Source organism: Paraburkholderia sp. (assembly GCF_049581445.1).
GTDB lineage: Bacteria > Pseudomonadota > Gammaproteobacteria > Burkholderiales > Burkholderiaceae > Paraburkholderia.
Map to the genome: position 1 here is coordinate 1 of NZ_JBAURZ010000036.1, position 44,583 is coordinate 44,583.

A 44,583-nucleotide genomic window follows, 5' to 3' on the forward strand; every position below is an offset into this window, starting at 1 on the left:
GCTCGCGGGCATCGGCGGCTGTCCGCATGCACCGGGCGCGAGCGGCAACGCGTCGAGCGAAGACCTTGCGTTCATGCTCGCCGACATGGGCATCGAAACCGGTATCGACATTCCCGCGTTGCTGACGTTGCGCGCGAAAGTCGCGGCCTGGCTCGAAGGCGAATCGCTGCACGGCGCGCTGTGGCTCGCGGGTCTCCCCAAAACATTCGCTGCACCGGCCGCGCTCGACGCCTGAGGTCCAACATCATGAATACCCCCGCAAAACTTCCCCTCGACGGCGTGCGCGTCATCGAATTTACGCACATGGTCATGGGCCCGACGTGCGGCATGATCCTCGCCGACCTCGGCGCCGAAGTGATCAAGATCGAGCCGCCCGGCGGCGACAAGACACGCAAGCTGCCGGGCCTCGGAATCGGCTTTTTCCGCTCATTCAACCGCAACAAGAAGAGCGTCGTGCTCGACATCAATACGCCCGAGGGCAAGCAAGCCGCAATCGAGCTGATCGGCACCTGCGATGCGATGCTCGAAAACTTCCGCCCGGGCCTGATGACGAAGCTCGGCCTCGATTACGACACGCTCTCGAAGCGCTATCCCGGGTTGATCTACGTGTCACACAAGGGCTTCCTGCCCGGGCCGTACGAAAAGCGCCTCGCGCTGGATGAAGTCGTGCAGATGATGGGTGGTCTTTCGTACATGACTGGTCCGGTCGGCCGGCCGCTGCGCGCTGGAACGTCGGTCAACGACATCATGGGTGGCATGTTCGGCGCGATCGGCGTGCTTGCCGCGCTGCGAGAACGCGAACACACCGGACGCGGCCAGGAAGTGCAGAGCGCCCTCTTCGAAAACTGCGTGTTCCTCTCGGGGCAGCACATGCAGCAATACGCGATGACGCGCGAAGCGCCGCCGCCGATGCCCTCGCGCGTGTCGGCATGGAGCGTCTACGACGTCTTCACGCTCGATGATGGCGAACAGCTATTCATCGGCGCCGTCAGCGACAAGCAGTTCATCACCCTGTGCGACGTGCTGGAACGCCCGGACCTGCCGGCCGAGCCGCGCTTCGAGACGAACGCGCTGCGCGTCGCGATCCGCCCCGAACTGCTCGAAGTGCTGGGTGCGATCCTGAAGGAGCATCGCATCGAAGAGCTATCGCCGAAACTCGAAGCGGCGGGGATTCCCTACGCGCCGATCGTGCGGCCCGAACAACTGCTCGACGATCCGCATCTGAAGGCGAGCGGCGGCCTCGTGCCGATGGAAACCGACGACGGCAGCATGACCGAAGTCGTGCTCCTGCCGCTAACGATGGGCGGCCGGCGCCCTGGCGTGCGCCAGGCGCTGGCGCGAGTCGGCGAGCATACGCAGGAAGTGCTGGCGCGCCTGAAGAGTCGGGCGGTCGCATGAGTCTTTCCGCCGACAGCGCATCGAATCACGGAGCAAATCAGATGGCAGATCTCTTCGACAACCCGATGGGCCTGATGGGATTCGAATTCGTCGAATTCGCCTCGCCCACGCCCGATACGCTTGAGCCGGTATTCGAGAAACTCGGCTTCACGCCCGTCGCGCATCATCGATCGAAGGACGTCGTGCTATATCGGCAGGGCGGCATAAACTTCATCGTGAATCGCGAGCCGAAAAGCCCGGCCGCTTACTTCGCGGCGGAGCACGGACCGTCTGCGTGCGGCCTCGCGTTTCGCGTGAAGGATGCACACGCTGCCTACGCACGCGCCCTCGAACTCGGCGCGCAGCCGCTCGACATGCCCACCGGCCCGATGGAGTTGCGCCTGCCCGCGATCAAGGGCATCGGCGGCGCACCGCTTTATCTGATCGACCGCTTCGAAGACGGTGAGGCGATCTACGACATCGACTTCAGGTTTGTCGAAGGCGTGGACCGGCGACCGGAGGGCTACGGACTGAAGCTCGTCGATCACCTGACGCACAACGTCTATCGCGGACGCATGGCGTTCTGGGCCGGCTATTACGAGAAGCTTTTCAACTTCCGCGAGATTCGCTACTTCGACATCTCGGGCGAGTACACGGGCCTCACCTCGAAAGCGATGACCGCGCCAGACGGCAAGATCCGCATTCCGCTTAATGAGGAATCGTCAAAGGGCGCGGGGCAGATCGAGCAGTTCCTGATGAAATTCAATGGAGAGGGCATCCAGCACGTGGCCTTGCTCTCCGACGATCTGCTCGCGACCATCGACAAGCTCGCGATGGCTGGCGTCCCGCTAATGACCGCGCCGAGCGAGACGTACTACGAGATGCTCGAAGAGCGTTTGCCGGGTCATGGACAGCCGGTCTCCGAGTTGCGCACGCGTGGCATCCTGCTCGACGGCAATACAAGCGGCGGCAACCCCCGGCTCTTGTTGCAGATTTTCTCCGATACGTTGCTCGGCCCCGTGTTCTTTGAATTCATTCAGCGAAAGGGCGATGACGGCTTCGGCGAAGGCAACTTCAAGGCGCTCTTCCAGTCGATCGAACGCGATCAGATTCGACGGGGTGTCGTCGGGCAGGAATAGGTTTCGATACGCGGATCATCACTTTCATGCCGGCAGGCGTTCAATCATAAGAAGCGCCGCCGATGTAAAGAACAGGAGACAAAGACATGCAGCAAACCGTCACCGCGGGCAGCCCCCCGCTCGCCGCGCCGAACGTCCACGTCGGCATCAATCCGGGCGCGGAAGTCTCCGCGCGCATGGACCGCTTGCCGATCACGCGGCATCTTTGGATGCTAGTGTTCCTCATCTCGCTCGGCGGGTTCTTCGAAGTCTACGACCTGATCTTCACCGGCTACATCGCGCCGGGTATGGCGAAGACCGGTCTCCTGCAGACCACCACGCATTCGTTCTTCGGCTTCAACGGAATAGCGGCCTTCATCGCAGCGACGTTCGCCGGCCTCTTCGTCGGCACCTTCGGTTTCGGCTGGATGCCGGACCGCTACGGGCGCCGCACGGTCTTCACGTTTTCGCCGCTGTGGTACTCGGTCTGCTCGGCGATCATGGCTTTCCAGACGACGCCGGAAGGCGTGATGCTGTGGCGCTTCATCACGGGCATCGGCGTGGGCATCGAGATCATCACAATCGACAGCTACGTTACCGAACTCGTGCCGCAGCACATGCGCGGCCGTGCGATGGCGTTCAACCAGATGGTGATGTTTGCCGCTGCCCCGGTCGCCGCTATCCTCTCGTACTGGCTCGTGCCGACAACGCTGTTGGGCATCGACGGATGGCGAATCGTGGTGCTCGCGGGATCGCTGGGCGCGGTGCTCGTGTGGTTCGTCCGCCGCAAGGTGCCGGAAAGCCCGCGCTGGCTCGCGACGCACGGCCACGTCGAGAAGGGCGAGCGGATCGTGGCGAAGATGGAGAAGATCGTCGCGCGTCAAAGCGGCAAGCCTCTGCCGCCGCCGCTCGCGGTGATTGAGCAGCGGGCGCATCGCCGCGCGCCGTTCTCGGAACTGCTGCAGCCGCCGTACCGCTCGCGCCTCATCATGCTGATCGTCTTCAACTTCTGTCAGGCAATCGGCTATTACGGGTTCGTGAACTGGGTTCCGACGCTGCTGATCGGGCAGGGCATCACCGTGACGAAGAGTCTGCTGTATTCGTTCATTATCGCCTTTGCGATGCCAGCGGGCCCGATGCATCGCGATGCTGTACGCCGACAAGATCCAGCGCAAATGGCTGATTGTCGGCGGTGCGCTCGCAGTGGCCGCTTGCGGGTTGGCCTTTGGACAAATGAAGGAAGTCGCGCCGCTGATCGTGATGGGCGTCCTGATCAGCCTGGCCGGGCAGACGATTTCCGTCGCCTTCCACGCATACCAGGCGGAACTCTTCCCAACAGCGGTGCGTTGCCGTGCAAGCGGCCTCGTTTTTTCGATCAGCCGCATCGGTGCGATGTTTTCGGGGTTCTTCATTGCATTCCTGCTACGGGACTTCGGCGTCGCGGGCGTCTTTGCCGGCATCACCGGTTGCATGCTGGTGGTTGCTATAGCGATTGGCGTTTTTGGACCCAGGACCAATGGTGTTCGACTTGAGGAACTGAATCAATAAGTTCCGCGACCGTTCCAGTTCCAATCTTCTGCCGCGCGTTAGCCGCAGTTTCAAATATCGGAGACAGACATGTTCCAATCACCTTCCCGGCGGGCCGATCCGTCGAAGACCGTGCGCTTTGATGGTCGCGTGTTGTTTCTGTCGCGAAGCGCGCGCGTGATCGAGCGCCAGTTACTCGGCGAAGACGTCACACTCGAAGATGCGGGGTCCTTGCGCACGGACATCTCCACCGATGAAATCACCCCCGCCTACATCTGCTACTACTACGATGAGAAACTGGGCGAGTATCTTTACCTTGGCCTCGACTGCATGGGCACGCGTCCAGTCAAACAAGGTAGCGTGAAGGCGGGCGGCTTCGCGGTCACCGTGGCGGGCCGCCGCTACGGAAAGGGATCGTCGCGCGAAGCCAGTCCCTTTGCGGAGTGGTGTGCAGGTATTCGGTTAGTGATCGCCCAGAGCTTCGAGCGAATCTACCGGCAGAATTGCCATAACCTGGGCATCTTCACTTCGACGGACTTTGGCCTGATTGCGCGGATCCGTCGAGGCGAGGACATTCCGGTGGAGGAATTCACCCGTGGAGAAGATGCGCTTACGGTCGAGTTGATTCGCAGGGGCGGACTTTTCCGGCTGACGGAGGCGAGACGGGCTGGATGGCGGCCTTCAGCACAACCACTCGGGTCACGGCCCATGACCTACGCCGAAAAAATCATCAGTCGAGCGGCCGGCTGCGTGGGCGTCATGCCTGGTCAGAGTGTGTTCGCGAAAACCGACTGGCGCTACGCGCACGAGTACGTATCTCCGATGTCTATCAGCTTCCTGCGCCGGGAGTGCGGCGACAAAATTGGACTGCATGACCCTGACAGCATAGTGTGCTTTTCCGACCATTTGACATTCATTCACCGCAGCATGCCAGCCGAGCGTCGTGCGCTTGGGCTGCTCGACGTGGCGCAAGCAATGGGGCAGGTCCAGCAGCGGTTCTGTGAACAATACGGGCTGCGCCATCATGGGCTATTAATCGACCGGGAAGGCTCGGAAGGAATCAGTCATTCAATCATGGCTGAGCGGTACGTAAAACCGGCGCAGCTCGTCGTCGGCACGGATTCTCATACCCCTCATTGCGGCGCACTGGGCGCACTCGCGTTCGGGATCGGCGCCACGGAAATGGCCAACGCGTGGCTCACTGGCGACGTACGCGTGAAAGTACCCGAGACGTGCCGGATAAACCTCAATGGAAGGCTGCCCACTGGAGTGGAAGCAAAAGACGTCATGCTGCACCTGCTCCGTTTGCCCTATGTTCGTGAGGGCAGTGCAATTGGACAGATATTCGAATACCGCGGAGAAGCCCTCGCGTCATTATCGACCGACGAGCGGGCGACGCTGACGAACATGGTCGCGGAAATCGGTGGCTTCAGCGGCATCATCGCTCCGGACGAGGAAACGCAGCGCTTCCTGCGCGAGCGCCGGGGCATAGATTTTGAAATCGAGCCCTGGATGCACAGCGACGACGATGCTGTAGTGGCGCATTCAATCGAAGTCAACTGCTCGCAGCTGGAGCCGATGCTCGCGCGCCCGGGTGATCCCGGTCAAGGTGTTGCCTTGTCCGAACTTCAAGACTCACTACAGGTGGACATCGCTTATGGCGGCTCCTGCACGGGCGGCAAACGCGAGGATCTGCAGCGCTGCTACGAAGTGTTGGAGTGGGCTGTGAGACACGGCCTGAAGGTGGCCGAGTCGACTCGCTTCTTTCTGCAGTTCGGAAGTCAGGACGTGCGCGACTACTGCGTGCGTGTAGGGATGCTGGAGGTCTTCGCGCGTGCAGGAGTCGAACTCATCGAACCGGGGTGCGGTGCATGTGTCAACGCAGGTCCCGGGGTTTCGGAACGTCCTGACCAGGTGACGGTCAGCGCTATCAATCGCAACTTCCCCGGCCGTTCCGGCCCCGGCAGAGTGTGGCTCGCTAGCCCTTCTACCGTCGCCGCAAGCGCTGTTGCGGGCAGAATCGTGAGCTTCGAGCGATTGCGCGCATCAATAAACGGCCATTAACTGGGAGGTCAAGAGATTCAAGGATGCCGTCGGCCGGGCGCAAGGGGACTTTACGGTTTCGCCTGCCACAATGGCCGATGAACGTGGGCGGATTCAACCGGTCGATGCAACACACGAGAATCTGCGTGAGCAGTGGAAGTGTTGCATCGACCGGTTGAATCCGCCCCGATCTTGAGATGCTCGGCTTGGACGAAGTCGGACCTCCGGTTGACGACCGTCTACGACAATGGAAGATTTGTGGTTGAAACTTGTCGATCTCGGAAGCTATCTGGATAACGGACCCGGTGCTCAATCCCGTCGGAGCGGCCTTTTGTCACCACGGCCGAATCGTCAACGATTTTCTTCAGGTGTACCAGATTGCGATTCGTGTCCGCACCAACGTTATGATGGCGATCAGGTCTTGAAGCCATTTTCAACGTTTCGTCTAGTCCGGATTCGAACCCATGTCAAACAGCACGATCGCGTCTGAAGAATCGAAACCGAGTGGACTCCATGACCTTGGTGTCAGAAAGTATGGGTTTCTGCTGCTCGACAATTTCTCCTTGATTGCGCTCGGCGCGGCGGTTGACCCCTTGCGAATCGCTAACATGGTCGTAGGGCGCAGAGTCTACGACTATCGCCTGATCGGCACGGGTGGGCAGTACGCCCAGTCGAGCGATGGCATCAAGGTATTGCCCGATGCGACAATCACCGAACCGGATTCATTCGATGCGGTATTCGTTGTCGGCCCCAACCCGATCCCACGCAAGGGAATCGGTGCAGTGCTCGACTGGCTACGCCTGCATGCACGAAGCGGCACGGCGTTGGGGGGACTCGACACTGGCAGCTACTTCCTCGCCCGCGCTGGTTTGCTGAACGGCTACAGGTGCACGATTCACTGGGAAGATCAGGATGTACTGCTGGGCCAATTCCCGAAGCTCATCGTCTCCAACCGCCTCTATGAAGTGGATCGGGACCGCTATACCTGCAGCGGCGGAGTCGCTCCACTCGACCTGATGGTGCATCTGCTCGGCATGCCGCCCGGCAGCCGGTCACTCGCTGCGCGCGTGCTCGAATTGCTTGTGGCCGAAAGGCGCAGTCACGACCAACGGCAACGTACGTCGCTGCGACAATACATGGGCGCAGAACACGTGAAGCTCGACGAGGCGCTGCAGATCATGGAGAGCAATGTCGAGGAACCGCTCTCGCTTGCGGAAGTCGCCACGTACTTAGGCGTGTCGCAACGGCAACTCGAGCGCTGGTTCAACGAACGTCTCGGCAAGACGCCGGCTCAGGCCTATCTGGAGATTCGCCTGCTACGCGCCCGGCAACTCCTTTACCGCACCGGCAAGCCGCTCGAAGAGGTGTGTTCACGAACAGGCTTCGCCTCGTTGACGCACTTCGCTACCCGTTACAAGGCACAGTTCCAGGTCTCGCCCATCGCGGACCGTCGGCGTTACCAGAACGCACTGTGACAGGCCGCGGCGCCTCGTTTCACACTGATCCCGTGGGCAATCGCTAGCCCCAGGGTGGTTATTCGGCGTGCCAACCGGACAGTAAACCGGTCCCCGTGGTAAACCCGCGATGACGAAATCGCGAAGTCTCGTGTCGCGTTTAGAAACTTTCCAAATTACCAAAACCCTACCATTCGCTCACACCTACTGGCCTTTTTCACCAAGGAGCGAGCGCATGAAACTGGAAAATCTGATTCGGATCGAGAACGGCGAAAAGGTGAAGCACACCTTCTCGGATGCGGAATACGCAGGTCGCCAAAGCAGGCTGCGTGCATTGATGGCGAATGAAAATATCGATGCCGTGCTGTTCACGTCGTATCACAACATCAACTACTACGCGGACTTCCTGTATTGCTCGTTCGGCCGCAAGTACGGGCTTGTCGTAACGACTAAGAAAGTGGTCTCCATTTCGGCCAACATCGACGGCGGGCAACCGTGGCGCCGCACAGTGGGCGACTACAACGTGGTCTATACCGACTGGCAGCGCGACAACTTCTTCCGTGGCGTTCAGCAGGAAATCGAAAACAAGGGACGTGTGGGCATCGAGTTCGATCATGTGCCGGTCGATGTGCTCGCCAAGCTCAAAGCGGCGCTGCCGTCGGTGGAGTTCGTAGATATCGGCGCCCAGACCATGCGTCTGCGCATGGTCAAGTCCGGCGAGGAAATCGAAGTCATCAAGCATGGCGCGAACGTGTGTGACGTGGGCGGCGCGGCCCTTGCGGCCGCCGTGCATGAAGGCGTACCTGAACATGAGGTGGCGCTGGCTTCGACCCAGGCCATGGTGCGCGAAATCGCCAAACGCTTCCCCGATTCCGAACTGATGGACACGTGGACCTGGTTCCAGTCTGGAATTAACACGGACGGCGCCCACAATCCCGTCACCACACGCAAAGTTCAAAAGGGCGACATCCTGAGTCTGAACTGCTTCTCGATGATTGCGGGCTACTACACCGCACTTGAGCGCACCATGTTCTTCGATCACTGTTCCGATGCGCACCTTCGTTTGTGGAAGGTCAACGTCGAAGTGCACGAAGCGGGACTGAAACTGATCAAGCCGGGTGCGCGCTGCAGCGACATCGCCCACGAGCTGAACAAGATTTACGCGGAGTACGACTTGCTGCAGTACCGAACGTTCGGCTATGGCCACTCGTTTGGCGTGCTCTCGCATTACTACGGCCGCGAAGCTGGCCTCGAACTGCGTGAAGACATCGACACGATTCTCGAGCCGAACATGGTCGTTTCGATGGAGCCGATGATCATGCTGCCGCAAGGCTTGCCCGGTGCGGGCGGCTACCGCGAGCACGACATCCTGGTGGTGGGTGAAAAGGATGCCACCAATATCACGGGATTCCCGTACGGTCCGGAGCACAACATCATCAAGGCTTGATACGGCCTGAAGGACTCAATTGTGATCTGATCCTGCGGCCTTGGCCGCAGGCGTAAACATGATGTTGCAGGAGACGTCTCGATGTTTTCAAAAGAACAGACCATCGCGGGGTTCGACCCGGAGTTGTCCGACGCCATGCGTCTTGAACGCCAGCGTCAGGAAGCGCATATCGAACTGATCGCCTCGGAAAATTACACGAGTCCACGCGTACTTGAAGCACAAGGCTCAGTCCTCACGAACAAATACGCAGAAGGGTATCCGGGTAAGCGGTATTACGGCGGCTGCGAGCACGTGGACGTAGTGGAGTCGCTAGCCATTGAGCGGGCGAAACAGCTTTTTGGGGCCGCCTACGCGAACGTACAACCTCACAGCGGTTCACAGGCCAACGCTGCGGTGTATCTTGCGTTGCTCGCACCGGGCGACACGATTCTCGGCATGAGCCTCGCGCATGGCGGCCATCTTACGCACGGCGCGAAGGTGTCCTTCTCGGGCAAGCTCTACAACGCGGTGCAATACGGTGTGAATCCGCAAACCGGCCTGATCGATTACGACGAGATCGAACGTCTGGCTGTCGAACATCAGCCGAAAATGATCGTCGCGGGATTCTCCGCCTATTCACGTGTTCTGGATTTCGAGCGCTTTCGTCAGATCGCGGATCGCGTGGGTGCGTACCTGTTCGTTGATATGGCGCACGTCGCGGGGCTCGTTGCGGCTGGCCTCTATCCGAATCCACTTCCGTTCGCGGACATTGTTACCACGACGACGCACAAAACGCTGCGCGGTCCGCGGGGCGGTCTCATTCTCGCCAGAGCCAACGAAACGATCGAGAAGAAGCTGAGTTCCATGGTGTTTCCCGGCACTCAGGGCGGCCCGCTCATGCACGTGATTGCGGCTAAAGCGGTGGCTTTCAAGGAGGCGTCGGGCCCGGAATTCAGGGCCTACCAGCAGGCGACGCTGGCCAATGCACGCGCGATGGTGGCTGTTTTTGTCGAACGCGGCTACGAGGTGGTATCGGGCGGAACAGACGATCACCTGTTCCTCGTGAGCCTGATTGCGAAAGGGATGACAGGCAAGGATGCGGACGCCGCGCTGGGCCGCGCCCATATCACGGTCAACAAGAACACGGTGCCGAACGATCCTCAGTCGCCCTTCGTGACAAGCGGCATTCGCATCGGCACGCCGGCGATCACGACGCGCGGGTTCAGAGAGGCCGATGCAGCACTGACAGCAACGCTGATCTGCGATTTGCTGGACAACCTCGGCGATGCGCAGACCGAGAGCCGTGTGCGCGAACAAGTGTCGCAGTTGTGCGCGCGCTTTCCCGTGTATATCGGCTTCTGAAGGGCATGCCATGAACGTCAGCACTTTTGATCTCTTCAAAATCGGAATCGGCCCCTCAAGCTCGCATACGGTCGGCCCGATGATCGCGGCCTGCCGCTTCGCTTCTCGCCTGCGCGAAGCCGGCCAACTCGAGCGTGTTCACACGATGCGCGTGGAACTTTTCGGTTCGCTCGGGGCAACGGGAAAAGGGCACGGCACAGACAAGGCGGTGCTGCTCGGCCTGGAGGGGAACCTGCCAGACAGCATCGACCCGGATTACGTGGACAGCCGCCTTGCTCAGATTCGCGCGTCGAAATCGCTGGAGCTTGCAGGCGTGCGCCGGATCGACTTCGATGAACGCGCGCATCTGGCCTTCCTGCGACGCGAAGTGCTGCCATATCACCCAAACGGCATGCGCTTCACTGCACTCGACATTCAAGGGGAAGTGGTCGACGTGCAGGCGTATTACTCGGTGGGCGGCGGATTTGTTGTCGACGATGCGGGTGTGCGGCTAAACGGCACGCAGGGAGCAGGCGAGGTGCCGTATCCGTTCAGATCCGGTGTGGATCTATTGCGTGTGTGTGGAGAGAGCGGTCTCTCGATAGCGCAGATCATGCTCGCCAACGAGTCGACATGGCGCCCGGCGCATATGGTGCGTGAGCAATTGCTGATCATTCGTGACGTGATGGCCGCGGCGATCGCGCGTGGTTGCTCGATTGATGGAACGTTGCCCGGTCCGCTCAAGGTTCGGCGGCGCGCATCGGAACTGTACGGTCAGTTGAAGTCGCAACCGGAGCAAAGCCTGCGCGATCCGCTGTCGATGATCGACTGGATCAATCTGTACGCGATGGCGGTCAACGAAGAAAACGCCGCAGGCGGGCGCATCGTCACTGCGCCGACCAATGGCGCAGCCGGCATCATTCCAGCCGTTCTGCAGTACTACGTGAAGTTCGTGCCGGGCGCGAGCGACGACGGCGTGATGACGTTCCTGCTGACCGCGTCCGCGATTGGTCTGCTCTACAAGGAAAATGCATCAATATCCGGTGCCGAAGTGGGCTGTCAGGGGGAGGTCGGCGTGGCGTGTTCGATGGCTGCTGCCGCGCTCGCAGCCGTATTGGGCGGCTCACCGGAGCAGGTCGAAAACGCGGCTGAGATCGGCATGGAACATAACCTGGGGATGACCTGTGACCCCGTGGGCGGCCTCGTGCAGATTCCGTGCATCGAACGTAACGCCATGGGCGCGGTCAAGGCGGTCAACGCCGCCCGCATGGCGTTGCGCGGCAACGGCAAGCACTACGTGTCGCTCGACAAGGTCATCAAGACGATGCTCGAAACCGGTGCCGATATGAAAACGAAATACAAGGAAACCTCGCGCGGGGGCCTTGCGGTCAACGTGATCGAGTGTTGAGGAGAAGACGCATGAACCGGTACTCGATTTTCAGCCTGCTGCGCAATGGGCTGTCGTATCACGAGAACTGGGAGCGGGCGTGGAAGAGCCCCGAACCCAGGAAAGAATACGACGTGGTGATCGTCGGCGGAGGCGGGCACGGACTGGCGACCGCTTACTACCTCGCGAAGGAGCATGGCGTGCGCAATATCGCCGTGCTGGAAAAAGGCTGGATCGGCGGTGGCAATACAGCGCGCAACACGACGATCGTGCGCTCGAACTATCTGTGGGACGAGTCCGCCGCGTTGTATGAGAAGGCGCTGAAATTGTGGGAAGGGCTTTCGCAGGACCTCAATTACAACGTGATGTTCAGCCAGCGCGGTGTGATGAATCTGGCCCACACGCTGCAGGACGTGCGCGATACGGAACGCCGTGTCAATGCGAACCGGCTTAACGGTGTCGATGCGGAATTCCTGACGCCTGCCCAGGTGCAGGAGATCGTGCCGGTCATCAACCTCGAGAGTCGATATCCGGTGCTTGGGGCCTCGTTTCAGCGGCGCGCGGGCGTTGCACGGCACGATGCGGTGGCATGGGGCTACGCGCGCGGCGCAGACCAGCACGGCGTAGACATTGTTCAGAACTGCCAGGTTACGGGAATTCGCCGCGAGGGTGGGGTGGTCATGGGTGTCGATACGGTAAAGGGGTTCATTCGGGCTAAAAAAGTTGCCGTGGTCGCGGCGGGGAATACCAGCGTGCTGGCCGATATGGCGGGCCTGCGGCTGCCGCTCGAGAGCCATCCGTTGCAGGCGCTCGTATCTGAGCCAATCAAGCCGATTATCAACACGGTGATCATGTCGAACGCAGTGCATGCCTACATCAGCCAGTCCGACAAAGGCGATCTCGTGATCGGCGCAGGTGTCGATCAATACACGGGCTATGGGCAACGGGGCAGCTTTCACACTATCGAAGGCACCTTGCAGGCGATCGTCGAAATGTTCCCGGTGTTCTCGCGCGTACGGATGAATCGCCAATGGGGCGGCATCGTAGACGTCTCACCGGATGCGTGTCCGATCATCAGCAAAACCGACGTGAAGGGTTTGTACTTCAACTGCGGATGGGGCACGGGCGGTTTCAAGGCGACGCCGGGTTCGGGCTGGGTGTTTGCCCACACGATCGCCAACGACTCACCGCATCCGCTGAACGCAGCGTTTTCGCTGGACCGCTTCTACACCGGCCATCTGATCGACGAACACGGCGCGGCGGCCGTGGCGCACTAACCGGAGACCTCCATGTTACTTATCGAATGTCCATGGTGCGGGCCGCGCGCCGAATCTGAATTCTCATATGGTGGCGAGGCGGATATCGTCCGGCCGCTCGACACTGAGAAGCTCACCGATCGCGAGTGGGGCGATTACCTGTTCATGCGCAGTAACACGCGCGGCTTGCACCGCGAGCAGTGGAATCACGCTCAGGGCTGCCGCCGCTGGTTCAACGCAGAGCGCGATACCGTGACCTATGCGTTTCGCCCGGTCAGCAAGCCGCGCCTGGCGAGCGAAGGAGAATCAGCATGACCCAGAAAAACCGTCTGCCAATGGCTGGACGCATCAATCGTGCAATCCCGCTGACGTTCACCTTCAACGGCCGCACGTATCAAGGCTATCAGGGCGACACCCTGGCGTCTGCATTGCTCGCGAACGATGTCCATTTTGTCGCACGCAGTTTCAAGTATCACCGTCCGCGCGGCATCATGACTGCGGGTGTTGAGGAGCCGAACGCTCTGGTGCAACTGGAACGTGGCGCTCACACCATTCCGAACGCGCGCGCGACCGAGGTCGAACTGTATCAGGGGCTGGATGCGACCAGCGTGAACGCGGAACCGAGTCTCGAACACGACCGCATGGCCATCAACCAGAAGTTTGCGCGCTTCATGCCGGCGGGCTTTTACTACAAGACGTTCATGTGGCCACGCAGTTTCTGGCCGAAATACGAGGCCCGCATTCGTGAGGCAGCGGGACTTGGCAAGTCGCCGGAAGTCAAGGACGTCGCCCGCTATGACAAGCGCTTTGCGCATTGCGACGTGTTGATCGTTGGTGCAGGGCCGGCCGGACTCGCGGCCGCACGCGCGGCCGGTGCGAGCGGTGCGCGGGTGATTCTCGTCGACGATCAGCCTGAACTCGGTGGCAGTCTGCTTTCGGGCGCCGAGAAGATCGACGGCAGGCCGGCGGCCGAATGGGTCAGCTCGATCGAAACCGAACTCGCCGCAATGCCAGAGGTAACAGTTCTCACGCGCAGCACGGCCTTTGGTTACCAGGACCACAATCTCGTCACCGTGACCCAGCGGCTTCACGATCATCAACCCGTGTCGGTACGACGCGGCACGCGCGAGCGCTTGTGGAAGATTCGCGCGAAGAAGGTGATTCTCGCAACGGGTGCACACGAACGGCCGCTTGTGTTCGGCAATAACGATCTGCCAGGCATCATGCTCGCATCGGCGATCTCGACTTACGTGCATCGTTATGGCGTGCTGCCGGGACGACGCGCGGTGATTTTCACCAATAACGATGAAGGCTATCGCGCCGCAGTCGATCTAAAGATCCATGGCGCAGACGTGACCGTGGTGGACCCGCGGCCCGCGAGCGCCGGCACCTGGCCGCAACTGGCCGCGCGCCACAATATCGTCGTCGTCAACAACGCGGTCGTGATCGAGGCGAACGGCAAGGAGCGTGTGCGTAGTGTGGCAGTGGCCCGATATGAGAAAGGGCGCGTGGGAAATCGCGTGGCGAGCCTCGGCTGCGACCTGCTCGGTATGTCGGGTGGCTGGAACCCGGTGCTGCATCTCTTTGCGCAGTCAGGAGGTAAGGCGCTCTGGAATGACGCCAAGGCGTGCTTCATTCCGGGCGCGGGCGTTCAGGAGGAGTGCAGCATCGGCGCGGCGCGCGGCGCGTTCCAGTTACCCGAAGCGCTCGACGATGGCATGCTCGCGGGCCGCCGGGTAGCACAGATGGCAGGCTCGGAATCGTCCACTGCGCCGCGAGCGCAGGCGCAGGCGTCGAACGAACAGGCCCTGTTGCCGTTGTGGCTGGTGGCGAATGCTGACGAGGCATCGCGTGGACCGAAGCGTTTTGTTGATTTCCAGAACGACGTGTCGGCTGCGGATATTCTGCTGGCTGCACGTGAGGGCTACCATTCGGTCGAGCACGTCAAGCGCTATACCGCGATGGGTTTCGGTACCGATCAGGGCAAGCTCGGCAATATCAACGGCATGGCGATTCTCGCGGGCGCATTGGGCAAGAGCATTCCGCAAACGGGCACGACGACCTTCCGGCCTAACTACACGCCGGTGACCTTTGGAACCTTGGCGGGCCGCGAGCTCGGCGACTATCTCGATCCGATCCGCAAGACCTGTATACACGCGTGGCACGAAGCGCATGGTGCGGCCTTCGAAGATGTCGGTAACTGGAAACGCCCGTGGTATTACCCCCAAAACGGCGAGGACATGCATGCGGCAGTAGCGCGCGAATGTCTCGCGGTGCGCAACAGCGTCGGCATGCTGGACGCGTCGACGCTTGGCAAGATCGACATTCAGGGGCCGGACGCCGCGACCTTGCTCAATTGGCTGTACACGAACCCATGGAGCAAGCTCGAAGTCCGCAAGTGCCGTTACGGTCTGATGCTCGACGAGAACGGCATGGTCTTCGACGACGGCGTCACCGTCCGCCTCGCCGATCAGCACTACCTGATGACCACGACGACGGGAGGCGCAGCTCGTGTATTGAACTGGATGGAGCGCTGGCTGCAGACCGAGTGGCCTGATCTCGACGTACATCTGACGTCGGTAACGGATCACTGGGCGACCTTTGCCGTTGTCGGTCCAAACAGCCGCAAGGTGCTCCAGAAAGTATGCAAGGACATCGACTTCGCGAACGCGGCTTTCCCATTCATGACGTATCGCAACGGCACGGTGGCAGCGACAGCGGCGCGTGTCATGCGCATCAGCTTTTCCGGCGAGCTTGCCTACGAAGTCAACGTGCCAGCCAACCGCGGCCGCGCGGTTTGGGAAGCGCTAATGAGCGCAGGTCGCGAGTTCGACATTACACCGTATGGCACCGAATCGATGCACGTGCTGCGTGCGGAGAAGGGCTACATCATCGTCGGCCAGGATACAGATGGGTCGGTGACGCCATTCGATCTCGGTATGGGTGGCATGGTTGCCAAAAAGGAATGCCTCGGCAAACGCTCGCTGTCGCGCTCGGACACGCAGCGCGAAGACCGCAAGCAACTGGTCGGCCTGAAGACCATCGATCCACGCATTCATTTGACCGAGGGCGCGCAAATCGTCGCGGCACCTGCGAGCGAAGGCATTACACCGATGCTAGGTCACGTGACATCGAGCTATCAGAGCCCGATTTTGCAGCGTTCGATTGCTCTTGCCGTGCTCAAAGGCGGCCTCGGAAAAATCGGTGAACGCGTGTTCGTGTCGATGTCCGCGACGCATTGCGCCGAAGCGGAAGTCTGCAGTCCAGTTTTCTACGATCCGGAAGGAGTGCGTCAGCATGTTGAATGATCTGGTTCAGGAATCGCCGCTTGCCGATATCGAAGCGGAGATCGCGAAGGCATGCGGCAGCCTTGCGGGATGCTTCCAGTTGACCGAGCGGCCATTCGTCACGCTCGTTACTCTACGCGGTACAGGCGTCGCGTTTGAATCCGCAGTGCAGCGTGCGCTTGGCCTGACATTGCCACAGCGATCTGGGGGACGCAGTGCCGCAGGCGAACGCGTGGCGCTATGGATGGGACCGGACGAGTGGCTGATCCAGTCCACCCAGGACATGGCCGCCGACCTTGAGCGGCACTTGCGTGCGAGCCTCGAGGGTCTGCGCTGCGCCGTAGTTGACGTGAGCAGCGGCTACACCGTGATCGATATTGCCGGCTCCGCGGTGCGCGATGTGCTGGCAAGCGGCTGTCCACTCGATCTGCATCCGAGCGTGTTCGGCGATGGGCAATGCGCACAGTCGCATTTCTTCAAGGCCGGCGTGACGCTGTGCCGTGACGGAGACGAGCGCTTTCAGCTGATCGTGCGGCGCAGCTTCGCAGAATATTGCTGCCTGATGCTGCTCGATGCCGTACAGCCTTACCTTGCTTCGTATATTTGATAACCGCGACATGCGAATCACCGACGAGGTTCAGATGAACATGATGCGGGCTATTCCCGTGCTTGAGTGGGACGTTGTGATCGATTCGCTGCAAGCGCAGACGCGAGTTGGGATTCACGGCCACGAACGTGTGCCGCAGCCAGTTGTGCTCGACGCGGTGCTGCATTGCCGGGCCGAAGCGTTGCCGGATCACATTGATGCTTGCCTCGATTACGATGCGTTCTGTCGGACGCTATGCGCTTACCTCGACAGTCAGGCACACACCGATCTCGTGGAACGGCTCGCGGCAGATCTGCTGAGCCAGGCTTTCGATCGCTTCGCTGTGCTCGACAGCGCCGAGCTGACGCTCTTCAAACCGCACGCCGTTCCGGCCGCAGTACGAGTGGGCGTGCGCTTGCGCTGGACCCGCCTCGACTATCTGCGTTGGTCCAATAGCGTGGACGGCCGCGGCATTTCGCACACGCTGCAAGCCTGATTTCATTTCAAGGCACAACATGACCAGAACTCATCTACTGGACGCTGGACGGGCGCCACAATTCGCCTTGACGGTCAGTTGCCCGAGCGCTCGCGGCCAGGTCGCGGCGCTGGTGCAATTTCTCGACGAGCGTGGTTGCTATATCGACGAATTCGACGTGTTTGACGATGACACCACGGCGCGCTTTTTTGTCCGTTGCGTCTTTCATGGGGAGGCGCCACATCAACTGGACGTCGCGTTGCTGCGCGACGAATTCACCGGTGTCGCCGCGCGGTTCGACATGAACTGGGCGATTCACGACACCCGGGCGAGACCTAAAGTGTTGATCCTGGTATCGAAGCTCGATCATTGTCTGGCCGATCTGCTGTTCCGCTGGCGGATGGATGAACTACAGATGGAGATTGTCGGCGTGGCGTCAAATCATGCAGATCTCGAACCGCTCGCGGTCGCGAACGGTATCGCGTTCCATCATTTGCCGCTCACCGCTGACACCAAACCGCAGCAGGAAGGGCAAATCCTGGCGCTGATCGAGCGCACGGGCGCCGAACTCGTTGTGCTCGCGCGATATATGCAGGTGCTTTCAGCCGGATTGAGCGCACGTCTCGCGGGCCGCGCCATCAATATCCACCACTCGTTCTTGCCGGGCTTCAAGGGAGCGAAGCCGTATCATCAGGCGCATGCACGCGGTGTAAAACTGATCGGCGCCACCGCGCATTTCGTCACCGATGATCTGGACGAAGGCCCGATCATCGAGCAGGTCGTGGAACGCGTCAATCATGCGAGCCATCCGGAGCAATTGCTAGCCACCGGACGCGACGTGGAGTGCCTCGCGCTCGCACGCGCCGTCAAGTTCTATATCGAAAGACGGGTGTTTATCAACGGCAGTCGCACTGTCGTCCTGCAATAGCAGGCACCGCGCTTAATGTCGGAAATAGAAATAGTTTTGTCGCATATAAAAACATTCCCGTAATTTTAGGCCCATACGATGCTCTCAACCTAGCGGGGGCATCAGGTGGATAACCGATGCGGAATTACAACCAGGAGACGTGTCTGATGCAAAAGAGCGTGTTGATAGGCGAGTTGGCGTGGCCCGAGTATGCGCGCCGCGTGCAGCAGCAAAAGCAACCCATTCTGATTCCGATTGGCGCATTGGAGCAGCATGGCCCGCATATGTCGATGAACCCTGACGTGCTGTTGCCGAGTGCGATCGGCGTAGGCGTCGCACAGCGGATTGGCGCGCTGGTTGCGCCGGCCATTGCGTATGGATACAAGTCGCAGCAGAAGAGCGGTGGTGGCAACCACCTATGCGGGACGACGAGCCTTGATGGTCACACGCTGTCGTCGACCGTGAAGGACATCCTCAAGGAATTCGCGCGTCATGGCGCACGCAAGATCTGCCTCATCAATGGGCACTTCGAAAACTCGATGTTCGCGGTAGAAGGGATCGATCTTGCGATTCGGGAATTGCGTTGGGAAGGCATTCACGATTTTCAGGTCGTGATGTTGTCGTACTGGGATTTTGTCACTGAGGCGACCATCGCGCGCATTTATCCGGATGGCTTTCCCGGATGGGCGGTCGAGCACGGCGGGGTACTTGAGACTTCGCTGATGCTGCATCTGCATCCGCATCTCGTGGACATGTCATGCGTGCCGACCCATGCGGCCGCCACGTTCGAGCCGTATGACCTGTTCCCGCCGGTTCCGCAGTGGACGCCGCCATCTGGTTGTCTGTCTTCGGCGGCGGATGCGTCGGCGGAGAAGGGGGCGTTGCTGTTCGACGTTTGCGTTGAGGGGATTTCGCACGCACTCGGCGAAGCCTACGACGCCCGCGAAAAAGCTTCAGGCGTCTGAACCAACCATCGACGAGGGGAATGCAATGGGAAGCTACGATAGCCGTGATTCGCACACTGAGGTGGCTGCGGATAAGGCCTGGAGTATCGAGCAACATGCCATCGATCCGATCCCGCTCAAGGATCGCCATGGCACGCCGGCCGAGTTGTTCAAGATGTGGATCGGCGCCAATACAAACTACGTGGTGGTCGTGACGGGCGCACTCGCGCTTTCGCAAGGATTGTCCCTCTGGCAGGCGCTCGCGGCGATCACGGTGGGGAATCTGCTGGGCTGTTTCGTGCTGGGTCTGACGACCATCATGGGGCCGCGCACGGGTACATCCGGCATCATGACCTCGCGCAGTTCGTTCGGCCAACTCGGTTCGTTTTTGCCGAAGGCCGTAAGTCTGGTGTCCGCGCTTAGCTGGTTTTCGATCAACTCGGTGGTCGCAACCCAGGCGTTGGAAGGTCTGTTGAAGATGGGCGGCTTGCAGAGTCATGCGGTCGTGTGGATCTCGCTGGGGATCATTCTGGCCGCGGAGATTCTCCTCGCGATCTTCGGCCATGCCACCATCATCGCCGCAGAGAAATGGATCGCCGTGGTGCTTGCGGTGCTGTTTGGGGGGCTGGCTGCTTTCGTGTTGCCGCATACTAGTTTCGCCATGGCGTCGGCTATCAACCACGGTGGCGGATCGTTCAATACCTGGCTCATCGCGATGGGCATCATCTTCTCCTACCCCATCGGCTGGGCGAACTTCGCGTCTGATTACAGTCGCTATTTTCCGGCTGAAACCAGCTGGAAAAAGATTGTCCTCGCGGCGGGTGGCGGCCAGTTCGTCGCGCTGATGTTTTGCGAGGTGATCGGCGTGCTGTTTGCAACCGCGTTAGGCGGCTTGCTCGGCGACGATCCGGTGAGCCAACTGGGACGCTTCCTGCCGACGTGGTTCATCGTACCGCTGCTGTTTTCGATCATTCTCGGCGGCATCGCGGCAAATGTGCCAAATGGCTACACGGCGGGTCTGGGGCTGCTTGCGTTGCGCATTCCGATCAACCGCATCACGTCGCTGAGCATCATTGCGCTCTTTACGCTGTGTTTTCGAGTGGTCACCGTGTTCTATGGGCAATTCTTCGACATGTATCAGGTGTTTCTGAACTACATGGTGTTCTGGACCGCGCCCTGGGCCGCGATTGTCGTCGTGGATTACTTCATGCGTCGCGGCCGCTACCAGGCCGATGCGTGGATGAAGTGGGGCAGTGGAGCATACTGGTACGACGCGGGGGTATTCTGGCCGGGCGTGGTTGCACTCATGGCCGGAATCGTGGCATCGCTCGTGTTCTCGAACTCGCCGACGTTTGTCAGTCCCTTGATGCACGATTACCTCGGCTGGGGCGATCTAAGTTTCGAGTTCGGGCTGCTCTCCGCCGGCTTGACCTACTACGTGCTTGCCCGCCGCAGTCCACACTTCCGGACCACGGCTGACACCTCTGCCCAAGTAGCGATCTGAACACCGGCAAAATCGGAACCTTCCAGACTAGCCCGCGTTAAACCTCGACGGCATACGATTGCCGTTGAGAAACGCGGGCTTTTTTTCGCCCGTCTTTCTGGCACTTTGGCGAATGAGTGCACGGATGAAAAGCGAGAACTGGCGTTGCCGGTGTAAACCCGCGATGTCGAAATCAGAAAGTATTCCGTCGCGAGCAAAAATCTTCCGTGCGGTCGACCTTCTACTATCTGCTCAAACGGCGCTGGCACAACTGGAAGCACGAAACCGGTTGAGTTGATCGCAGGAGCCGTCTTGTCAGGTTGAAAATCGCATGATTCACGTTTGGAGATCGTAGATGAATTCCAGAAAGGCTGTTTCAGGCAGTGCAACAGGTGCCGGCGCGATCGCGCCGGGCGGCGTGGCTTCCCTGGGGGCGTCGGGTGCAACACATGAGCGAGTCCGTGCAGACCGGCGCTTGCTCAAACGAGCGGCGACGGCCAGTTTTATCGGCAATTTCGTCGAGTGGTTCGATTACGCTTCGTACGGCTATCTGGCCACGATCATTGCGATCGTCTTCTTTCCAAAGACGAACTCAGCCACCGGGCTGCTAGCCGCGTATGGCGTTTTCGCCATTTCGTTTATCGTCAGACCGATCGGTGGCATCGTCTGGGGGCATTTCGGTGACAGGATCGGACGAAGGACCGCGCTTTCCCTGTCGATTCTCATCATGTCATGTTCGACCTTCGTGATTGCATTTCTGCCCACGTATGCGCAAGTCGGCGTACTGGCGCCGGTGCTGCTGCTGGTGGTGCGCGTTGTCCAGGGCTTCTCCGCGTCAGGAGAATACGCCGGCGCATCTGCGTTCCTCGCCGAATACGCACCGGAGGGCAAGCGGGGCGTTTATACCAGCATCGTCCCAGCCAGTACTGCGGCGGGATTACTGTTCGGGTCGGTTTTCGTCGCGGTGCTCCACGCTGTCCTGACCACAGACCAGCTTCATTCATTCGGCTGGCGGCTGCCATTCCTGCTTGCCGCGCCGTTTGGTTTGATCGGACGTTACATTCGCGTGCGTCTTGAAGATACCCCGAAATTCAAGGCGCTGGAAGCGTCTCACCACGCTCCGCGTGCGCCGGTTAAAGAGCTGCTGGGCAAGCATCGCGGGAGGATGTTGATTGCATTTGGTGTGACATGCCTGAATGCGGTCGCGTTCTATCTGGTGCTGAGCTATATGCCTACCTATCTGTCAACGGAAATGGGCATGGGTGAAACCGAGTCGTTTCTTGCAGCGACGATTTCGCTTGGCGCCTATATCGGGCTTATCTTCCTGATGGGAGCGTTGTCAGACCGCGTCGGCCGTAAAACGATGCTGATTGGCGCATCAATCCTGTTCGCGTTGCTCACCGTGCCGTTTTTCAAGGGGTTGGTCGGCGCGAGCTTCCTCACGATCGTCATGATCCAGATCGCTTTCGGTGCGTTGCTGACGATGAACGATGGAACCCTGCCTTGCTTTTTGTCCGAGATTTTTCCGACGCGTGTGCGCTATACCGGGTTTGCGTTCTGCTTCAATGCAGCGAATGCTTTGTTCGGCGGCACCGCGCCTCTGGTGGCCACGTGGTTGATCGGCGCCACAGGGAACAAGCTGGCACCTGCGTGGTATCTGGTGGGTGCGGCAGGCGTGGCGCTTGTAGCGATGCTCGCAAGCAAGGAGACCTCGCGCAGCCCGCTGACCGACGACTGATGAACTATGTTTCGTTGATCGATGTATAAAAATAAATTAGTTATCCATATCATAAAGAGAATTAAAAAATGAAAAATCGGGCTTTGGCTGCGTTGACGTTCGCGGTCCTTGCGCAGCAAGGACACGCGCAAAGCAGCGTGACACTGTATGGCGTGCTGGACGATGGCTTGAACTTCACATCGAATGCTGACGGCCACCACGCCTTTTCCATGGTAAGTGGCGATACGGCCGAAACCAGCTTCGGTCTGAGGGGAACGGAGGACCTGGGCGATGGGCTCAACGCAATATTCACGCTCGAAAATGGTGTGAATATCAATAGTGGCGCCTTTAATGAAGGCGGGCGTCTGTTCGGGCGACAGTCGTTCGTCGGGCTGGCATCTCAAAGCGCGGGCACGCTGTCGCTCGGACGGCAATACGACGCTACCATTGACATGTGGAGCCCATTCACGGCTGCCGGCAACACGATCGGCGATTTCGCCGCACACCCGTTTGATAACGATAATGCCGACTATGACTATCGCCTGAACAACGCAATCAAATATGTGACGCCGGCGATCCGAGGTTTCCAGGCGGAAGCGGTATACGCATTGAGCAACGCGGCAAACTTCGCGTCGAATCGTGCTTATAGCGCCGCCCTGGCCTATTCGTCAGGTCCGTTCTCGGCCGCGCTTGCTTATATGAGGCAAAACGACGGAGGTACGAATTCGATCGGTGCGGTGGGCACGGATGATGTGTTCGTGGCATCGTCGCAGCAAAATCTCGATGCGGGCGTCAAATGGACGTTTTCAGACGGGGCGAATGTGTCGCTCGCCTATTCGCACACCGATGTATACGATCCGACCTCAAACGCGTATGTCGCGGACATCGGCTCGCAGGACTGGAGGACGTGGAAGTTCGATAACGTGGAAATCAACGGACAATACTTCTTCCGCCCTGATCTTTGGATGGTCGGCGCCTATACGTTGACTCATGGCGAGTTCAAGGACACGACCGGCAGCGATAGTCCCGACTGGCAGCAGATTTCGCTCATGCTCAGCTACAGCCTGAGCAAGCGGACCTCTGTGTATGTACAAGGCGCCTACCAGCATACAAATGGGAAGACGGGGACCGATCTCGATCTGGCGCACATCATCGGTGCTGCGGATCTTTCGTCGACGCGCAATCAGATGGTTTATCGAGTGGCATTAATGCAGCACTTCTAATAACCGCGGGTTGATCTGGGTTTGGTTTTCTCTGTGATCTGCATTGGCCAGGACGCAATGGACGATCTCCGGACTCACGTTATATGAAGGAGATCCGTTCAGACTGGTTGAGCTTTGTCGAAATCACGCTACTGCCGTCGCCAGACCGCGGTGGAACTTGGGGTCATCGAGTTTCGTCGGCAGTATCGTGATGGCCCGCGCAGTGTTACTTCACCCGGAAGATGGGCCGCAAAAACTCGGTCAGCTCGGCATAGGCGTCTAGCGGCAGAACATGAGCGACGAACTGGTCTCGGCGGACCACGATCAGGCGTCTTAAGAGGACGTCAGGGTGGAAGGGCCGCTGACGCGAGTATCCTGTCTTTTGCTTGGTCGCATGCGCATCAGGTTACATCAATCACCGCAACGGAACGCCTCAAAGGGATCGATCATGATGAAATTGATGGAAACGACGACGGACACCATCGAAAGTCTTTTACCCGAACTCGAGGCGATCTATAAAGATCTGCACCAGCATCCCGAACTGTCGATGCAGGAAGTGCGCACCGCAAGCATCGCCGCGGACTATGTGGAAAAGCTCGGATACGACGTGACTCGCAACGTCGGCGGCACGGGAGTCGTGGCCATGTTACGCAACGGCGAGGGCCCAACCGTGATGCTGCGCGCCGACATGGATGCGCTGCCAATGGTGGAAGCGACCGGACTTCCGTATGCAAGCACGGTGAGGTCGAAGGACGAAGAGGGCGTCGACGTGGGCGTCGCGCATTCGTGCGGCCACGACATGCACGTGACCTGGCTCATGGGTGTGACGCACTTGATGGCTGCGCATCGGGACGCATGGCGCGGGACGCTGATGGCCGTTTTTCAACCAGGGGAGGAAGTGGCGCGTGGCGCCCGCAGCATGATTGACGACGGTATGGCTCGCCGGTTCCCCAAGCCTGATGTGATCCTCGGCCAGCACGTCATGGTTGGCGAGGCGGGCACGGTCGGTCATCGAAGCGGCGCGATTCTTTCGGCGGGCGACAGTCTGAAAGTGAAGCTGTTCGGGCGCGGCTCGCACGGTTCGCAGCCGCAGACCTCGATCGATCCCGTCATCATGGCGGCTTCGACAACGCTTCGTCTCCAGACCATCGTATCGCGCGAAATTTCGCCACGCGACAGTGCCGTACTGACGATTGGCGCGCTGCAAGCGGGAACCAAAGAGAACATCATCCCTGACGATGCGACGCTCAAGCTCAATATACGCACATTCGACGAAGACGTACGCGAGTACATGCTAGGCGCGGTCCGTCGCATCTGCTGCGCGGAATGCGTGGCCTCCAACGCACCGCGCGAGCCAGAGTTCACGACGCTTTCAAGCTACCCACTCACGATCAACGACGTCGAGACGAGCGAACGCGTGCGCAAAGCATTCGAATCCCACTTTGATGAGCGCGCCTACGAAGCTGCCCCGGCAGCGGCGAGTGAGGACTTCAGTGTTTTTGGCCGGGAATGGGCCGTACCCTATGCGTTCTGGTTCGTCGGCGGCACCGATCCCGATACGTTCAGAAAGGCGGTGAAGGAGAAAAAGCTCAACGAAATTCCAAGCAACCATTCGCCAAAGTTTGCTCCGGTTCTCGACCCTACGCTGCGTACAGGCCTGGAGGCCATGCTTTGCGCAGCGGGCGAGTGGCTCGATCCGCGAGACGCGTCGGTGTGAATGCAACGCGATGATATTGTTGTCTGAGATCTGTTATTTGTGACACAATAAAATCGTAGGATCGCGCTGGGAAACTGGAGTTCGGTGCAGTTACAGGGGGGGCACGGATGGTCACCAGCTTCGCATCACACAGGGCCAACGGACGATCTCCGCGAGGAGCGCAGGGGACTTGCCACGAAAGATCTTCTACAACCAGACGGCAGCACGGTTGGGCAATCGCCCGTGGATAGCATCGTGGCTGGGAACGTCCTCCGATCATTGCGTCCAAAACTGGTCTCGATTGACGAGATCCTTGCCGCACGACCGCAGCAGCCGATTGCGACGACTCGCGCACGCGGCTGGAATGGGGTGACGGTTGATCTTCATCGTCCCTACTTCGGTTGTGACGAGAGCTACCCGGGTCTCGATCATCATCTGATTTGTTATTGCCCATCAGGAAGCGCCAAACTGGTTCAGCGCCGAGTCGGCGCCGTTCATGCGAGCGTCATTACGGCCGGCGTGTCCTATATCATGCCTGCCGACTGTGAGTCGACGTGGGAGGGTGATTCGGGATTGTCCGCGCGGCTGCGCATTCCGACATCGCTGATCGCCTCAGCGGCGGAGCAACTGGGTCGGCGAAAAGGCCACGTTGAAATCCGCAACGTGTTTCAAGTGCGCGACTCCGTGATCGAGCGCCTCGCGCAGACCCTGCTCGTAGAAATGGAGCGTAAAGCACATCCGGTCCAGGTACTAATCGTCGACGCGATATCGACGGCTTTGACAGCCCATATGCTGCGCAGCTACAACGCATTCGAGCCGTTGGAGTGTTCGCAGGAACGTGCACTCGGCAAGCTCGAAATTGCTCGATTGACCGAATTTATCGAAGATAATCTTGATCGAACGATCAGCCTCGAAGACCTGGCATCGGTAGTGAACGTCAGTCGGTTTCATTTCAGCCGCCTGTTCAAGCGCAGTATCGGTAGCACTGCTATCAGCTTTGTGGAGCAGTGTCGAATCCGTCGGGCTCAATCGCTGATTACCGACACCGACCTGCCGCTCGCAGAAATCGCGCTGGCGGTGGGCTTTGTCGACCAAAGCCATTTCACCCGGCGATTTCACCGCCATGTCGGTTGCACCCCGGCGGCTTTCGCGCGTGAACAGGGGCGACGGAGGTCGGCACTGCGATCGGCTCAGTCGAACGGGAAGGGGCAACGATAGCCATCTGCGGCGTGCCGCCCTCTCTCGATCTGGTTAGAAAGAACCCCTCTCGGTGGAAAAGGATCACAAGCGCTACGCGTGCATCATCCACCCGCCTGCTGCCATTGCTGCCTGACGTAGTGCCTCTGACCAGGCGGGGTAAGGGTGACAGATTCGAGCAAAGTCCTCGCAAAGCATGGACGCCTCCATTGCAATGGCGACCTGTGAAATCAGATCGGCTGCACCCGGGCCGATGAGATGCGCGCCCGCGATGAGATTCGTATGCGAGTCGATCAGCAGTTTCACAAAACCCTCAGACGTATTGCAGATTGCGGCGCGCGCATTCGCTGAAAGCGGACAATAGCCAACTCGATAGGCCGCCTGGGTGGCTCCAAGCTCGTCCTCGGTCTTCCCGATCATGGCGACTTCGGGATTGGTGTAGAGGACGTAGGGAATTGAAGCGTAGTTGACGAATCCTGGAAGGCCGGCGATCCGTTCGGCACAAGCTATCGCTTCTTCTTCGGCCTTGGACATCAGCATTGGGCCTGCGGCGGCGTCACCGATCACCCAGATTCCGGGCCCCGATATGGATCCGTGCGGCGGCAATACGCCCTCCGGGTCGGCTTGCAGGCCAACGCTCGCAAGGTTCAAGTCGGCTGTCGATGGTCGGCGGCCGATAGCGACGAGCACCATTTCTGCGTCGAGCGTAGTGATTTCGTTAGATTCTGTGGTGTGCAGCCGGATGGAAACACCGTTGGAGTGCTTATCGAGTCCAATTACGTCGCTCAACAACCTGACATCAATGCCTTGTAGCTTTAGCGACCGCTCCAGAGCGACCGCAACATCGCGATCGAGCCAGTGGCATATCCGGTCGCGGCGCTCGATGAGGGTTACTCGCGAGCCCAGGCGACGCCAGATTGATCCCAATTCGACTCCCACAGCACCGGCGCCGACAATCGCCAGATGCTGCGGTAGGCGATCGAGCGACAAGGCATCAGCCGAATCGAGAATACGCGTGTGATCGAAAGCGGCAAAAGGCAGCGGGACCGGCTCGGAACCCGTGGCAATAACGAGGGCGGTCCCGTACAGTGTTTGCTGCACGCCGCCCGCTTTCTTGACGACGACCTGACCTGCTGCGGCGAGCAGCGCATTGCCATAAATGAGCGTGACGCCCTGCTTACGCAGCAGTGTGTGAATGCTTTTCGACATCTTTTTCACGGTCGCTGCCTTGTAGGCCATCATCTGCACCAGATTGAGCGTGGGTGCACCATCGATTCCTAGTGAAGTGTTCTTTCCCTTGCTGGCCAACTGGTAGATTTCAGAAGTATGGAGCAACAATCTGGACGGAATGCATCCCGTTCGGATTCCTGCTCCACCGACATTCGAAGCTCGTTCGACACATGCAACGGAAAAGCCAAGCTGGCCCGCTCGAATCGCGGTGTTATAGCCGGCCGCCCCGCACCCAATCACGATGACGTCGTAATGGTTCATCAGCCCTTGCGCCCTGAACTCCCACTAACGAGGAGAAATGAACGGGATTGGAATTGGCCTTATGTTCAAGTGTTCTGTGAATATAACCAGCGGGTTATCAAGCGATCCAGAGACAGGAACCCGGGCCCCACCGCCATGATCCCCACGGCAAGCGATGCCCAATAAAGATGGAAATTCGCCCAGCCGTCAGGGAACACCAATTGAATGACTCCGGTCATTACCAGCAGCGCGAGAGCCGTGAGCCTGGTCGCAAAGCCCAGCACGAGCAAAGCTGGGAGCGTAATCTCTGCCAAGGCAACGACAAGTGCGATCGTGTCAGGAGCCGGGAAACTGTAGGCTCCCCCGAAAAGGTGAACTTTGAATTGATTCTCAAAGAGGAAGAGCGTTGCCGGTGAAAGGGACAAGATACCGTCCCATCGCGTCAGGCCAGATCGAAAGAACGGAAGCGAGAGCGCAATCCGCATCATTGGCGGAGCGAGGACCCACCCAACCGCCTGGATTTGCTCGAACGCTGCGCGAATCAACAGTTCAAAACGGTCTTTCGCCCGTGCATGGAACTGGTTCATGCGTGCCTCGCAATCTGTGCGAAATCGGAATCCTCTCGCGTGTTCCACCCGACGATCGCATTGACCGAAAATAGATCTCGAAGTGCGCCTGACAGGTCGAAACTGGAATCGTCGTCGAGTGCGCGGATCGTCGCAACTGAAACCGAAGCGCCCGCCGCCAGGCCCTGGATGAAAGTCGCTGCACCAGCAGGCAGTCGGCGCACCTCGACCTCAGCAATGGGGCGCGCGACAAGCGCATTCTCGCCCCCGCTAGATATGTCGAGCGTAGCGGACATACCCCCGTCAATGTTCATCGTCCATATCTGGACGGCGGGAAACGACGACCGTACTACGCGTACCGAGGGATGCAGCGTAAGGCTAACTTGCACAATGGTCTGAGAATCGATCGTGGCAAACATGGCTGGGTCGATCGGTGGCGCCTCCGCAGCGTGATACGCCTCCACGCATGCCCGCTCGAGTCGGGCGACATCCGGCAAATATGGAATACACTTCGCCGGTTCAAACGATCCAATGAAATTTGGGAACGTTTCACCGTAGTCAAGCATGATGGGTGACCTCGGGGGGGCGAGCGAGACGTAGATACGGGCCATCGCCGCGAAGAATTCATCGCCTGTGATGCGGCGCACGGCAGGAAAGGCAGCCTCTAGCGCCTCCACGAGACCAGCTATGACATTGTTCCGATAGACGTTGAATCGTTTCTCGCTTGGCTTCCGATCGGGGCCAACCAGGCCGCAAGGTACGGGCATGGTGGGATCCAGCAGCGCTGCGGCGAACTTCCTCTGGCGTTCATACAAACAATTGGGGCTCAAGCCTTTGCTGTCGGCTCTACCGTCCAACTGTCTGGCAGACGCTTGAAGTGTTTTTTGGGCTGCCATAAACCCCTCACGACCGAAGCGGGCGTTGGACGACATTGGTCCACAACTCGCGGAGACTGTCGACACCGCCAGCGGTTGAACTCCAGAGTGTGGTATCGCCAACGAGGAGGCTGCCAATGAACGTATCGGCGCGAGACTGCAGGAGAGCATCAAATGTCGCGCGGTCATTTGTAAAAGGATGCGGCGGGGCAGTGGGATCGACTCGCTGACGGGCGAGGACGTCAAGCTTGTCAACAGCTGCGCCGAGGCGCTCGAGCTGCGGCAGATGCGGATGCAGATTGAAGGTGCGCACCCTCTGAAGCAGACCTAATCGATCCAACGTCGTGTCAGCTTTAATCGGCGCTGGAGATCCGTCTGGTTCGGGCGCGGGTCTGAGTCCGAAGCGGTTTTCAACTGGCACCCCGAGCCCCGCGAGCAGCGAACGTGCGAAGCCACCGAACCGTTGCCGCGGTGGGATGGTCTTATCGCCGTGGTGTTCGAACTCCGTGATCTGACGTTGCAGTTGGTCGTTTTCAGGGCGTTCCGTTACATCGCCGATGTCATGGTGCGGGCAGATAAAAGCAAGATTGTCGGCTTGTCCAAGGAATGCGCGGACCGCTTCGATCTCTGCGCTTTCCGCTGTTTGAGCGGTCCTGAGCGAGTCGAAACTGATGACGATCAGCGTGTCTACGCCGCTGAGTATGTTCGCATCAAGCGGGGTCAGCGTCTCGTCGTCCGCGACACGCTCAATCTCGGTCACGCTCTGGTCCGTCAGCGTTGCCGCCAGATCGACGAAGGCGGTGAAGTTGGGCTTCATGATGTTGTCGAGGAAACCCGCGATGCTCTGGTCAAACCGACTGGGATCCGAGAGTTCATGGAATCGCGGAAAAGCCATCCTGCGACTTTCAAAAAGCGCCGGAAACCGATCGTCGATCACATGGAGGGGCGCACTGATCTCGCCTGGCCGACTCCACGCGTAATAGACAAGAACTTGCCGCTTGATCATAGTGGTCGTACCTCTGTCAGCTGGTGCTGCGAAATGGTGACCTGTCGTCCGCTTGTAATGTGGTCGACACTCGCAGGTTGCGCGCTTTCCCGAAGGATGGCGTCAGCCCGCTCTGCTTGCGCTGCGAGCGTTGACCAGTCAGGTACCTTGGAGTCCCACTCAATCAATGTCGGAAGGGGACCGGTTCTGCTGATCGTTCGTGCGAAGAGATCCCACACGATGTCTGCGATGTGACGGTCGTGGGTATCGATAAGAAGTGGCCGACCTTTTTCGTCTGCCTCCTGTGCGTGACCGGCAAGATGGATTTGTTGCACGGCCGCGAGCGGGTATCCATCGAGATAGGAGACAGGGTTCCACTGTTGATTGGTCGACGCAACGTAGGCGTTATTGACGTCGAGCAACAGGCCACATCCCGACCGCTGCACAACGGCGGCGAGGAAGCCGACCTCTGAGTAACTGCTTTCCTCGAAGGACAGGTAGGTAGAGGGGTTTTCCAGCAATATTTGCCGGCCGAGGACTTCTTGCACCTGATCAATGTGGTCCACGACGCGGGCCAGGCTCTGTGCAGTGTACGGAAGCGGTAGCAGGTCGTTGAGAAAGCCGCAGTCGTGACTGGACCAGGCCAGGTGCTCGGAAAACACACCCGGTGTAAAGCGTGCGATTAGTTCCTTCACCCGTCGGAGATGGCCCGGATCAAGGGGGTGGTCAGCACCAATCGAAAGACCGACTCCATGGATGGAGAGCGGGTAGGACTCGCATATCGCGGACAGAAAGCGATGTGGTGGGCCGCCTGCGCCCATATAGTTTTCGGCATGAACCTCGAAGAAGCCCATGTCCGGCCGCGATTCGAGAATCGTGCGGTAATGTTCGGCTTTAAGCCCAACTCCGGCGCGCTGAGGCAGACGCCGTTTGGTGTCCTGAGGAAATAGCTCTACCATGGCTCGCCGTTGTTGCGGTTAGAACAGCGCGGCCGGGTGTGACAGTGCCCGGCCACCGATCGATCTCAGGCCTTGGGAGACAGGCTACCGGGTCCCTTCGGCGTAGAAATGGTGGTGCAGGTTCCGGTGGGGACCAGCTTGAATGAGTTGCCCTGATAATCGATCGTGCTGGTCCCGGCGCAGGTGGTGCCCGCGCCCGCATAGCAGTCGTTCTGCCCTTTCAGGGCTGTGCCGAAACACGGCTCGACCTTGCCGGATTTGACGAGCGCGGTATGCTCGGCCTGAATCTTCTTCTGTGCTTCGGTGAACTCCTGCGCACCCGCAGGCGTGGCCGAAATGGCGGCAAGGGCGGTGGCGAAAGCACCGACGACGAGAGTGCTGATTTTATAATCGGCCATACGGTTTCTCCAACGTTAAAAGAGTGCAGCGATCCTGAAGGCGCAACGACCAGGCTCTCGCTTGTGCGCAGGGTATGGATAAACTATGGACAAACGGTTACGCCCGGTTCAAACCTGGCATGCAAGCGATGACTCGTCGCAGCACAGTTAGCATACGGAATCAGGAGCGGGAGAAGATTGCACGGTCTTGTGCCATTTGGTACCAGATTGCGCCGGGCACGTCTGGCGGTGGTTTATGGTCGCCTCTGGTATTCCCGGCAGCAATGCCGCTATGACCTATCGAGTCGGCTTTCACGGAGTGCCAACCGACTACATCCCCGTTTCATGGGGTGTTGTTATACTCGGCGTCAACGATTCTTCGCGATCGACCACGTAACAGCTATGGATGTCCCGGCACTGTTCCGGTGTTCAAATTTTCGACGGCGGGCTGTTCAAGGTTTGCCTCGCGATCTCGTTGTATTTGAGCCTGAGGGTCCCTGGTCGACAAAATCGTTAATATCTCCGCGCCCGCTTACGGACGCCGAGTGCTTTTCATCTGACTGCGGAACACATTTCATGAAGATTCAATCACTCCGAGAACAGTGGTTGGCAAACGTCCCCAGCAACTTGCTTGCGGGTCTCACATCGTCGTTCGCGCTTGTTCCCGAATGCATTGCCTTTGCACTGGTCGCTCACGTCAATCCGTTGATGGGGCTGTACGGTGCCTTCATCATCTGTGCGCTTACAGCCATCTTTGGCGGCAGGCCCGGAATGATTTCGGGGGCGGCGGGCTCGATGGCCGTCGTCATCGTCGCGCTTGTCGTTCAGCACGGCGTTCAGTATCTGTTGGCCACTGTGGTGTTGAGCGGCGTGTTGATGATGTTGTTCGGGCTATTGCGTCTGGGAAAACTGGTTCGAATGGTGCCGCATCCTGTGATGATCGGATTTGTGAACGGCCTGGCCATCATCATCGCGATGGCGCAACTAGAGCACTTCAAACGCGCAACGCCCCAAGGTGAGGTTTGGCTGCAGGGGACACCGCTAGTGGTGATGTGCGCATTGGTCGTACTGACGATGTCAATCGTCTACCTGTTGCCCAAGGTCACAAAGGCCGTGCCGCCCGCTCTGGTCGCCATCGTTGGTGTGGGCTTGATCAGTCAGTTCATGCATTGGCCCGTGCGGACGTTGGGCGATATGGCGCATATCGCGGGCGCCTTCCCGAGCCTTCATTTGCCACAGGTTTCGTTCGATCTCGCGACCTTGATGGTTGTCTTGCCCTACGCAACGCTCATGGCCATTGTGGGACTGCTTGAGACACTACTGACATTCAACCTGACCGATGAGATCACCGAGACCCTGGGCCAGCCCGATCGCGAATGCCTCGCGCTCGGTGTGGCAAATGTGGTTTCGGGACTGTTCGGCGGCATGGGCGGTTGTGCGATGATCGGTCAAACCATGATCAACCTGACGTCAGGAGGCCGTAGTCGCGTTTCCGGTGTGACGAGCGGTGTCATGATTCTTCTTTTCATTCTCTTCCTTTCCCCGCTAATCGAACGTATTCCATTGGCCGCGCTGGTTGGTGTGATGTTTGTTGTTGCTCAACAAACCTTCGCATGGGGATCGCTGCGGGTACTAGGCAAGGTTCCCCGCAACGATGCCTTGGTAATCATCGCCGTGACGGTCATCACCGTTTTTACTGACCTGGCCATTGCCGTACTTTTCGGTATCGTCATCGCCGCGCTGAACTTCGCATGGCAACACGCGCGAGAGATACGAGTTGAGGTGAAAAGCCGCGGCGAAGATGCGCGAACCTATGTCCTGCATGGCACGTTATTCTTCGCGTCGACTGCGAATTTTCATGACCTGTTCAAGCCACAAGTCGACCCTGACCAGGTTGTCGTTGATTGCCAGCATTTGCATGTCGCCGACCACTCTGCGATCGCCGCATTTGAAGCGCTCAAGGGGCGCTATAAAAAAGCCGGAAGGCATTTGCAATTCATCAACCTTTCGCCGCGCAATCAACACATCCTCGAGCGGGCTGGGGTGTCGCTCATGTGACTATCTGTTTCGCTGGGCTACGGGAGCGCTGACAGATGGCGTTTCAGCTGGATTCACCAGCGTCCACGTCAGCATTGTCGCGAGCAACATGAACAACGCAGCGACTACGAACAGCGCCTGATAACCTCCCGCGAAACTGGACGCTGCCAGCGCGTGTAATGCGGTTGCGTCCCATCCAGGCAGCGTCGCGCTTGCAAGGCGACCAGCGGCAATGTCCTGCACCAGGCGAAGGCGCTCGGTCGACTCAACCGTCGGCATCGCCAGTGTGACGATGCTGTTGACGCGAGCATAGAGCACAACTCCGAGCGCCGCGATGCCAATCACGAGACCGGTGAAGCGTGTCGTGCCCGATACGCCCGACGCCATGCCGGCACGTTCCTTTGGAATCACTGTCATGCCAACTTTCGTGGTCTCGCCATTGAGCAAGCCGGCGCCAATCCCGGTGACAAGCATGCCGATAATCAGCGGCCCATACGAAAGCAGCGTTACCACGGCTGCGAAGCAGCATAGTCCGACACAGACCAGCAGCAAGCCCAGTGCGAGCAACGCGCGTCCAGACAATCGGTGAGCCAGAAAACGCGACACGACGCGAGGCACGATGAAGAGGGGCACAACCATGGGCAGCATCATCAGCCCAGCGGTGGCCGCAGTTTCGCCGAGACCGCTTTGCAGGAAGATCGGCACGAAAGTCAGCATTGTGAGCAAGCCGACCGAAAACGCAAACTGCGCGAGCGTCGCACCGAGATAAGTCCGTTTGCGGAAATACGACAGATCAAGCATCGGCCTCGCCTGACGTTGTTCGACCGTAACGAACAACGCGAATAACACAAATGCACCAACGAGTTCGCTGATAATCCAACGGTCGTGCCAGCCACGCTGATTGCCTTCAATCAGTGCAAGTGTCGTCAGGAAGAGTGCGCTCGCAAAACAGCTGACACCCGGCAGGTCGAGCCGCATGGCATGTGGGTCGCGCGAGGACTCGATCACGCGCGCGATCATGACCAGGAGCGCGATGCCAATCGGCACATTTACGTAGAAAGCCCATTGCCAGCCGAATGCTTGCGTGACGAGGCCCCCCACCACCGGGCCACTCGCGATCCCGATTCCGACAACCGTACCCCAGAAGGAGAACGCGCGGGCACGTGCTTCGCCATGGAAGAAGTGTGAAAGCGTGGCCAGGGCCGCACTGAGTTGCATCGCGGCACCCGCGCCCTGCAAAGCGCGCGCAGCGATTAGCACCGGTAAGTTCCACGCCGATCCGCACAGAAGCGATGCAAACGTGAACAACGCCAGGCCGATCAAAAGCAATCGCTTGCGACCGAAGCGATCGGCTAACGCTCCAGCAGGCATCAGCAACGATGCGAAGCTCAGCATATAAGCCGTGATGACCCATTCGATACCGGCAAAATCGGCGTGGAGAGAACGTGCGATTGACGGCAAAGACACCGAAACGATGTTCGCGTCCAGTTGAAGCATGAACGACGGCGCTGACGTGCAGATCAGTACCAGCCATTCGCGGCGCTTCACTAGTGCCTCCAGCTCGGGAGCAAGGAAGTGATTCATCTGACTATGCCCTCACGCCGTAGCGCGTGTGATGATGATTTGAAAGCGGTCGTTCCGCGAACACGCAGGCTGGGCATGGCTGCATAGCCGGTACCCTTGCTTCTCTCGAGATTGATACGAACGAGCGGCATGGCTAATCTCCACGAACGGACAGTCGATGCTGGACAATTATCAGCATATGCTTGCATCGTGTCAATTGCCAGCATATGCTGGTAATAAGTCGCAAGACGCGGCAGGGAGAAAGTGATGATGGCGAAGACGGCCGAACGTAAGACGAAAGATGGGCGCTGCAACTGCACGGCGCTGCGCAAGGCGACGCGGCGCATTTCCCAACTCTATGACACGGCGCTTGCCCCGTGCGGTCTGAAGACCACGCAGCGTGCAATCCTTGCGCAAATAGGCCGATCGGAGCCTACTAATGTCGGTACGCTCGCCGACGCGCTAGTGATGGACCCGGGTGCACTCGCGCATACGCTCCGACCGATCGAGCGCGACGGTTTCATCACCGTCGAAGTGAATCCTGAGGACCGACGGCACCGGCTGATCAGCTTGACGTCCGAGGGGCGTGCCAAGCTTGCTGAATCCGACGTCTTGTGGCGCAAGGCGCAAGCAGGTTTTGATGCTGCATTCGGACGAATTGAATCCGAAGCCTTGCACAACATGCTGGAATTGCTGCTGTCGGATGACTTCGCGGCCAGCTTTGGGAAAGATGTGGGGAAACCTGGTCACCTTCGCGACCGCTGTTGAGGATTTTATCCGTCGCTGCATAGCGTAATTCCACGCTCCAAGGAGACATGAAATGCCGACCTACATCGTATCTTCTACAACTGGCTTGCTTACCGATGATGCCAAAGCTGGTATCGCGAGAGAGATCACACGCGCTCACAGCAGCGCTACAGGTGCGCAGGGTTTCTTCGCTCAGGTGATGTTCAGCGATATTCCGCAGGGCTACCATTTCATGGGTGGGGTAAAGATCGAGACTGGGCAGATATTCGTTCATGGCCATATACGCGCGGGACGAACGCCTGAACAGAAAGCGCAGTTACTCACTGACATCTTGCAGTCAGTAGAGCGCATTACAGGCATGCAGCGGCGGTTTATCTGGGCGTACATCTCTGAGTTGCCGCCCGAAAACATGATTGAATACGGTCAGGTTCTGCCTCAACCCGGCACTGAGCGAGAGTGGTTCGAGGCGTTGCCCGAAGCGGAAAGGAAATATCTGCTCAGCATCGCAGAAGCACAAGGATGAAAAGCAATCGCGAGACGGTGCGATCAGAGCGGAATGATCGCACTCCCGCCACTCGTCATTTTCGCGCACAGTGCAGGCTACGGCAGTGAAAATTGACTGGAGCGTTGCGACCGCGTTCTGGTCACTCGCCGGTGAAGAGACGCTGTAGTTGCGAGTGAGGCATATAGCCCTCAGACATCGGCCCGGAACGGCCGCTTTTCAGAAAGTCTTGTGCAAGCCGTTCCGCCTTCCCCAGAGGTACATCCTGGCTCGTGCGATCGACTCGTCGGTGAGCTTCGAGTCCTCAACCAGCTTCGCAAGATACGCGTCACACCGAGCGTTCACGAATAGGTGGGCTCCCGCCTTCGAGACTGCATTGCGAATAGCTTCGATCGTTGACGCGAGCGGCTAGGCACGTAAAGAAGACGTCTCGACCCTAAATTTTTATGTTGCAATGCACCCTAAACCATCCTATAAACATCCACATGGATGGTTAATGGATGGGAAAATGAAAAAAACGGCGGTGCTCGACACCACTCGCTCGAAAGGCGGCGACTCGGAAAAGATCACGATCAACCTCGGCCCAGTCGATCTCGGGCAGATCGATCTTCTGGTTGAAGAAGGGTTCTATTCGAACCGAACCGATCTGATCCGGACGGCGATTCGCAACCAGCTCGCACTACATGCGCAGGTCGTTCAGCAAACGGTTGCACGTCGTGCGCTCGTACTCGGGCTGCAGCATTTTTCGAGGCAAGACCTCGAGGCGGTTCGCGCTGCTCGCGAGCGTCTCAACATTCAGGTGCTGGGACTGGCGAGCATCGCCGCCGACGTCTCTCCGGAACTCGCGCTCGAGACCATCGAAAGCGTTGTAGTGCTGGGAGCTTTTCACGCAACGGCCGCCGTCAAGAACGCGCTCGCCGGCAGAATCCACTAGCTGCGCAACGCCCAACGCCAACCCCGTTAAACGGACAAATGTGATGAAACTCAACGAAGGCTTCCTGAACTCGATGCGCGAAGCGATGACCTTGCTACGTACGCGCGGCGCTGCCGAAGCGACAGAAGCGATACAACGCGCCCTGCGAGGGCAGCGCGCCGGTGCAGGAAACGAAACTGCGTCGCGGGACAAGGCGCCGGAGCCCGTCGCCTTCCCATTTGCAAAGACAAAGGAAGCAGCCGCGCACAAGGCACCAGAAGACTGCATTGACGTGGAGGATCGAGGGCATTTCAGCACGCATGCTTATTCGAATGCCGCCGGCCGCCGTCAATATCGGCTGTATGTGCCGGCGGGGGCCACCGGCGAGCCGTTGCCACTGATTGTGATGCTCCACGGCTGCACGCAGGACGCCGACGATTTCGCGGCAGGCACGCAGATGAACGCGCTTGCTGAGCGGCATCGATGTCTTGTAGCTTATCCGGTGCAACCGCAGCAGGCCAATCCTTCGAAGTGCTGGAACTGGTTCAAACCTGACGATCAGCATCGCGAGCGCGGCGAGCCGTCATTGATCGCAGGTATCACGCGCGACATCATTGCGGCCCACAACGTCGATTCTGCGCGCGTGTACGTCGCGGGCATGTCCGCGGGGGGCGCAATGGCGGCGATCATGATCGCCGCGTATCCCGAGCTGTACGCCGCTGCCGGTGTGCATTCCGGTCTTCCGGCAGGGTGCGCACACGATTTACCCTCTGCGCTCGCGGCGATGAAGGGGGGCAAACACACCGGAAAAGCAAGGCGTGTGAAGCTCGATACGGACTCGTCACCGCAACGGCCCATGATCGTCTTTCATGGTGACGCCGATGCCACGGTTCACATAGCCAATGCCATGCGGCTCGTGCATAGCTTCGACGCGCGGCCAGATGCCGGTAGCGAAGGGCGTCGGGTCGACGCGAACCGACGTGCCTGTACCGTCTCGCGGTTGGTTTCCAGCGACGGTATCGATGCGGAGTTGTGGACCATTCATGGAGCACCGCACGCATGGGCAGGCGGCAATGCACAAGGCAGTTACACGGACCCCGCCGGTCCGGACGCAAGTGCCGAAATGCTGCGCTTCTTTCTGGAACATCCGCAACGGCAATAATGCGGTCGGCTATCCTAACTACATTGTTGAACCCAATGCCGAAATGTAAGGCCCGTTTCCTTGATAAACAAGCGTATCAATGTCCTTGAACTGCCTCCAACTTTCTCGGCCCAGTAGTCGAGACTCATTGTCTGCCTCGTTGCGAGCCAGAGCGGCCAGGACCCTAGGAACCGACTAATAGTCAGGGTAATCGTGACTCTTCGTGGACGGCGGGGGCGGTCGCAGAAAAATTGGCCGACAGGCGTCTTTCGCTGGCGATGGGCGCTGTCAGCACGATGGCGGCTTCGTTGGACTGGCGTTTGCCCCGACTTCGTACCCAATCGTTTTTGTCGTGATGATCGCGCTCGGACAGGGTATGTGCTTCGCGTTGGGCATGATGCTCCCTCTAGACAATACGAAGACAGCCGGGGAGGCGCACGCCTGGACCATGTTCGTTCTATGCGTGGGTTACACAATCGCGGCGTTAGGCCCTTTGATCGTGGCGATTTTTGTTGTCGCCGTCCTGAACGCTTCGGCCGCACTCGCCAATCCCGCATCGCCCGACCCGCTTGACGCTCAGGCGCTCGAAACGGTCAAGACGCGCTTCCATCACCTGATGGATCTCGACAACCATCATGACGTAGGCGCTATTCACAATATGTTCTGGCAATCGACGTCGGCGCTGCTGGTCGCGAAGAGCGCGGTGCAGTCTGAAGGCAACTGGGCCGGTTTTTGGGGCAACGAAGCTATCGACAGGAAGCTGCACGACATCGCAGTGTCGGGGCCGGTGGTGCTCGAGCCCGATTACGCGAAGCTGAAAGTGGTCGGTCTAACGCACGAGGTCGCGGAGTCATATGCGCCGCTGACCATAACTGTCTCTTATGCGGGACGGGACGGCACGCCGAAACCATTTTTGCTGATCGTCGACTGGCTGAAGGCCGGCCAGGAATGGCGAATCGCGTCGGAAATCATCCTGCCGATCCCGCCGGCAGCCAGGTTAAAGGGTTGAGCAAAGCGCGGGGGAGCGCCGCGCTCTTGTAGACGGTATCAAAACTTAATGTTTGGACGGCAAATGATTATCGATTCGCACCCGCGGGAGCCACCGGGAACGACGGCCTCCTTGCAGCGCTGGTGTTTCGACCGCGCGAAATAATTGCGTCATCACCGGACCGCCGACTGGGCGTACGCTCCACGAGGCGTGCCGCCTTTGTCCCCTCCGGGCAACTCGTGGCCAGGAAGAGACAATCGACTCGAACGGTCAAATCGTCGACAAGTTCAGCGAGATACGTTACGACTACATTAGATGCTGTGGGAACCCTGCATCGGGCCGATTCTTGCCCTTGCCGTGTTTATCCTTCAAAGGACCCGGTCGACGCGTATGTAACGTGGTCAATGGGCGCTTTCCACAGACTTGAAAGTCCCATTCTGGGTCGCGAACAGACCTCCGCACAATATCATGGCGGCTTAACGCCGCCGGGCTCACCGCCTCGGGTTAAACGAGGGATTTTTCTTTTTTCACCGCCACGCATGCGCCTTCTACGCAGTTGGCAAAAATAACTTCCACTGACCTTCGGAAACAACCTGGACGGCACCATGGCTCACTGCGATGGCGGTCTGATCATCAATGGCATAGACCGGCACCGGTATCTTGGCGGCCCATTTTTCAGCATTCTCCAAGGAGGCATCCGGATGTTCCGGATTGTCGAAATGCGGGATCAATGCAAAGTCAACCCAACCTGCTCCGTGGGCCGTGACCAGAAGGCTTGCGACCTCGCCCTCCGAAGTTGCGAACGAGAAGTTCTCAGACGCCAGCGCATCGCGATGACAACTCGGCGGGTGAGTGTAGTTTTCTGAAAATATCGAAGACACCGCCATGCTACCGGCGCTCACGCCAACGTAAACCAATTCGTCTCGCAGTGAAGGCAATAGCTCCACCAGGCCGGAACGACGCATCCAGTCGGCCAGATAGACAGGGTCACCGCCCCACACTAACAGGGCATCCGTCTCCTCCACCAAGGGGACCCAATCTTTTTTGGCGAGGCTCGGCAGTGCGGTGAGTTCCAGAACGCCCAGCGATTTCCAGCCCAGTTCGCACAAAGGGCTTCGCGCTTTTCCAGCGAACGCCTGCCACGCCATGGCAGCATGGCGCGGATAGGCATACATGGCGGTGGGAATGAACAGCGCGCTGCACTCGGCGATGGGTTTGCCCAACAGTTCAACCAGTGCAGCGTGGATGCGGGCGTTTGTGATGCCGCCGGACGTCAGAAGAAATTTCATGCGGTTTCCATCCTTTCGCTGAGCGTGTTTAGCAACTATTCAGGTCGACGAACGGCGTACGCTGTATTCGACAAATGATCCGTTTTCTTTTTCAGATGCGGATTCCGTCCTGGCTGAGCAGTCATCTGGCACAAAATTTGCCAAATAAGCAGAGAACCGCACAGTTGACGGCCGAAGGGCTTCCATCTTGTATCGGCCGTGTTGTTCGCTGGCCCCGCAGCCGGTGCGCCAGGGTCTGCCTTGCCTTGTGGCCGGTGGGCGCCGCAAAGCGCAAGCGGCTCAGAAAAAAGACAGCCCTGTACGTCCGGTCGGCTATCATGCCAATCTTCTCCGAAGTAGCTCCTTATGATTTCCGTCCGTAATCTCACGCTGCGCCGCGGCGTTAATGTCGTACTCGACCGCGCGTCCGTCACCTTCACCCCCGGCGAAAAGATTGGTCTTGTCGGCCGCAATGGCGCCGGCAAATCGTCCTTTTTCGGCCTTCTCAACGGCACGTTGCACGAAGATAGCGGCGAGTTCTCGATTCCCGCTGCATGGAAGATGGGCCAGGTCGCGCAGGACATGCCGGAGACCGAGCAGAGCGCGACCGACTTCGTAGTCGAGGGGGACACTGAGCTTCTGGCCGCGCAGGCCGAAGTAGCTGCCGCCGAGTCCAGCGACGACGGCATGCGCATGGCGCACGCCTATATGACCCTGCACGACGCCGGTGCACACGATGCCCCTGCACGTGCCCAGGCGCTGATCCTGGGCCTTGGCTTCAGCGCTGCGCAGCTTAGCCAGCCGGTCAACAGTTTCTCCGGCGGCTGGCGCATGCGACTGCAGCTGGCGCGCGCGCTCATGTGCCCGTCCGACCTGCTGCTGCTCGACGAGCCAACCAATCACCTGGACCTCGACGCGCTGGTCTGGCTGGAAGCCTGGCTCAAGCGCTATCAAGGAACTCTGGTAATGATCAGTCACGACCGCGAATTCCTCGACGCGGTGACGCAGGTGACGGTGCACGTCGACAACGCCAAGCTCGTGCGTTACGGCGGCAACTACAGCAAGTTCGAAGACATGCGCGCTGAGCAACTGATGTTGCAGCAAGCCGCGATGGCCAGGCAGGTGGACAAGATCGCCCACCTGCAGAAATTCATCGACCGTTTCAAGGCCACGGCCTCGAAGGCGAAACAGGCGCAGAGCCGGGTCAAGGCGCTCGAACGCATGGAGAAGATCGCGCCGGTGCTTGCCGATGCAGAGTTCAACTTCGAGTTCAAGGAGCCCCTCAACGTCCCGAACCCGCTGTTGTCGATGCTGGACGCGAGCTTCGGTTACCCCGCGCCGACCGACGCAATGCCGGGCACGCCGCCCACGGTCATCGTGCGGGGCATCAACCGTTCCGTGCTGGCCGGGCAGCGCATCGGCATTCTCGGTGCCAATGGACAAGGCAAGTCAACGCTGGTGAAGACGGTGGCTCACGCGCTGGTGCCGATTGCCGGCGAAATCAGCGAAGGCAAAGGCCTGAACATCGGCTACTTCGCCCAGCAGGAGCTCGACGTGCTGCGCCCGCTCGACACGCCGATGGAACACATGATCCGCCTTGCCAAGGACACGCCGGCGCACATGCGCGCCCCTGGCCAGAGTGGCACCGAACAATCGCTTCGCACCTTCCTCGGCACCTTCAACTTCAGTGGCGACACGGTCCATCAGGCGGTTGGCACGATGAGCGGCGGCGAAAAGGCGCGGCTCGTGTTGTGCATGATCGTGTGGCAGCGGCCCAACCTGCTGCTGCTCGACGAGCCTACCAACCACCTCGACCTGGCCACACGCGAAGCGCTAGCCATGGCGCTCAACGAATTCGAAGGCACGGTGATGCTGGTCAGTCACGACCGGGCCCTGCTGCGCGCCGTATGTGATGAGTTCTGGCTGGTCACCAAGGGCGGCGTCGAGCCCTTCGACGGCGATCTGGACGATTACCAGCAGTTCCTGCGCGACGAAGCCCGTCGCATGCGCGAGGAGGCTGCCGCAGGGTAGAAGGTCAACGCCTGAGATACCCCCAGGCGGGCGGCGGGCGTTAAATGGGAGGCGAAGCGCGCAATAGCGCCGTACGATGTTCCGCGCCGCTATCCGGTACTACCTGTTGAGTTGGCGTCTCTGATAAGGGCGCGATAGATGCCAGAATCCGCAAGTTCGACATTGCGCGCTTGCAGCTGGTTACGGCGATTGAAATCTTCCTAAACCAAAATCACTCTTCGTCAGTGGTCACGCTCGCAGGTGCCGCGAGCGGCATACTAGACGAACTCGCTAGACGAACTGGCAAGGAACCGTTGGTTGACTATGCTTGCCGTATTCATCGAGAGCTTGCAGGGAAGACACCTCCGCGTAAATCGTACTTCCTCCGATTTACGCTGCGCCACATGGCTAGTGATCGTCCGCTTTTGGAAGGTGCTAACGTCGACTCCAGGCCGAGAGCATGCATTTGCGACCACACGAGATTCAGAAGTCCATGCTGTTTGCGTGAGGTAGTGATCGGCCAACAAAAGACATTCCCTTCGGTCTTATGGCGACATTCAGGCGGCGAATTCGACTTTGTGTGGTATCGATCTCGATGGGTCAGGGCTTGAGGCTCGCGTCGGTCTCGGAGGCCCGCGCCAGTGCTTGCGTGTCGATATACTCCCGGATGTTCGTCAGTTTGCCATTTTGAACGGTAATGGCGAAGACCCAGTCGTCCTTGAATGTCCTATTCGTGGCTTTGATTTTCCCCGTAGCGACGCCGACCACCAGAACCCGGTTTCCCTGCGCCACGAATTCGGGGGGCTCTGGGTATGTCATTTCTACCTCGCCGGAAGCCTTCTGAAGCACTTCCGCCAATCCCGCGTGCCCGCGGTGCGTGCCGGCCAGCGGCCAGTCCTCGCCCGGAATGATCCACTCAATATCTTCGGCAACCAACGCGAGCAGACCTTGCTTATCGCCGCTGCCCATTGCTGCAAAGAAATCTTTCACAATCTGAACATTCTCTTCGATGCTCATCGAATCTCTCCGTTTTCCCTACATCGGATCGTGTCCGATCTATTCGGATACCTTGTGGTTCTGCCGGTGAGGACGTGGCGCCAGATGATCGGAGCGCGGCTCACTGCCGGCGCCGCCCTCGCTTCAATCAAACTCTGGCGCCCCTTTGTCCACGAGGCAGGATCGCATCGCTATTTGCGATCACGATTGCTCAGTCGAACTTGACCAAGTCCTTAAAGATCAGTTGACCCCAGCTATTTCCACGCGCCTGCACAAGCAGTCCACCTTCCGAAAGCCCGCCAAGGTTGATCGGCGAGAAACCGAGATTTTCCGCAAGCGCACCAATCTCCGTTGCGGCGCCGTCATCGTCGCTCGCCAGGAACACGACTCTCCTGCCACCATGTATGGCCGGATCCTGGTCAAGGACGGCAGCGCCCAAATGATTGAAACCCTTAACCAGTCTACCGCCAGTAAAGGCCTGCGCGACGGCCTTGGAAGAAGGTTGTCCCCCCAGTTCCTCGGGGGGCACGCCGTAGGCATTGGTCACATCGACGAGGGTCTTGCCCTTCCAGGTGGGCAGCGCCTTCGCGACATCCCCGTGCGACTCGAAACGGACAGCCAAAAAGACGATGTCCGCCTTGACCGCTTCCGCCAGTTTTTTGGGGATGATCTCGGGTCCGATCGCGGCCGCAGCGGATGCAAAGCTTTCCGGGTCGCGAGTGGTTGCAACGGATACTTCGATGCCGCTTCGGGCAAACGCCTT

Annotated in this window: 37 protein-coding genes and 2 pseudogenes; 28 read left to right on the plus strand and 11 right to left on the minus strand. The window is 59.2% G+C overall.

Annotated features, from left to right (window positions below):
• The 21 genes and pseudogenes from WCA85_RS02095 to WCA85_RS02195 all read left to right on the plus strand — a co-directional run.
• Positions 1–235 (plus strand): annotated as a pseudogene (locus WCA85_RS02095) (hydroxymethylglutaryl-CoA lyase); the annotation flags it as partial.
• 11 nt (positions 236–246) lie between these two features.
• Positions 247–1,398 (plus strand): CaiB/BaiF CoA transferase family protein, encoded by a 1,152-nt coding sequence (locus tag WCA85_RS02100; RefSeq protein WP_424061447.1) that lies wholly within the window; start codon positions 247–249, stop codon positions 1,396–1,398.
• Between the two features lie 41 nt (positions 1,399–1,439).
• Entirely contained in the window at positions 1,440–2,516 is a 1,077-nt protein-coding gene (gene hppD / locus WCA85_RS02105; protein ID WP_424061449.1) for a 4-hydroxyphenylpyruvate dioxygenase, read from the plus strand.
• Between the two features lie 86 nt (positions 2,517–2,602).
• Positions 2,603–4,043 (plus strand): annotated as a pseudogene (locus WCA85_RS02110) (MFS transporter).
• A gap of 129 nt (positions 4,044–4,172) precedes the next feature.
• Positions 4,173–6,086, plus strand: a complete 1,914-nt coding sequence (locus WCA85_RS02115) for an aconitase family protein (RefSeq protein WP_424061450.1) — start codon at positions 4,173–4,175, stop codon at positions 6,084–6,086.
• Between the two features lie 443 nt (positions 6,087–6,529).
• Positions 6,530–7,540: a GlxA family transcriptional regulator gene (locus WCA85_RS02120; protein WP_424061452.1), complete on the plus strand. Its 1,011-nt coding sequence runs from the start codon at positions 6,530–6,532 to the stop codon at positions 7,538–7,540.
• Between the two features lie 214 nt (positions 7,541–7,754).
• Positions 7,755–8,966, plus strand: a complete 1,212-nt coding sequence (locus tag WCA85_RS02125) for a M24 family metallopeptidase (protein WP_424061453.1) — start codon at positions 7,755–7,757, stop codon at positions 8,964–8,966.
• 81 nt (positions 8,967–9,047) lie between these two features.
• Positions 9,048–10,307, plus strand: a complete 1,260-nt coding sequence (gene glyA / locus WCA85_RS02130; RefSeq protein ID WP_424061455.1) for a serine hydroxymethyltransferase — start codon at positions 9,048–9,050, stop codon at positions 10,305–10,307.
• Positions 10,308–10,317: 10 nt separating this feature from the next.
• A complete protein-coding gene (locus WCA85_RS02135) occupies positions 10,318–11,694 on the plus strand; it encodes an L-serine ammonia-lyase (protein ID WP_424061456.1) in 1,377 nt (458 codons plus the stop codon).
• 11 nt (positions 11,695–11,705) lie between these two features.
• Positions 11,706–12,950 (plus strand): sarcosine oxidase subunit beta family protein, encoded by a 1,245-nt coding sequence (locus tag WCA85_RS02140; protein ID WP_424061458.1) that lies wholly within the window; start codon positions 11,706–11,708, stop codon positions 12,948–12,950.
• 12 nt (positions 12,951–12,962) lie between these two features.
• Positions 12,963–13,244, plus strand: coding sequence for a sarcosine oxidase subunit delta (locus WCA85_RS02145; RefSeq protein WP_424061459.1), 282 nt, complete (start codon positions 12,963–12,965; stop codon positions 13,242–13,244).
• Positions 13,241–16,237 carry a sarcosine oxidase subunit alpha family protein gene (locus WCA85_RS02150; protein ID WP_424061461.1) on the plus strand — a complete coding sequence of 999 codons (2,997 nt, stop codon included), beginning with the start codon at positions 13,241–13,243 and terminating at the stop codon, positions 16,235–16,237. The genes WCA85_RS02145 and WCA85_RS02150 overlap by 4 nt, the downstream gene beginning before the upstream one ends.
• Complete coding sequence (locus tag WCA85_RS02155) at positions 16,227–16,823, plus strand: sarcosine oxidase subunit gamma (protein WP_424061462.1); 597 nt, start codon at positions 16,227–16,229, stop codon at positions 16,821–16,823. Before WCA85_RS02150 ends, WCA85_RS02155 begins: the two co-directional genes overlap by 11 nt.
• A 10-nt stretch (positions 16,824–16,833) precedes the next feature.
• Entirely contained in the window at positions 16,834–17,298 is a 465-nt protein-coding gene (locus tag WCA85_RS02160; RefSeq protein WP_424061464.1) for a dihydroneopterin aldolase, read from the plus strand.
• 19 nt (positions 17,299–17,317) lie between these two features.
• On the plus strand, positions 17,318–18,205 hold the full coding sequence (gene purU, locus WCA85_RS02165; RefSeq protein WP_424061465.1) for a formyltetrahydrofolate deformylase: 888 nt from the start codon (positions 17,318–17,320) through the stop codon (positions 18,203–18,205).
• Between the two features lie 146 nt (positions 18,206–18,351).
• Entirely contained in the window at positions 18,352–19,149 is a 798-nt protein-coding gene (locus WCA85_RS02170) for a creatininase (RefSeq protein WP_424061466.1), read from the plus strand.
• A 25-nt stretch (positions 19,150–19,174) separates the two neighbouring features.
• Positions 19,175–20,632 (plus strand): purine-cytosine permease family protein, encoded by a 1,458-nt coding sequence (locus WCA85_RS02175; RefSeq protein WP_424061468.1) that lies wholly within the window; start codon positions 19,175–19,177, stop codon positions 20,630–20,632.
• A 334-nt stretch (positions 20,633–20,966) separates the two neighbouring features.
• Positions 20,967–22,349: an MFS transporter gene (locus WCA85_RS02180; RefSeq protein ID WP_424061470.1), complete on the plus strand. Its 1,383-nt coding sequence runs from the start codon at positions 20,967–20,969 to the stop codon at positions 22,347–22,349.
• Between the two features lie 68 nt (positions 22,350–22,417).
• Entirely contained in the window at positions 22,418–23,551 is a 1,134-nt protein-coding gene (locus tag WCA85_RS02185; protein WP_424061472.1) for a porin, read from the plus strand.
• A gap of 427 nt (positions 23,552–23,978) precedes the next feature.
• Positions 23,979–25,247 (plus strand): M20 family metallopeptidase, encoded by a 1,269-nt coding sequence (locus WCA85_RS02190; protein WP_424061474.1) that lies wholly within the window; start codon positions 23,979–23,981, stop codon positions 25,245–25,247.
• A 222-nt stretch (positions 25,248–25,469) separates the two neighbouring features.
• A complete protein-coding gene (locus tag WCA85_RS02195; RefSeq protein ID WP_424061475.1) occupies positions 25,470–26,444 on the plus strand; it encodes a helix-turn-helix domain-containing protein in 975 nt (324 codons plus the stop codon).
• A gap of 72 nt (positions 26,445–26,516) precedes the next feature.
• Here WCA85_RS02195 and lpdA read toward each other — a convergent pair whose 3' ends face one another.
• From lpdA to WCA85_RS02225, 6 genes are all read right to left on the minus strand, one after another.
• A complete protein-coding gene (lpdA, locus tag WCA85_RS02200) occupies positions 26,517–27,914 on the minus strand; it encodes a dihydrolipoyl dehydrogenase (protein ID WP_424061477.1) in 1,398 nt (465 codons plus the stop codon).
• Positions 27,915–27,979: 65 nt separating this feature from the next.
• Positions 27,980–28,480 (minus strand): DoxX family protein, encoded by a 501-nt coding sequence (locus WCA85_RS02205; RefSeq protein WP_424061478.1) that lies wholly within the window; start codon positions 28,478–28,480, stop codon positions 27,980–27,982.
• Positions 28,477–29,391, minus strand: coding sequence for a DNA-binding domain-containing protein (locus tag WCA85_RS02210; RefSeq protein WP_424061479.1), 915 nt, complete (start codon positions 29,389–29,391; stop codon positions 28,477–28,479). The genes WCA85_RS02205 and WCA85_RS02210 overlap by 4 nt, the downstream gene beginning before the upstream one ends.
• The gene (locus WCA85_RS02215) at positions 29,363–30,340 is read right to left on the minus strand and encodes a hypothetical protein (RefSeq protein WP_424061480.1); all 978 of its coding nucleotides are present in this window, start codon (positions 30,338–30,340) and stop codon (positions 29,363–29,365) included. The genes WCA85_RS02210 and WCA85_RS02215 overlap by 29 nt, the downstream gene beginning before the upstream one ends.
• Positions 30,337–31,278 (minus strand): DUF692 domain-containing protein, encoded by a 942-nt coding sequence (locus WCA85_RS02220; protein WP_424061482.1) that lies wholly within the window; start codon positions 31,276–31,278, stop codon positions 30,337–30,339. The genes WCA85_RS02215 and WCA85_RS02220 overlap by 4 nt, the downstream gene beginning before the upstream one ends.
• Positions 31,279–31,343: 65 nt before the next feature.
• The gene (locus WCA85_RS02225) at positions 31,344–31,676 is read right to left on the minus strand and encodes a DUF2282 domain-containing protein (RefSeq protein WP_424061483.1); all 333 of its coding nucleotides are present in this window, start codon (positions 31,674–31,676) and stop codon (positions 31,344–31,346) included.
• Positions 31,677–32,231: 555 nt separating this feature from the next.
• Between WCA85_RS02225 and WCA85_RS02230 the strand changes: the two genes are divergently transcribed.
• Positions 32,232–33,713, plus strand: a complete 1,482-nt coding sequence (locus WCA85_RS02230; RefSeq protein ID WP_424061498.1) for a SulP family inorganic anion transporter — start codon at positions 32,232–32,234, stop codon at positions 33,711–33,713.
• Here WCA85_RS02230 and WCA85_RS02235 read toward each other — a convergent pair whose 3' ends face one another.
• Positions 33,714–35,276 (minus strand): MFS transporter, encoded by a 1,563-nt coding sequence (locus WCA85_RS02235; RefSeq protein ID WP_424061484.1) that lies wholly within the window; start codon positions 35,274–35,276, stop codon positions 33,714–33,716.
• Between the two features lie 246 nt (positions 35,277–35,522).
• Between WCA85_RS02235 and WCA85_RS02240 the strand changes: the two genes are divergently transcribed.
• Both WCA85_RS02240 and WCA85_RS02245 read left to right on the plus strand, forming a co-directional pair.
• The gene (locus WCA85_RS02240; RefSeq protein WP_424061486.1) at positions 35,523–36,023 is read left to right on the plus strand and encodes a MarR family winged helix-turn-helix transcriptional regulator; all 501 of its coding nucleotides are present in this window, start codon (positions 35,523–35,525) and stop codon (positions 36,021–36,023) included.
• A gap of 52 nt (positions 36,024–36,075) precedes the next feature.
• The gene (locus tag WCA85_RS02245; protein ID WP_424061487.1) at positions 36,076–36,525 is read left to right on the plus strand and encodes a tautomerase family protein; all 450 of its coding nucleotides are present in this window, start codon (positions 36,076–36,078) and stop codon (positions 36,523–36,525) included.
• A gap of 198 nt (positions 36,526–36,723) precedes the next feature.
• Here WCA85_RS02245 and WCA85_RS02250 read toward each other — a convergent pair whose 3' ends face one another.
• Positions 36,724–36,897 (minus strand): hypothetical protein, encoded by a 174-nt coding sequence (locus WCA85_RS02250; RefSeq protein ID WP_424061499.1) that lies wholly within the window; start codon positions 36,895–36,897, stop codon positions 36,724–36,726.
• A gap of 115 nt (positions 36,898–37,012) precedes the next feature.
• Between WCA85_RS02250 and WCA85_RS02255 the strand changes: the two genes are divergently transcribed.
• From WCA85_RS02255 to WCA85_RS02265, 3 genes are all read left to right on the plus strand, one after another.
• Positions 37,013–37,438 carry a CopG family transcriptional regulator gene (locus WCA85_RS02255; protein WP_424061488.1) on the plus strand — a complete coding sequence of 142 codons (426 nt, stop codon included), beginning with the start codon at positions 37,013–37,015 and terminating at the stop codon, positions 37,436–37,438.
• 43 nt (positions 37,439–37,481) lie between these two features.
• Positions 37,482–38,579, plus strand: a complete 1,098-nt coding sequence (locus WCA85_RS02260) for an alpha/beta hydrolase family esterase (protein WP_424061489.1) — start codon at positions 37,482–37,484, stop codon at positions 38,577–38,579.
• A 373-nt stretch (positions 38,580–38,952) separates the two neighbouring features.
• On the plus strand, positions 38,953–39,567 hold the full coding sequence (locus tag WCA85_RS02265; RefSeq protein ID WP_424061491.1) for a hypothetical protein: 615 nt from the start codon (positions 38,953–38,955) through the stop codon (positions 39,565–39,567).
• Positions 39,568–40,094: 527 nt separating this feature from the next.
• On the opposite strand, the gene WCA85_RS02270 is transcribed toward WCA85_RS02265, so the two are convergent.
• Entirely contained in the window at positions 40,095–40,835 is a 741-nt protein-coding gene (locus tag WCA85_RS02270; RefSeq protein ID WP_424061493.1) for a Type 1 glutamine amidotransferase-like domain-containing protein, read from the minus strand.
• A 345-nt stretch (positions 40,836–41,180) separates the two neighbouring features.
• Here WCA85_RS02270 and WCA85_RS02275 point away from each other — a divergent pair, with 345 nt between their 5' ends.
• Positions 41,181–42,845: an ABC-F family ATP-binding cassette domain-containing protein gene (locus tag WCA85_RS02275; protein ID WP_424061494.1), complete on the plus strand. Its 1,665-nt coding sequence runs from the start codon at positions 41,181–41,183 to the stop codon at positions 42,843–42,845.
• Positions 42,846–43,424: 579 nt separating this feature from the next.
• Here the strand turns inward: WCA85_RS02275 and WCA85_RS02280 are convergent.
• Both WCA85_RS02280 and WCA85_RS02285 read right to left on the minus strand, forming a co-directional pair.
• Positions 43,425–43,841, minus strand: coding sequence for a nuclear transport factor 2 family protein (locus WCA85_RS02280; RefSeq protein ID WP_424061495.1), 417 nt, complete (start codon positions 43,839–43,841; stop codon positions 43,425–43,427).
• Between the two features lie 190 nt (positions 43,842–44,031).
• The coding region (locus WCA85_RS02285) for an NADPH-dependent F420 reductase (protein WP_424061497.1) at positions 44,032–44,583 on the minus strand (552 nt) is incomplete at its 5' end.

Bases quoted from the DNA above. Each gene is read 5' to 3' on its own strand.
- WCA85_RS02100 (WP_424061447.1), top strand. From the start codon at position 247: ATGAATACCCCCGCAAAACTTCCCCTCGACGGCGTGCGCGTCATCGAA.
- hppD (WP_424061449.1), top strand. From the start codon at position 1,440: ATGGCAGATCTCTTCGACAACCCGATGGGCCTGATGGGATTCGAATTC.
- WCA85_RS02120 (WP_424061452.1), top strand. From the start codon at position 6,530: ATGTCAAACAGCACGATCGCGTCTGAAGAATCGAAACCGAGTGGACTC.
- WCA85_RS02125 (WP_424061453.1), top strand. From the start codon at position 7,755: ATGAAACTGGAAAATCTGATTCGGATCGAGAACGGCGAAAAGGTGAAG.
- glyA (WP_424061455.1), top strand. From the start codon at position 9,048: ATGTTTTCAAAAGAACAGACCATCGCGGGGTTCGACCCGGAGTTGTCC.
- WCA85_RS02135 (WP_424061456.1), top strand. From the start codon at position 10,318: ATGAACGTCAGCACTTTTGATCTCTTCAAAATCGGAATCGGCCCCTCA.
- WCA85_RS02140 (WP_424061458.1), top strand. From the start codon at position 11,706: ATGAACCGGTACTCGATTTTCAGCCTGCTGCGCAATGGGCTGTCGTAT.
- WCA85_RS02145 (WP_424061459.1), top strand. From the start codon at position 12,963: ATGTTACTTATCGAATGTCCATGGTGCGGGCCGCGCGCCGAATCTGAA.
- WCA85_RS02150 (WP_424061461.1), top strand. From the start codon at position 13,241: ATGACCCAGAAAAACCGTCTGCCAATGGCTGGACGCATCAATCGTGCA.
- WCA85_RS02155 (WP_424061462.1), top strand. From the start codon at position 16,227: ATGTTGAATGATCTGGTTCAGGAATCGCCGCTTGCCGATATCGAAGCG.
- WCA85_RS02160 (WP_424061464.1), top strand. From the start codon at position 16,834: ATGCGAATCACCGACGAGGTTCAGATGAACATGATGCGGGCTATTCCC.
- purU (WP_424061465.1), top strand. From the start codon at position 17,318: ATGACCAGAACTCATCTACTGGACGCTGGACGGGCGCCACAATTCGCC.
- WCA85_RS02170 (WP_424061466.1), top strand. From the start codon at position 18,352: ATGCAAAAGAGCGTGTTGATAGGCGAGTTGGCGTGGCCCGAGTATGCG.
- WCA85_RS02175 (WP_424061468.1), top strand. From the start codon at position 19,175: ATGGGAAGCTACGATAGCCGTGATTCGCACACTGAGGTGGCTGCGGAT.
- WCA85_RS02180 (WP_424061470.1), top strand. From the start codon at position 20,967: ATGAATTCCAGAAAGGCTGTTTCAGGCAGTGCAACAGGTGCCGGCGCG.
- WCA85_RS02185 (WP_424061472.1), top strand. From the start codon at position 22,418: ATGAAAAATCGGGCTTTGGCTGCGTTGACGTTCGCGGTCCTTGCGCAG.
- WCA85_RS02190 (WP_424061474.1), top strand. From the start codon at position 23,979: ATGATGAAATTGATGGAAACGACGACGGACACCATCGAAAGTCTTTTA.
- lpdA (WP_424061477.1), bottom strand. From the start codon at position 27,914: ATGAACCATTACGACGTCATCGTGATTGGGTGCGGGGCGGCCGGCTAT.
- WCA85_RS02205 (WP_424061478.1), bottom strand. From the start codon at position 28,480: ATGAACCAGTTCCATGCACGGGCGAAAGACCGTTTTGAACTGTTGATT.
- WCA85_RS02210 (WP_424061479.1), bottom strand. From the start codon at position 29,391: ATGTCGTCCAACGCCCGCTTCGGTCGTGAGGGGTTTATGGCAGCCCAA.
- WCA85_RS02215 (WP_424061480.1), bottom strand. From the start codon at position 30,340: ATGATCAAGCGGCAAGTTCTTGTCTATTACGCGTGGAGTCGGCCAGGC.
- WCA85_RS02220 (WP_424061482.1), bottom strand. From the start codon at position 31,278: ATGGTAGAGCTATTTCCTCAGGACACCAAACGGCGTCTGCCTCAGCGC.
- WCA85_RS02225 (WP_424061483.1), bottom strand. From the start codon at position 31,676: ATGGCCGATTATAAAATCAGCACTCTCGTCGTCGGTGCTTTCGCCACC.
- WCA85_RS02230 (WP_424061498.1), top strand. From the start codon at position 32,232: ATGAAGATTCAATCACTCCGAGAACAGTGGTTGGCAAACGTCCCCAGC.
- WCA85_RS02235 (WP_424061484.1), bottom strand. From the start codon at position 35,276: ATGAATCACTTCCTTGCTCCCGAGCTGGAGGCACTAGTGAAGCGCCGC.
- WCA85_RS02240 (WP_424061486.1), top strand. From the start codon at position 35,523: ATGATGGCGAAGACGGCCGAACGTAAGACGAAAGATGGGCGCTGCAAC.
- WCA85_RS02245 (WP_424061487.1), top strand. From the start codon at position 36,076: ATGCCGACCTACATCGTATCTTCTACAACTGGCTTGCTTACCGATGAT.
- WCA85_RS02255 (WP_424061488.1), top strand. From the start codon at position 37,013: ATGAAAAAAACGGCGGTGCTCGACACCACTCGCTCGAAAGGCGGCGAC.
- WCA85_RS02260 (WP_424061489.1), top strand. From the start codon at position 37,482: ATGAAACTCAACGAAGGCTTCCTGAACTCGATGCGCGAAGCGATGACC.
- WCA85_RS02265 (WP_424061491.1), top strand. From the start codon at position 38,953: ATGATGCTCCCTCTAGACAATACGAAGACAGCCGGGGAGGCGCACGCC.
- WCA85_RS02270 (WP_424061493.1), bottom strand. From the start codon at position 40,835: ATGAAATTTCTTCTGACGTCCGGCGGCATCACAAACGCCCGCATCCAC.
- WCA85_RS02275 (WP_424061494.1), top strand. From the start codon at position 41,181: ATGATTTCCGTCCGTAATCTCACGCTGCGCCGCGGCGTTAATGTCGTA.
- WCA85_RS02280 (WP_424061495.1), bottom strand. From the start codon at position 43,841: ATGAGCATCGAAGAGAATGTTCAGATTGTGAAAGATTTCTTTGCAGCA.